The 57,671-nt window shown below is 35.9% G+C and carries 56 protein-coding genes and 1 riboswitch (1 of these 57 running past the window's edge); of the genes, 17 read left to right on the forward strand and 39 right to left on the reverse strand.

The window, feature by feature from the left end:
• Window positions 1–327 precede the first annotated feature (327 nt).
• Window positions 328–984, forward strand: a complete 657-nt coding sequence (locus DFR56_RS08975; RefSeq protein ID WP_110395175.1) for an HAD family hydrolase — start codon at window positions 328–330, stop codon at window positions 982–984.
• Window positions 985–1,335: 351 nt separating this feature from the next.
• On the opposite strand, the gene DFR56_RS08980 is transcribed toward DFR56_RS08975, so the two are convergent.
• Window positions 1,336–2,202, reverse strand: coding sequence for a PhzF family phenazine biosynthesis protein (locus tag DFR56_RS08980; RefSeq protein WP_110395097.1), 867 nt, complete (start codon window positions 2,200–2,202; stop codon window positions 1,336–1,338).
• A 399-nt stretch (window positions 2,203–2,601) separates the two neighbouring features.
• Between DFR56_RS08980 and DFR56_RS08985 the strand changes: the two genes are divergently transcribed.
• Together DFR56_RS08985 and DFR56_RS08990 are read left to right on the forward strand one after the other, a co-directional pair.
• The gene (locus DFR56_RS08985) at window positions 2,602–2,796 is read left to right on the forward strand and encodes a hypothetical protein (protein WP_110395098.1); all 195 of its coding nucleotides are present in this window, start codon (window positions 2,602–2,604) and stop codon (window positions 2,794–2,796) included.
• Between the two features lie 131 nt (window positions 2,797–2,927).
• Window positions 2,928–3,401 carry a GNAT family N-acetyltransferase gene (locus tag DFR56_RS08990; protein WP_110395099.1) on the forward strand — a complete coding sequence of 158 codons (474 nt, stop codon included), beginning with the start codon at window positions 2,928–2,930 and terminating at the stop codon, window positions 3,399–3,401.
• A gap of 260 nt (window positions 3,402–3,661) precedes the next feature.
• On the opposite strand, the gene DFR56_RS08995 is transcribed toward DFR56_RS08990, so the two are convergent.
• The 4 genes from DFR56_RS08995 to gltC form a co-directional block, all read right to left on the reverse strand.
• The gene (locus tag DFR56_RS08995; protein ID WP_110395100.1) at window positions 3,662–4,705 is read right to left on the reverse strand and encodes a ribonucleotide-diphosphate reductase subunit beta; all 1,044 of its coding nucleotides are present in this window, start codon (window positions 4,703–4,705) and stop codon (window positions 3,662–3,664) included.
• The gene (locus DFR56_RS09000; RefSeq protein ID WP_207519174.1) at window positions 4,686–5,120 is read right to left on the reverse strand and encodes a flavodoxin; all 435 of its coding nucleotides are present in this window, start codon (window positions 5,118–5,120) and stop codon (window positions 4,686–4,688) included. Before DFR56_RS09000 ends, DFR56_RS08995 begins: the two co-directional genes overlap by 20 nt.
• Window positions 5,117–7,345, reverse strand: coding sequence for a ribonucleoside-diphosphate reductase subunit alpha (locus DFR56_RS09005; RefSeq protein WP_110395102.1), 2,229 nt, complete (start codon window positions 7,343–7,345; stop codon window positions 5,117–5,119). The genes DFR56_RS09000 and DFR56_RS09005 overlap by 4 nt, the downstream gene beginning before the upstream one ends.
• A 154-nt stretch (window positions 7,346–7,499) precedes the next feature.
• Window positions 7,500–7,690, reverse strand: a riboswitch (cobalamin riboswitch).
• Between the two features lie 74 nt (window positions 7,691–7,764).
• Window positions 7,765–8,670 (reverse strand): glutamate biosynthesis transcriptional regulator GltC, encoded by a 906-nt coding sequence (gene gltC / locus DFR56_RS09010; RefSeq protein WP_110395103.1) that lies wholly within the window; start codon window positions 8,668–8,670, stop codon window positions 7,765–7,767.
• 234 nt (window positions 8,671–8,904) lie between these two features.
• Between gltC and gdhA the strand changes: the two genes are divergently transcribed.
• Both gdhA and DFR56_RS09020 read left to right on the forward strand, forming a co-directional pair.
• Window positions 8,905–10,233, forward strand: coding sequence for an NADP-specific glutamate dehydrogenase (gene gdhA / locus DFR56_RS09015; protein ID WP_372442862.1), 1,329 nt, complete (start codon window positions 8,905–8,907; stop codon window positions 10,231–10,233).
• Window positions 10,234–10,426: 193 nt separating this feature from the next.
• Window positions 10,427–11,155 carry an NAD-dependent protein deacylase gene (locus tag DFR56_RS09020; RefSeq protein WP_110395105.1) on the forward strand — a complete coding sequence of 243 codons (729 nt, stop codon included), beginning with the start codon at window positions 10,427–10,429 and terminating at the stop codon, window positions 11,153–11,155.
• 513 nt (window positions 11,156–11,668) lie between these two features.
• Here DFR56_RS09020 and DFR56_RS09025 read toward each other — a convergent pair.
• The 3 genes from DFR56_RS09025 to DFR56_RS09030 all read right to left on the reverse strand — a co-directional run bounded on the left by DFR56_RS09025 (window position 11,669) and on the right by DFR56_RS09030 (window position 14,205).
• Window positions 11,669–12,727 carry a suppressor of fused domain protein gene (locus DFR56_RS09025; protein ID WP_110395106.1) on the reverse strand — a complete coding sequence of 353 codons (1,059 nt, stop codon included), beginning with the start codon at window positions 12,725–12,727 and terminating at the stop codon, window positions 11,669–11,671.
• A gap of 450 nt (window positions 12,728–13,177) precedes the next feature.
• Entirely contained in the window at window positions 13,178–13,309 is a 132-nt protein-coding gene (locus DFR56_RS23695) for a hypothetical protein (protein ID WP_278250614.1), read from the reverse strand.
• Complete coding sequence (locus DFR56_RS09030; protein WP_110395107.1) at window positions 13,306–14,205, reverse strand: helix-turn-helix transcriptional regulator; 900 nt, start codon at window positions 14,203–14,205, stop codon at window positions 13,306–13,308. Before DFR56_RS09030 ends, DFR56_RS23695 begins: the two co-directional genes overlap by 4 nt.
• A 154-nt stretch (window positions 14,206–14,359) precedes the next feature.
• On the opposite strand from DFR56_RS09030, the gene DFR56_RS09035 reads away from it, so the two are divergent.
• Window positions 14,360–15,205 carry an ATP-binding cassette domain-containing protein gene (locus DFR56_RS09035; protein ID WP_110395108.1) on the forward strand — a complete coding sequence of 282 codons (846 nt, stop codon included), beginning with the start codon at window positions 14,360–14,362 and terminating at the stop codon, window positions 15,203–15,205.
• Between the two features lie 15 nt (window positions 15,206–15,220).
• Window positions 15,221–15,976, forward strand: coding sequence for a hypothetical protein (locus DFR56_RS09040; protein ID WP_110395109.1), 756 nt, complete (start codon window positions 15,221–15,223; stop codon window positions 15,974–15,976).
• Window positions 15,977–16,236: 260 nt separating this feature from the next.
• On the opposite strand, the gene DFR56_RS09045 is transcribed toward DFR56_RS09040, so the two are convergent.
• The 3 genes from DFR56_RS09045 to DFR56_RS23700 form a co-directional block, all read right to left on the reverse strand.
• A complete protein-coding gene (locus DFR56_RS09045; RefSeq protein ID WP_110395110.1) occupies window positions 16,237–16,929 on the reverse strand; it encodes an adenine nucleotide alpha hydrolase family protein in 693 nt (230 codons plus the stop codon).
• 786 nt (window positions 16,930–17,715) lie between these two features.
• Complete coding sequence (locus DFR56_RS23460; RefSeq protein WP_244916465.1) at window positions 17,716–18,126, reverse strand: hypothetical protein; 411 nt, start codon at window positions 18,124–18,126, stop codon at window positions 17,716–17,718.
• Window positions 18,127–18,217: 91 nt separating this feature from the next.
• Window positions 18,218–18,340 (reverse strand): hypothetical protein, encoded by a 123-nt coding sequence (locus DFR56_RS23700; RefSeq protein WP_280523449.1) that lies wholly within the window; start codon window positions 18,338–18,340, stop codon window positions 18,218–18,220.
• An 868-nt stretch (window positions 18,341–19,208) separates the two neighbouring features.
• Between DFR56_RS23700 and DFR56_RS09055 the strand changes: the two genes are divergently transcribed.
• The 7 genes from DFR56_RS09055 to DFR56_RS09085 all read left to right on the forward strand — a co-directional run bounded on the left by DFR56_RS09055 (window position 19,209) and on the right by DFR56_RS09085 (window position 25,141).
• On the forward strand, window positions 19,209–21,611 hold the full coding sequence (locus tag DFR56_RS09055; protein WP_110395111.1) for a Na+/H+ antiporter subunit A: 2,403 nt from the start codon (window positions 19,209–19,211) through the stop codon (window positions 21,609–21,611).
• Entirely contained in the window at window positions 21,598–22,020 is a 423-nt protein-coding gene (locus DFR56_RS09060; protein ID WP_110395112.1) for a Na(+)/H(+) antiporter subunit B, read from the forward strand. Before DFR56_RS09055 ends, DFR56_RS09060 begins: the two co-directional genes overlap by 14 nt.
• 2 nt (window positions 22,021–22,022) lie before the next feature.
• A complete protein-coding gene (locus DFR56_RS09065; protein WP_110395113.1) occupies window positions 22,023–22,361 on the forward strand; it encodes a Na(+)/H(+) antiporter subunit C in 339 nt (112 codons plus the stop codon).
• The gene (locus DFR56_RS09070; protein WP_110395114.1) at window positions 22,354–23,832 is read left to right on the forward strand and encodes a Na+/H+ antiporter subunit D; all 1,479 of its coding nucleotides are present in this window, start codon (window positions 22,354–22,356) and stop codon (window positions 23,830–23,832) included. Before DFR56_RS09065 ends, DFR56_RS09070 begins: the two co-directional genes overlap by 8 nt.
• A 175-nt stretch (window positions 23,833–24,007) precedes the next feature.
• Window positions 24,008–24,490 (forward strand): Na+/H+ antiporter subunit E, encoded by a 483-nt coding sequence (locus DFR56_RS09075; protein ID WP_110395115.1) that lies wholly within the window; start codon window positions 24,008–24,010, stop codon window positions 24,488–24,490.
• On the forward strand, window positions 24,490–24,774 hold the full coding sequence (locus DFR56_RS09080; RefSeq protein ID WP_110395116.1) for a Na(+)/H(+) antiporter subunit F1: 285 nt from the start codon (window positions 24,490–24,492) through the stop codon (window positions 24,772–24,774). Before DFR56_RS09075 ends, DFR56_RS09080 begins: the two co-directional genes overlap by 1 nt.
• Complete coding sequence (locus DFR56_RS09085) at window positions 24,752–25,141, forward strand: Na+/H+ antiporter subunit G (RefSeq protein WP_110395117.1); 390 nt, start codon at window positions 24,752–24,754, stop codon at window positions 25,139–25,141. Before DFR56_RS09080 ends, DFR56_RS09085 begins: the two co-directional genes overlap by 23 nt.
• 612 nt (window positions 25,142–25,753) lie before the next feature.
• Here DFR56_RS09085 and DFR56_RS09090 read toward each other — a convergent pair.
• The 14 genes from DFR56_RS09090 to motA form a co-directional block, all read right to left on the reverse strand.
• Window positions 25,754–26,233, reverse strand: a complete 480-nt coding sequence (locus tag DFR56_RS09090; protein ID WP_110395118.1) for a small multi-drug export protein — start codon at window positions 26,231–26,233, stop codon at window positions 25,754–25,756.
• 2 nt (window positions 26,234–26,235) lie between these two features.
• Window positions 26,236–26,670, reverse strand: coding sequence for a hypothetical protein (locus tag DFR56_RS09095; RefSeq protein WP_110395119.1), 435 nt, complete (start codon window positions 26,668–26,670; stop codon window positions 26,236–26,238).
• A 15-nt stretch (window positions 26,671–26,685) separates the two neighbouring features.
• Window positions 26,686–26,886, reverse strand: a complete 201-nt coding sequence (locus DFR56_RS09100; protein WP_110395120.1) for a helix-turn-helix transcriptional regulator — start codon at window positions 26,884–26,886, stop codon at window positions 26,686–26,688.
• A gap of 640 nt (window positions 26,887–27,526) precedes the next feature.
• A complete protein-coding gene (gene rlmN / locus DFR56_RS09105) occupies window positions 27,527–28,594 on the reverse strand; it encodes a dual-specificity RNA methyltransferase RlmN (RefSeq protein ID WP_110395121.1) in 1,068 nt (355 codons plus the stop codon).
• A 162-nt stretch (window positions 28,595–28,756) separates the two neighbouring features.
• Window positions 28,757–29,593: a carbohydrate ABC transporter permease gene (locus DFR56_RS09110; protein ID WP_110395122.1), complete on the reverse strand. Its 837-nt coding sequence runs from the start codon at window positions 29,591–29,593 to the stop codon at window positions 28,757–28,759.
• A gap of 14 nt (window positions 29,594–29,607) precedes the next feature.
• Entirely contained in the window at window positions 29,608–30,474 is an 867-nt protein-coding gene (locus DFR56_RS09115; RefSeq protein WP_110395177.1) for a carbohydrate ABC transporter permease, read from the reverse strand.
• A gap of 75 nt (window positions 30,475–30,549) precedes the next feature.
• Window positions 30,550–31,875 carry an ABC transporter substrate-binding protein gene (locus DFR56_RS09120; RefSeq protein WP_110395123.1) on the reverse strand — a complete coding sequence of 442 codons (1,326 nt, stop codon included), beginning with the start codon at window positions 31,873–31,875 and terminating at the stop codon, window positions 30,550–30,552.
• 133 nt (window positions 31,876–32,008) lie between these two features.
• Window positions 32,009–32,908, reverse strand: coding sequence for a nucleoside hydrolase (locus tag DFR56_RS09125; RefSeq protein WP_110395124.1), 900 nt, complete (start codon window positions 32,906–32,908; stop codon window positions 32,009–32,011).
• 16 nt (window positions 32,909–32,924) lie between these two features.
• Window positions 32,925–33,575 carry a Crp/Fnr family transcriptional regulator gene (locus DFR56_RS09130; RefSeq protein WP_244916466.1) on the reverse strand — a complete coding sequence of 217 codons (651 nt, stop codon included), beginning with the start codon at window positions 33,573–33,575 and terminating at the stop codon, window positions 32,925–32,927.
• Window positions 33,576–33,807: 232 nt separating this feature from the next.
• Window positions 33,808–34,491 (reverse strand): YesL family protein, encoded by a 684-nt coding sequence (locus DFR56_RS09135; protein ID WP_110395125.1) that lies wholly within the window; start codon window positions 34,489–34,491, stop codon window positions 33,808–33,810.
• A gap of 737 nt (window positions 34,492–35,228) precedes the next feature.
• Window positions 35,229–36,488: a group II intron reverse transcriptase/maturase gene (gene ltrA, locus DFR56_RS09145; RefSeq protein WP_110395126.1), complete on the reverse strand. Its 1,260-nt coding sequence runs from the start codon at window positions 36,486–36,488 to the stop codon at window positions 35,229–35,231.
• A 602-nt stretch (window positions 36,489–37,090) separates the two neighbouring features.
• The gene (locus DFR56_RS09155; protein WP_110395127.1) at window positions 37,091–37,552 is read right to left on the reverse strand and encodes a chemotaxis protein CheX; all 462 of its coding nucleotides are present in this window, start codon (window positions 37,550–37,552) and stop codon (window positions 37,091–37,093) included.
• 200 nt (window positions 37,553–37,752) lie between these two features.
• A complete protein-coding gene (locus DFR56_RS09160) occupies window positions 37,753–38,577 on the reverse strand; it encodes a flagellar motor protein MotB (protein ID WP_110395128.1) in 825 nt (274 codons plus the stop codon).
• The gene (gene motA / locus DFR56_RS09165) at window positions 38,555–39,370 is read right to left on the reverse strand and encodes a flagellar motor stator protein MotA (protein ID WP_110395129.1); all 816 of its coding nucleotides are present in this window, start codon (window positions 39,368–39,370) and stop codon (window positions 38,555–38,557) included. The genes DFR56_RS09160 and motA overlap by 23 nt, the downstream gene beginning before the upstream one ends.
• Window positions 39,371–39,569: 199 nt before the next feature.
• Here motA and DFR56_RS09170 point away from each other — a divergent pair, with 199 nt between their 5' ends.
• Complete coding sequence (locus DFR56_RS09170; protein WP_110395130.1) at window positions 39,570–40,808, forward strand: MFS transporter; 1,239 nt, start codon at window positions 39,570–39,572, stop codon at window positions 40,806–40,808.
• A gap of 597 nt (window positions 40,809–41,405) precedes the next feature.
• Window positions 41,406–42,467, forward strand: a complete 1,062-nt coding sequence (locus DFR56_RS09175) for an NAD(P)/FAD-dependent oxidoreductase (protein WP_110395131.1) — start codon at window positions 41,406–41,408, stop codon at window positions 42,465–42,467.
• Window positions 42,468–42,647: 180 nt separating this feature from the next.
• On the opposite strand, the gene DFR56_RS09180 is transcribed toward DFR56_RS09175, so the two are convergent.
• The 6 genes from DFR56_RS09180 to DFR56_RS09205 form a co-directional block, all read right to left on the reverse strand.
• Complete coding sequence (locus tag DFR56_RS09180) at window positions 42,648–43,364, reverse strand: sulfite exporter TauE/SafE family protein (protein ID WP_110395132.1); 717 nt, start codon at window positions 43,362–43,364, stop codon at window positions 42,648–42,650.
• Window positions 43,365–43,641: 277 nt separating this feature from the next.
• Complete coding sequence (locus DFR56_RS09185; RefSeq protein ID WP_110395133.1) at window positions 43,642–44,331, reverse strand: LrgB family protein; 690 nt, start codon at window positions 44,329–44,331, stop codon at window positions 43,642–43,644.
• Window positions 44,324–44,695, reverse strand: a complete 372-nt coding sequence (locus tag DFR56_RS09190; RefSeq protein ID WP_110395134.1) for a CidA/LrgA family protein — start codon at window positions 44,693–44,695, stop codon at window positions 44,324–44,326. The genes DFR56_RS09185 and DFR56_RS09190 overlap by 8 nt, the downstream gene beginning before the upstream one ends.
• A gap of 19 nt (window positions 44,696–44,714) precedes the next feature.
• Window positions 44,715–45,341, reverse strand: coding sequence for a class I SAM-dependent methyltransferase (locus DFR56_RS09195; RefSeq protein WP_110395135.1), 627 nt, complete (start codon window positions 45,339–45,341; stop codon window positions 44,715–44,717).
• 854 nt (window positions 45,342–46,195) lie between these two features.
• Complete coding sequence (gene htpG, locus DFR56_RS09200) at window positions 46,196–48,076, reverse strand: molecular chaperone HtpG (protein ID WP_110395136.1); 1,881 nt, start codon at window positions 48,074–48,076, stop codon at window positions 46,196–46,198.
• Between the two features lie 103 nt (window positions 48,077–48,179).
• Window positions 48,180–50,150 (reverse strand): potassium channel family protein, encoded by a 1,971-nt coding sequence (locus DFR56_RS09205; RefSeq protein WP_110395137.1) that lies wholly within the window; start codon window positions 50,148–50,150, stop codon window positions 48,180–48,182.
• Between the two features lie 121 nt (window positions 50,151–50,271).
• On the opposite strand from DFR56_RS09205, the gene DFR56_RS09210 reads away from it, so the two are divergent.
• Window positions 50,272–50,733, forward strand: coding sequence for an Hsp20/alpha crystallin family protein (locus tag DFR56_RS09210; RefSeq protein ID WP_110395138.1), 462 nt, complete (start codon window positions 50,272–50,274; stop codon window positions 50,731–50,733).
• 270 nt (window positions 50,734–51,003) lie between these two features.
• Here DFR56_RS09210 and DFR56_RS09215 read toward each other — a convergent pair whose 3' ends face one another.
• The 8 genes in view from DFR56_RS09215 to DFR56_RS09250 are tightly spaced (at most 22 nt apart) and all read right to left on the reverse strand, a layout consistent with a single transcriptional unit that may run on beyond the window.
• On the reverse strand, window positions 51,004–52,206 hold the full coding sequence (locus DFR56_RS09215; RefSeq protein ID WP_110395139.1) for a 3-oxoadipyl-CoA thiolase: 1,203 nt from the start codon (window positions 52,204–52,206) through the stop codon (window positions 51,004–51,006).
• Window positions 52,203–52,856 (reverse strand): 3-oxoacid CoA-transferase subunit B, encoded by a 654-nt coding sequence (locus DFR56_RS09220; RefSeq protein WP_110395140.1) that lies wholly within the window; start codon window positions 52,854–52,856, stop codon window positions 52,203–52,205. The genes DFR56_RS09215 and DFR56_RS09220 overlap by 4 nt, the downstream gene beginning before the upstream one ends.
• Window positions 52,819–53,541, reverse strand: coding sequence for a CoA transferase subunit A (locus tag DFR56_RS09225; protein WP_110395141.1), 723 nt, complete (start codon window positions 53,539–53,541; stop codon window positions 52,819–52,821). Before DFR56_RS09225 ends, DFR56_RS09220 begins: the two co-directional genes overlap by 38 nt.
• Window positions 53,541–54,383 carry an alpha/beta fold hydrolase gene (locus DFR56_RS09230; protein ID WP_110395142.1) on the reverse strand — a complete coding sequence of 281 codons (843 nt, stop codon included), beginning with the start codon at window positions 54,381–54,383 and terminating at the stop codon, window positions 53,541–53,543. The genes DFR56_RS09225 and DFR56_RS09230 overlap by 1 nt, the downstream gene beginning before the upstream one ends.
• 22 nt (window positions 54,384–54,405) lie before the next feature.
• Window positions 54,406–54,873, reverse strand: coding sequence for a DUF3237 domain-containing protein (locus tag DFR56_RS09235; protein ID WP_110395143.1), 468 nt, complete (start codon window positions 54,871–54,873; stop codon window positions 54,406–54,408).
• A complete protein-coding gene (locus DFR56_RS09240; protein ID WP_110395144.1) occupies window positions 54,870–56,009 on the reverse strand; it encodes a muconate/chloromuconate family cycloisomerase in 1,140 nt (379 codons plus the stop codon). Before DFR56_RS09240 ends, DFR56_RS09235 begins: the two co-directional genes overlap by 4 nt.
• A 22-nt stretch (window positions 56,010–56,031) precedes the next feature.
• Window positions 56,032–57,303 carry a TRAP transporter large permease gene (locus tag DFR56_RS09245; RefSeq protein WP_110395145.1) on the reverse strand — a complete coding sequence of 424 codons (1,272 nt, stop codon included), beginning with the start codon at window positions 57,301–57,303 and terminating at the stop codon, window positions 56,032–56,034.
• Window positions 57,284–57,671: the 3' portion of a TRAP transporter small permease gene (locus tag DFR56_RS09250; RefSeq protein WP_110395146.1), read on the reverse strand. 107 nt of this gene lie beyond the right edge of the window; the window shows 388 of its 495 coding nt (coding positions 108–495); the start codon falls outside the window, past its right edge; its stop codon occupies window positions 57,284–57,286. Before DFR56_RS09250 ends, DFR56_RS09245 begins: the two co-directional genes overlap by 20 nt.

The following is a 57,671-nucleotide window of genomic DNA, read 5'->3' on the forward strand; positions in this document are numbered from 1 at the left end:
AACGAACAATGCTTATCTGAGCGGTGGAAATATACGCAGACTCCTGCGGAAAAAAAGGCCTAGGAGAGCCCCCACAACGAGCATAGTAAGGGAGGCTCACCAGCCGCCCGCGGTAAAGGAGACACTGTGAAAACAAGCGATAGCGCAGGTTGAACAGATGTCGCTCTTATGCCCTGTGGTGAAAGCGAAGTATATTTCCGGAGCGGGTTACATGCATCTACCATTGTTCGGATTTTTCTTTGGTGAAAACACTTTTGTCCAAGGCTCCTGGGGATTATCCATACAATATGAGAAAGGCTGTGAAGTTATTTGAAAAATTATAAAGCTATGCTATTTGATCTAGATGACACCTTACTTAACAGGGATAAGGCAGTAGATAAAATGTTTTTAATTATTTTAGAAAAGTGTTATGAGGATATTAAACATTCAACGAAAAACGAAATGTTGCAAAGATTCAAAGAATATGACAAGAGATACTATGGCTATAATGATAAAACAAAAGTTTTGGGGTCATTATTTGATGAATTTCCACCAAAGTATAGATTGCATCGCAATTACATTCAAGATTTTTGGAATAATCATTTTCCTCATTGTTTTTCTATAAACCAAAACACTTTAAATGTCGTAAATACTATAAAGAAGCAAGGTAAAATTGCAATTATAACCAACGGCTCAACTCAGAGACAAAAAGCTAAAATAACGAACAGTAATTTAAATAGTTATTTTAATCTCATCATTATATCTGAAGAAGTGGGATTAAGTAAACCTGACAAACGCATATTTGACTTAGCATTAAATAAGCTTAATGTGCAACCAGAAGCTGCATTATTCGTTGGAGATGACCTAGAAAAGGATATTGGTGGTTGTCAAAACGCAAATATAAAGGGCATATGGTTCAATCCTCATATGATCAAGAATGATACCGAAATAAAACCATATGCCGAGATCCATTCTTTTGATAGATTAGTAAGTCATTTTACATAATAGACATAATCGGAAGTTGTTTTACTTCACTATATTTTTATAATGAGTAAAAACAATAATGATGATGATCGAAAAGAAGAAAAGATAGAACCAAACAATATTAAAAAGACGTTTAATAACTAGATCGTTGTTGGACTAACGAAAGAGCGTTAGTTGAAGTAAAATAAGCTAATTTGCATTCTTGTTTCTATTTTCGTCATTCAATAAACGTGCGCTTATATACATTATTAAACGTAAGCAAAGATACAATCCTTTAATAAGTAGTGAGTGCTTCTTAGTGAAGGGAATCGCAAGATATGAATTAAATGATAAAATATTAGTCTAAAAAAGCCCGGATCTGACTTCTTTATATTAATACCACTCTCCTTTTGCAATTAAAAATACTTTACCGCCTACAAAGATTTCAATGGAATTTTGGGAGTTTTTAGCTTGTATGTTTAAAATAGATGGTCTTCCCATTTGGAGCCCTTGTTCAACTCTGTACACTATATTTTTACTTTCAAAAAAGTTATGTTCGATAAGGTATCCAGCAAGATTTCCGTTTGCACTTCCAGTCGCAGGATCTTCAGGGAATCCTGTGTCATCTACAAATACTCTTACATTTAAATCATTTTCTTTTAGTTTGGTTTCAGGAGTAAAGACTAGAATATTTGCTTTTATAACGTTATCAATGAAATTTTGATAATTATTATGATTGATCTTGCAACGATTTACAGCATCCAATGAACAAAGAGGAACAATTACTGATGGTAATCCAGTTGATACAATTTGAATTGGAAAACGGGAATCAATATCTTCATTTGGTATCTGTAATATTTCAGTGAAAATATCTCGATCAGGAATAATCGTTCCTAATTCGGGTGGGTTTTGCTTCATTATTAATTGTTCACCTTCAATATTTACTGGTATTTGTCCTACTTTAAGGTTTAGAGTTATTTGTTTACTTTCATTGTTTTCTAAAACTTTCTGAATGATAAATGCTGTTCCTAATGTTGGATGGCCAGCAAAAGGAACCTCTACATCAGGAGTAAATATTCGAACATCGTATCCTCCGTTGTCTTGTTTGTCAGATAAAATGAATGCTGTTTCATTAAAGTTTATCTCTCTTGCAATCTTTTGCATTTCTTCTGTAGATAAAGTTCTCGAGGGAATAAGTACAGCTAATTGGTTACCTTGATATTTTTCTTCTGCGAATACATCAACAAGATAAAAATCCATCAATATTACAACTCCTAATTTTTAATTGTAGTATATTATATCATTTCTTATTCAACTTACGGGGGTTTTAACGCAGTAATGAATAATATTACTAATCCTAAAATCTGCAAGTTTTATGCAACCTGCAATTTTGTCATTATTTCCATTTATAAATTTAATCCCATATACATCATTTTTCACTTCCAAATATACCCACAGAGGCTCCAAAATAAAACTTTAAACGCCTATCTATGGATACATATAAACAAAGATAAAAGGTGCATCATTCAAAGGGTTTGTTTGCTAATACTGTATATAATAGCCCATTAGCCGCATAACGTATTCGTTTATCGGGTACAGTTGAGGAATAATGTATGTTAAAATTTAGTCAAAGCATAAATGAAGCGGGAGGTATCAAATATGTCTACGAATATTATTATCATAGTAGCTTCAGTATCTATAGTAATATGGAGTGCGGTATCCCGAGAGATTGTAAAATCTTCGAAAGAGAATAATAAAGAAAAAAACGGACGTAAAATAATAATTTTAATGTCGGCAGGTACCTTATCAACACTAATTCTAGTCATTTCCCTTTTTCAAAATGTACAATTTTAAAGAGGGGTTCATTCTGCACTTTTGAGATCAAAAAGTGGAAGATTGATCAAGAACAGTTCTCATCTTCAACAATAGGCCAAATAGTGGAACAATCTTGTATCGATTCGGATATAGAATGGGAGGGAATTGGAGTGGAAGTTAATTTAGAATTTGCCAACATGGATGATTTCTACGATATTAACTTGATTGTTAAAGAGGGGCAAGATGAACATTCAGAAGTGTTACCTCATATTTTTAGTAAAGTTGATCAAGTAATGCCCGAAAGCTACTTCCGAGAATTATTAGAAAACCCAAACACTGATATTTTGGTCGCTAAAATAAACAAAGAAATAGTTGGGTATGCGGTAATGGAACTAAACGAATCCCCGCCCTTTCAGTCTATGACGCCGAGATTATTTGCCAATATGAATGATTTTGGGGTTAAATCTAGTTGTCAAAGAAGGGGGATTGGAAGCAAATTATTTAAAGCATGCGTGGAATGGTCCAAAAACAAAGGAGCATTTTCACTAGATTTAAACGTTTGGGAGTTCAACGAGAAAGCTATTACTTTTTATGAAAGTTTCGCAATGGAAAATCTTAGTAGGAAGATGACTTTACGATTATAGAATTCTAAAAATTCTATTAAGTCAACGGTTCCGTTAGCTCAACAAGATAAAGGCAGCAACCACAATCATCATCTTGATCTCCACAACCGCCCAATTGTTAACTAAAATAGTAACTTATCACGTTAAAAAAGCTCAGATTTAATCTGAGCTTTTGCACTTGCTATTTATGCTGTTCATTCGTTGTCAATTTGTATATCTATTCGCTTGATTTTTATCTAGTCATTACTGTTTTTTCCCTGTCACTAAACCCGTTTGAATTTTTATAAATCATCGAATCCATTTAAATCACTTGTTTTCGTATATTGCCTTGATGTTTGTTCAAAGAAGTCTGTTTTCGTGCCGTCAAAATTGTCGACATACGCGCGAATCCATTTCATAGGGTTTTCAACATGTTCTCTATATAGCTCACTTAGCCCCATCATCCGTAACATCTTATTCGCACGATACTTGACATAACCAGCCATTTCTTCTAAATCAATTCCATCTACATTTTTTAATACATAGGTAGACCATTCAATTTCAAGATCAACTGACTGTTTAAAGCTTTCATAAACCCATTCAATAAACTGTTCATTATTATACTCTGGGTTTTCCGCTAATGTAGCGCGGAACATTTCTGAGATAAATCTGCCATGTTCTAATTCATCACGATTAATATAACTAACCATTGTTGAAGTTCCCACCATTTTATTATGCCTTGCTAAATTGTAGAAGAAGGCAAATCCAGAATAGAAAAACATTCCTTCAAGTAAAATCGTATAAACCATCGTTCTTAAAATATTTTCAATCGTCGGCTCGTCAACAAATGCGTTGTAATGGTTCATAATCGCATCATTACGCTTTAATAAAACTGGATCTTTTCTCCCTAACTCAAATGATTCGTTTTGATCTTTAAGCGAAACGACGGACGAAAGAACATAGGAATAAGACTCATTATGAACTGCTTCCTGCTGGGCGATTACTGCCATAATCGATTGTACAGATGGATCGGTTGCATATAAAGAAAATAATAAAGCTGTTCTCGTTTGCGGTGCATCGAGCGTCGAAAGCAAACCAATAATTTTTAAATATGCATCTTGTTCTTCCTTTGTCAATGTTGGAAACTGTTTCACATCACTCGCCATATTTACTTCATCTGCTTGCCAATAATTACCGACCAACCGTTTATACATTTTATACCAATGTGGATAGGCAATATCATTCCAGTTTAAAATCCCGCTTGATTTCCCACCAAAAATACCTGTTGATTTATTAGGATTCCGTGGTTCTAATGTTTTTGCACGTTCAAGCAATAACTCGGACATCTTCCAACACCCTTTCTAACCAAGAATCAATATATTTTTCTTGATGTCCCCTTGGTGATTGTTCAACTTTTAACCCTTCCCATTTACTATGATAAAAAGTTACTAACTTATCGACTGCTTTACAAAATAACGAATCTCCACCAAATTGAGTGTCTCCAGAACCAAAAACGGCAACATTTTCTGGTTTATAACCAACGTCCCATATGAAGTCCTTCATTTCCTCGGGTGTACTTCCTAAATCCCAAGTAAAGGTTCCAAGGAAAATAAAATCGTACACGGAAACATCTGGTGTTAGATCGATTCCTATTTCGTGCATGTCAACATCGAAACCTTCGTGCTTTAATCTGCTTTCAATATATTGGGCAACTTCTTCCGTATTTCCACTATAAGATAAGTAAGAAATTAATGTTCTCATGAATGACACCACTCACATTCTTCGACATCGTTTGCCGTGGAACGTACATAATAAGATGTTTTTAACCCTTCACTCCATGCTTGAAGATGTAAGTTTAATAAAACGGATGCACGAATCGTATTCGGCACATACATATTAAACGAAATGCTTTGATCAATATGTTTTTGTCTTACTGCATTTTGTTTCACAGACCATCTTTGGTCAACAATATAAGCAGATTTTCGGTAAATATCATATGTTTCATGTGTTAACTCTGGTGCAGTGACCGGAATTTTAAAGTCTTTCTTTTCTTCGTAATAAAACACTTGGAAAATTGGATCGATGCTTGCAGTTGAGCCCGCAATCATCGCCGTAGACGAGTTAGGGGCAACCGCCATTAAATACCCGTTTCGGATACCATTTTCCTTCACTTCATCCTGTAATTTCTGCCACTTTTCATCGACATAATTTCGTATGCCAAAATAGGCTCCCGTTTCCCATTTACTACCTGGATACATTGGATAATGACCTTTTTCTTTACTTAATTCCATGCTAGCTTTAATTGTTAAGTAAGCAATTTTTTCATACAGTGTATCGGTAAATTCAAGTGCTTCTTCCGATTCCCAATGGATTCCTTTAAGTGCAAGCAAATGATGCCAACCAAACGTGCCTAAACCAATAGCTCTATACTTCTGGTTCGTTAGTTGTGCTTGCTTAATCGGTAGTGTGTTAATATCAATCACATTATCTAGCATTCTAATTTGAATTGGTACGAGACGTTCAAGTACATTATTTGGCACAGCTCGTCCGAGATTAATCGAACTTAAATTACAAACAACATAATCACCAGTTTTATATTTCTTTACAATCGTGTCTTCATTTTCGATATATTCTTCCAAAAACTGTGTCGGAGTCTGGTTTTGGGTAATTTCCGTACATAGGTTAGAACAGTAAATAATTCCCGCATGATCATTATTGTTCTTTCGATTGACTTCATCACGATAAAACATAAACGGTGTCCCTGTTTCTAGTTGTGAAACCATGATTCGTTTCATCATGTCAATTGCGGCCACTTTTTTCTTCGTTAATGCATCATTTTGAATACATTGTTCGTATTTTTCACGCCACGTTCCACGACCTTTTTCTTCATCATAAAAATCTTCGAGTGAAAAACCCATTACTTGCCGTACTTCATGAGGATCAAATAAATACCAATCTCCACGGGCTTCTACTTGTTCCATAAAGTAATCAGGTAAACATACCCCCGGGAAAATATCGTGCGCTCGCATGCGCGCATCTCCATTGTTTAGTTTCAAATCGAGGAAAGGTTCAATATCAATGTGCCAAATATCTAAATAAATAGCAATTGCACCTTTTCTCGTTCCCAATTGATCTACACTAACAGCTGTATTGTTTAACTGTCTAATCCATGGGACTACCCCACTTGACATCCCTTTAAACCCTTTAATCGAACTACCACGTCCGCGAACTTTCCCCATATAAACACCGATTCCACCACCGTTTTTCGATAATTGTGCTACATCAGTGTTCACATCATAAATCGATTGTAAGCTATCATCTACCGTATCAATAAAGCAGCTTGATAACTGTCCATGTGTTTTCCCCGCGTTGTTCATCGTCGGAGTAGCAACGGTCATATACAAATTACTTAAAGCCCAGTATGCTTCAAATACTAGCTCTTTTCGCTTCGAGCGATCTTCATCTTGCATTAAATGCATCGCAATGATCATCCAACGTTCTTGTGGTAATTCATACACATTTTTTTCATGATCAGTTGCTAAATACCTTGTTGCTAAAGAATACAATGCTAAGTAGTGAAATAATTCATCTTTTTTCGGATCCATTTGTTCGTCAAAATATGTAATCTCTTCTTTTGAATACTTTTCTAGTAAAGCAGGTGTATAAATACCTTTTTCCGTTAAGATTTGAATTAGTTCATAGAAATTTCCGTATTGACTAGATTCATCATAGTTACGATTTTGTGCTGCTTCACGATATAATTGCCGTAAATAAATTCGACTTGCAAAAAATGTCCAATCAGGATTTGCCTCATCAATGTTTTCAAGTGCATTTTTAACCAATCCATCTGTTATTTCGTCAAAATCTGCATCTTCTGCAATCGTTCGATTTATTTTTTCGATAAAATCTGTTGTATCTAAATGTAAGTTTTTCTCAGCCTGTTCAATAATTTGAGAAATTTTTGGTTTTTTTATTACTGTTGTCATGTGAATCCTCCTAAATAAGTTAAGATGTTTTCTCTAAGGGAAGGAAATTGAAAAACCGTTTACCCGACGATGGATAAACGGCAAAAAAAGACAAAACGAAACATTTATCGTCTTTAAAGTCACGCCGCCCCATAATCCCTCACCCCGGAGAAATGAAACTAATTGAAAAAAGGCAGGTCTCCTGACTCATGGTCATTCTACTTGAAACCTTCCCATACTACCTGCAAATAACAAGTTAGTAAAGTGGTTGTTTTTCGTCCCATTTACAGTTGCGGGGGCAGTTCTAGCATTGCACTAGATTCCCTTTCAAGACACGTTCGTGCCACCTTTTTTCACTATATATTGTATGAATTTGTAAGCTTGATCAATATGTTGTATTTATCGTAGCACAGAAAATGATTGAAAGCAATGAAAAAATATTAATTTTGGTAATGTTCAAGACGCATGAAAAAGTCTTTAATAAATTGATGAAACAATTTTTCAGTCGGAAGAAGTTCCCGTTCCGTAGGTATAATGGACCCCACTGAACGTTTTAAATTCGGTTCAATAATAGGTATTTTTACTGTTGCTCGCGGCAAACAATCCACAATCGTTACTTCTGGAATAAGTGTAACACCAAGTCCCGCGGAAACCAATCCTTTAATTGCATCAAGATCTTTACCTTCAAAGGAAACCTTTGGCTGAAATCCTCTTTGTAAACAGCCTTCCATAATAACATCACGTAATATAAATCCTTTTGGAAATAAAACGAAGGAGTCATCTCGTAACTCGATTAACTTTATCGATGAACGTCTTGAAAGTGGATGATTCGTCGGTAAAAGAGCAATAATATCTTCTGTAAATAGGACCGTACTCTTTATTTTTTCTTGTTCAGCAGGAATGGGCCCAAGAATAGCTATATTAATTTCACCTTTAATGACTGCTTCAATTAACTCACTATAGGAACCTTGATTTAACACAAATTTCACATCTGGGTATTGCTTTCTAAAATAATAAATTGCTGTAGGAAGAATATAAGATGCAAGACTCGCGGAAAAGCCGATATGAATGGTTCCTTTTTCAGGGTCTACATATTCTTCGACCACTTGTTTTGCATCGTCAATTACATTAATCGCACGCTCCATATGTTCTAAAAAAATTTTACCTATTCTCGTTAAGCGTACAGTTCTTCCTTCACGAATAAATAAATCGACACCTAATTCTTCCTCTAAATTGAATATTTGCCTGCTAACCGCAGATTGTGCGACATGTAATGCATTGGCGGCTTCTGTCACATGTTCTCTTTTAGCAACTTCAATGAAATATTTAATTTGTCTTAATTCCACAGTAATCACCTCTTCTTCTATTATCTCACAAAGGCATTAATGATATCTATTTTTAATATTGTTTAGATCGATTGATTTATGTACAATATAATTATGGATACTTATGTAAATGAAAACAATGATTTACCATTATAGATTATCGTACAGATAGACAAATATTGGAACAGGAGGCTGATGATATTGTTAAGTACGAAAGAACATGTTACAAAAGAAGAAAAAGTCGTCATTGACTATATGAATAAAATATATGAAAAAATTAAAGAGCGTGATCCTCATGAGAAGGAATTTTTACAAGCGACTAAAATCCTCTTTGATTCTCTTATACCCGTCTTTGTGAAGAACCGCACATATATCGAAAATAATGTTTTAGAACGACTTATCGAACCTGAACGAGTCATTTCGTTTCGTGTACCGTGGGTTGATGATCATGGAAATGTCCAAGTCAATCGTGGCTACCGCGTACAATTTAATAGTGCGATCGGGCCTTATAAAGGTGGCATTCGCTTTCATCCTTCTGTTAATTTAAGTGTGATGAAATTCTTAGCTTTAACACAAATTTTTAAAAACTCCTTGACTGGTCAAGCGATTGGTGGCGGAAAAGGTGGTGCTGATTTTGATCCAAAAGGAAAATCAGATAATGAGATCATGCATTTTTGCCAAAGCTTTATGACAGAATTATATAAACATATTGGGCCTGATACTGATGTGCCAGCTGGTGATATTGGAGTAAGCAGGCGTGAGGTTGGTTACATGTTTGGTCAATATAAACGATTACAAGGCGCCTTCCATGCTGGTGTTTTAACTGGGAAAGGACTTAATTATGGTGGGAGCTTAGGTCGAACCGAAGCTACAGGGTATGGAACAATTTATTTTGTTGACGAAATGTTAAAAGATCAAAGAATGAACTTCCGTAATATGACGATTATTACTTCAGGATCTGGTAATGTGGCCATTTATGCAATGGAAAAAGCAATTAAGCTTGGAGCAAAAGTAGTTGCATGTAGTGATTCAAACGGTTATGTGTATGATAAAAATGGTCTTAGCCTTCAAACGATTAAACGGATAAAATTCTCTGAAGGTGCAAGAATTAGTGAATATATTAAATCACATCCAGAAGCTGAATATTTTGATGATTGTTCAAAAATATGGTCTGTTCCATGTGATATTGCCTTACCTTGTGCCACACAGAATGAAATTGATGAAGAGTCCGCTAACATGCTCGTTAAAAATGGCGTGAAAGTCGTTGCCGAAGGGGCAAACATGCCATGTACGATTGAAGCGATCGATATCTTTTTGGACAATGGCGTATTATTTGGGCCGGCACAAGCGGTAAATGCTGGTGGAGTTGCCTGTTCATCACTTGAAATGGCGCAAAATAGTGCCCGTCTTAGCTGGACATTTGAACAAGTAGATGAAGAACTCCAAAAAATCATGAAAAATATTTATCGGAATTGTACAAGAGCAGCAAATAAATACGAGCATCCAGGTAATCTTGTCATCGGCGCAAATATTGCAGGATTTACTAAAGTTGCCGATACGATGATTGAACAAGGTGTTATTTAAAATAATCATTTTAGAACTGTCCAAAGATTAGGAGATAATCTTGGACAGTTTTATTATTTTAAGATATTTGCCCTAAAAATGCGCAAGTAGCCATTGATATAAACTGTTTTTTTGTTATAATGATTGCGCAAACAGAAACCTTTCATCTCCTTATTTTGATAAGATAGCCAATAGGCGGAAAGGAAGAATTTTATTGGATACACTACGACGTTTATTACAAGAAGCGAACCATACTATTATTTTTACTGGGGCAGGAATGTCAACAGAAAGTGGATTACCTGATTTTAGATCAAAAGATCGTGGGTTATGGGAAAAGTTTAATCCAAGTGAGCTTGCCAATGTTCATGCACTACTCCATAATACAGAGGAATTTACAAACTTTTATCGTTATCGATTATCTGAAATAAATAAATATCAACCACATAAAGGGCATCTCATTTTAGCTGAGTGGGAAAAAACTGGGCGTATTAAAGGAATTATTACTCAAAACGTTGATGCTTTTCATCATGATGCCGGAAGTAGCAATGTGATGGAGTTACATGGTTCCTTTCGAACATTCCACTGTCACAATTGTCATAAAGAATATGAACGAAATGCATATTTAGATGGACAAACGACTTGTGACTGTGGTGGAACGATTCGCCCAGGCATTGTTCTGTTTGGCGAAAATTTACCACAAGATACCTTCAGAAAAGCGGAACAAGAAGCTTCAAAAGCAGACTTGTTTATCGTCCTTGGTTCATCTTTGTCTGTATCACCTGCAAACATGTTCCCACTCGTAGCAAAGGAAAATGGTGCAAAACTTGTGATCATCAACCGTGAATCTACTGATTACGATATGTATGCAGATGTCGTAATCCAAGACAAGGGGATAAAAAGTGTATTAGTTGAGTTGGATGACTACTTTAGGTTTACTGAATAAAAAGAAATCCCATCTACATCGATAGTTTGTACCCGTTTTTCTCGATATTAAAGTGCAAGGCTTTTGACTTTTTTACCAAAAAACCTTTGCATATGCAATGCACTACTCTAGTTGTCTGGAGCGAAAGTGACTGACTCCAGCGGGAAAAGCAACAGAGGAACGCAGACTAAGAACGCCACGTCCTTATGTCTTCGTCTGCGCTAGTACATTCTGTACGTCGGAAGACCCCACAGGAAGTGGTTTTTCTTCCAAGGCGGGTTAAGTACGCGACTTCCATGGGACTCCGCTAAATGCTCGTCCCACCGAAAAGCACTGTCGCAACACCCGCACTAGCACGTCCTGAGCGTCGGAGGCTGAAGCCGTGCCCGTGGAAAGCATGTCACATTTCGCGGAAGACAACGGTAAGATGAAACGCAATTTAGTTGTTCAGCAGACCCTCCTTTAAAAAGTAACTTTCTCCCCTTATTTAGGGTCTATAAAAGTATATGTGCAAATGACCCTTTTACTACCGATCTAACCAATCGTCTCCACAATTTTCCCCTCTGAGTCTTTCACTTCGGTTTTTACAATTTTGAACGCTATATTTTCTAACGAGGGGATTGAAAATTCTTTTTCAATTGGTTGAAGTTGTTCGATCAATTCTTCAACTGCTTTTTTATTTAATTGAATCTCTAACGAATCTTCTATTAATTGTGGCTGATCACTAAATGAAAAAACGACGGTTACTTCATTACTTACTAGTCTGAGTGGTTCTTCTTTCACTTGACGACCTTTAAGGACCTTCCCAATAATGACCGCTTGTTTCGCGCCAATTGTCATCATTGCCGGAATACGTTTGAAAAACTTTTTACCGCCAGGTGTCCATGTTATTTGATCATTAAACAGAAATCCAGTATTTGATCCTTCTGTTTCACTTCCTGTTTCAATTGCTTCAACCACCTTATCATTATGAAGACAAGATGTTCGTAATAGGTCAGTTATAAGTTGTGGCATATATTCCGTACAAATATGTAAGACACCAAGTGTATTCCAGATTTGCATCGCTTCTAACTCGTCTGCAGTTATCCCGACAACTTGGATAAATTCAACAGTGCCGTTTGGTGTGTCCATTTTAGGTAATTCGGGATCGTATGCAAATGCAAGTGCCGTTAATTCTGTATCTGATTCAAGACAGATTGGTCCATTCGCATCCATATAATCACCATTTTTAAACACATTTCCACTGTTAAATACATATCGTGCAAGGTTTTGTAAAAAATTCAATGCCCAGCTTGGTGGTTCTGTTTCATTATGCTTTTTTGCTAACCTAAACGTTAATTCAAAGCCATAACCACTCACCTCTAAGTTTTCCGACTCTTTTTCATGTAATTCTGAAAATCCATATGTGACAAAATGCCAATGCTCCATGGGCTCTTTAGCTTCGTAAACACTGATCCCATCTAAGGGGTCATTTCCTCCTAACATATAGGAAATCATCGTTCCATAGTGTTTTGGTTCTTGATCACCATATACTTTTTCCATTGCTTGATCAATTGCATCCCAACCAACTGAATTTAGTTCTTCATCACTCATTATATCCTCCCTGACATACGTAAGACTTTGTAATAGTAGTATTATACGTTATCTAAACCTCCTTTTAAAGATACCCTTTGGCTTTAGTAAATTTCCTTTCCCACCATATCTCCTGAAATATCTAAAGCCCTTGTAAGATCTCAGTCGATGCTCCAAGGGCTTTTTCCATCTACCGTTTTTTGAAAAACTCAGCATTCGTTAAAGAAAACACACCGATTGGCAAGCCGTTAGGCGACGACAGAGGTGATGTTGCGCTTATGTAAGTAAACTAGCGGATAGCTAGTTTACGACGAAAGAAAACACACCGATTGGCAAGCCGTTAGGCGACGACAGAGGTGATGTTGCACGTATGTAAATAAGTCATTAACTTATTTGCCAAACCTTTAATGGCGAGTGCTTTAGTTGCACTTACAGAAGAAGAAGAAGAAGAGATGTATACTTTCTTATCTGTCAAGAAAAAAACATTTCCTTAATAAAATGAAAGATTGAATTTCCTATCAACATCTTTATCCCCATTATTGCACCCACTATTACTAAACTGATGATAATCGGTACCGTCTGTTTTTTCGAATCTACCCTCAATCCAACTCCTCCTCAAAAGATAAATTTGTCGGTTCATCTAATACCTCCACATGAAAGTCTATATTCGTTGTCGGCGTGTTATCATCTACTTCTTCAAACTTTAGTTCATCAATCCATACTTTTCCGTTTCCGGAAAGTAAAACACCAAAAGAAATAATTGCACTGTTCTCGGGTACATCTAAAACGATGGCATAATGATTCCACTCTGAATCCCCATTTATCGGGCGATTGCTCATATTATCAAATTGCAGCACATCCTCTAATTTGTCGTCTATACGCATCCAAAATCCACAAAAGCCGTCTACTGACTTCGACTTTAAAAAACCAGAGAATTTTAAACGTTTACCAATATATTTATCCGCTTTAAATTGTTGCATCATTGTTCCGAACTCACCAAGCTCATCTTGGGATCCTGCCGTCACAGACTTTATATACCCCGACGCTTTCCCTTTATGAAATACTTCCCGATCCATTCCAATTTCATAATTAAAAGGATGACTCCCACTTAATTCCCATCCTTTTATCTTTTGTTCATGTTTCATGCTCGTTTCCTCCTTTTGTAAAGTCAATTTCCCAATTATTTTTCGGTACTTTCCAGGTGGCAAATGATAATATGTTTTAAACGAACGTGTAAAAGATTCCTGTGTCTCAAACCGATAATAAAGAGCTATATCGATTATTTTTTCATTGGAGTAAAGTAATAATTTAGCTGCATTTGCTATCCTGCGATAACGAATGTACTCACTTGCAGTTACGCCAACCTCTTTATGAAAAATTCGATGAAAATGGTATTTAGAAAAATTTGCGTATTTGGCGACTTTTTCTAATGATAAATCCGCTTCTAAATGGCTTTCGATATATTGAATAGACTTTTGAATAATGGGACTATAATACATTCGGTGTTCACCTCCTAATAAAGAATACCAAAAGTAATCCGCTACTTTTTTGATTTAAATTGCTTTATTGGAAAAAATGGTTGACTGAACGAATGACGCGTGTCCCCTGTTAATGATATGATTGAAGTTGATAACTTTACTTAGGAGCCTTGCTATGTCGTTCATTGAATTGAAGAACATCTATTTTGAAGTAAATAAACGCATCCTATTTGAGAATATATCTTTGGCGATCAACCAAAATGACTGTATTGCCTTCATTGGTAAAAATGGTTCAGGGAAAAGCACCTTATTAAAATTGCTAGCGGGACTTATAAAACCTACAAAAGGACTAGTAATCCAAAAGAGTAAAAAAATTGGATATGTGCCAGAACAACCACCAAAGTCGCTACCATTTACCCCTATTGAATACTTAACACATATGGGTAACATTGCTCGTGTTGAAAAAGGACTTGATAGAAAAATTGATACATTACTTACTCAGTTTTATATGGAAGAATACCAAAATACCAATATTCGTGATTTGTCAAAGGGAAACAAACAGAAGGTGAATATCATGCAGGCGTTGTTAAACAATCCTGAATTGCTTTTACTTGATGAACCATTATCAGGATTAGACTCCAAAGCCCAGACTGATTTGATCGGATTATTGATGAACCTAAAGAAAGATGGCGGAACAATCGTTTTTATTTCCCATGAAACAGTTTTACTTGAAAAGTTGGCAGATCGCATCGTCCATATTGATGAACAACGTATCAAAGAAGTGGCAAATATCTTATCTGCAGTACAGTCTTATGCGACAATTGAATGTATCGTCCATTCTGATTCCTTTCCATCATTCATTCAAGAATCATCAAGTATTATCGATTTTCAGTTTCATGCCCCTTCTACATATGAATTAAAAGTTGTTTCATCTAAAAGTGATCATATCATTAAAAAGATACTAGATTTTCATGGATCTATTCGATTTGTATCACATACTTCCGATCAACCATTAAAATAATAGTAAGGTGATATTGTGAAAGCACTCATACATTACTTGTTACAAAACTATCTACGTTCTTATCTGTTTATACCACCAGTTACGATCTTTATTATTTGGACAGTTGTTTCTTATACATATACACCTAATCCCATTTTAAGTAGCTATGCAATTGCTTCTGCCGTACTATATTTTATTACCGCCTGGATTTCACTTACCTTGCTCAATGTCGAGGATAATGTGCAGCAACATATAACAATTGTGCATTCAAAGGGTATAGTGAAAATATTTTGCGGGAAAGTTTTCTCTGTTTTATGTTTTTCATTTGTGCTTTCTTTATTTGCGATTATTTATCCCGTTTTGGCTGGAGCTTTTGCTCGCATGCCTAATACGTTTGAATTTTTCATTTCATTTATTTCACTTATGCTCGTATCTTTACTCTCACTTTCAATCGTTATTTTATTCCATAGTTTTTTTCAAGTTAGAACAATAAGTTCATGGTTACTATTATCGCTATTACTTGCAATATCGCTAGCAAAAAGTGGGATTGAAAATATTTTACCAAATGACCTGTCCTTTATCACATGGCCGCTTCCTCCAGTATTAGTAATACTAACATTGTTAGAAGATGACACTGTTACGCTTGATATTCACTTCGTATTAAATTCGATATATGTATTTAGTTATGCACTTATCTTGCTTTTTATTTCGTTTGTTATCATTCGTAATCAAAATGGTTGGAAGTTCCTTAAAAACAAAAGCAAAACTACTAGAAAACTCGACAGACGTTAAAGAAAACACACCGATTGACAAGCCGACAGGCGATGGCAGAGGTGATGTTGCGCTTATGTAAGTTAACTAGCGAGTAGCTAGTTGATGTCGAAAGAAAACACACCGATTGACAAGCTGACAAGCGACGGCAGAGGTGATGTTGCACTTATGTAAGTTAACTAGCGAGTAGCTAGTTGATGTCGAAAGAAAACACGCGGATTGACAAGTTGTTAGTTGAAGACAAAGGCGATTAATATCCGAACAAAAAAACCAAGGGGAGTTTATCCTCTTGGTTTTTCATTCACATTAATATTTGGCGGTTCTTTTATTTCTTCAATCACATGGTCTTCCATAACCCTTACTTGGTGACTTTTCCCGCCGCAAACAAATTTAAAGATACCATTATTAAAATCTGTTCCTATTTCTTTATAAAAAACACCTTCAAACAGGTTTTGTTTTGATTTTGAAAAAGAAAGTAAAAACCCTGCTTCATCTCTACGTAAAAATCCTCGGATACCTTTTTCGTACATTGCTTCATCACTTACTTTAAGTGCCCGATCAACCGATACAATATGAATATCAACGAAAACTAGTTCACGTAATAAAACATTGACGAAAGAACCCTTCGTAATTTCTTCCCATCTGTTTTGAGGCATCTCTCCAATAATAACTTGAGTAATATTATGCTTATAGGCTATTTCTTTGATGACTTTTACAATTGGACGAGACTCATTATCTTTTAAAATAAACTTCTCCGCGCCTAATTCTTTTGATAACTCACGCCATTGATCAATATAGCTCGTTTTTTCAGCATCGAATTCGTCCGATGAAAGTTTATCTACTGTTAATACGTAAAAGGGACTATCCGATAACTGGGACAATTCATAACCACGCCTAATTAACCGCTCACCATTTGGACCATAATATACACAAACTAATATTCGTTCATCCATATGGCTCTTAATATTACCCAACAAACGTCACCCTTTCCTCTGCACTTCCATAATTCTTAAATATACCATAATATTATACGATATGTTGCAGTATTTTTCTATGATTAAACTTTTTTTAGATTGAATCAATTTCCTCATTCCGTATTTTAGTTAAAATCTGATCAAGGAAGCTTTAGTTATTCGTTATAATACACGAATATAGAGATTTATTCCATTTGTCATATTTGCATTTCACTTAGGAAATCACATGGATGAAATGGACGCAGTTTTCTAGTTTATCACCTTCAAACTGACTTTTTTCCTTTATAATTAGAATGAATACACATTCCACTCATTTTACAGGGGATGACCCTTTCAAAATAATGAATACAGATACTTAAATATAGACAATAGTTACTATCTTTCCAACTGCCTCATCTCCTTAAAAAGAACCTGTTGGGAACAAGGCCAACAGTTCTTGTGGTTAGCCAAAGAGGAAAGGGACATAATACTGGCAGAGCAAAAGTAGACCCATCTAATTATTTCCCAGTCGGGACAGCTGGATTGGTCGGTGGTTCCGTTTCAATTAGCGGTTCATAGAACAATATTGTTACCTTAAAGTGTTGTATTTGTCCATTCTTATATGAAAAGAGCCATAAGAGCAATTTTCTTCTAAAGGTTTACCACCAACAAAGCATGTCTTGTTGGTGGTAAACTTATTCCGCTAATATTAGTCTCAGATAACCAATTATGATCATTACAATCTAATCTGATTAAAGCGCAACCATTATTATGCAATTGCACTCCGATTGCGGTATAATATAAAATTTATTTTATTTCCTCTTTCTTAAAAATGCCAACCAACAGCAAAATAACCCCCACAATAAATACCAGTGGAAATATATATAACATCAGCAATGTTCCCCAAGGAGTTCTAACAATAAAAGAATATGTTATACCTATTGAATAAGATAGGGGTAGGGAGATTGGGAACATTATAGCAATTCCCCATACCCTGTATTTATTCTTTTTTGACTTATCCATACCCAATAAATAGGCGATAGGCGTGCTAGCAAAGGTGATTAAATAACCCAAATATAATGGGGAAATCAGAATGTCTTGTTTTGCAAATGAATTATCAAGACTGACTATAAATGCTGCAAACCTTAGCCACATCACTACGAAAAAACCCAATAAAACAAAGAGGATACACAATATTACTTTCAACTCTTTATCCATCTTAATCTCCTATATTTTTGTGAAAATTCCACATTCACATTGTTGAGGTATTACTCGATTATAATATTCCCGAGCATATTTAGCATTACCTTTATCTGAAAGAAGTTCCATTACAATAATATTTACTTTTTGGAAAGTTAAAGGTTAAATCATTAACTGGTAAATCAGAATTTTGCTGTCTTGATTCACGTAAATCTGTAACCTCTTGATTCATGATCAAAGTACCCTTGGAATAATAATACTGTATTCTACCACTCTATAATACAGTATTTTCCAAAAAATAACCCCCCCCTTAAATGTATGAAAATAATAATAATTGTATATTTTATTTCTTGATATGACAGGGTTTGTATAATTTTGTTTTTTCAAGTAAACTTTCGCACCAATAAAAGGAGTTTAAACAGTTCGCTTAGTTAATCTCCGGATTCTTCTAATTATATCTTGACAACCTTGGTATACTAAACCAATAAACCCGTTTCCCAAAAGATTGGGACTGCGAATACTTCTCTTACCAAATGTTGTTTTTGCATATAAGAAATAAACTGTTCAGTACCATTTAGTGGTGAACGTCCCACCGCTACGGAAATACACTCCGCTTTCCGCGGGTGGCTGGTAAGCCTCCTCGTGCTACCGCACTGCGGGGTCTCACCGATGCCTTTCCTCCCGCAGGAGTCTCCGTGTATTTCCTTCGCTGGTAGTGTGCTAATAAACAGTACGATACGCATGCTTCTACTATTTCGGTGGTTGTTTGGAGCGAAGGATCATTGACTCCTGCGGGAAAAGCGCGTGTCTGAAGACCCCACAGCGGTGGACTTTCCGCGAGGAGGCTGAAGCCGTGCCCGAGGAAAGCAGTGATCCGTAGCGGTGGACCTAGCAGTTTCTGCGCATTTTATAGATATAGTGAAGAATGAAATTGATTCAAACTAAATTACCTTTTCTTATTCATTTTACTGCATATTCATGATGAAGAATGTATTTCTTACGTGATTATCCTATTTTTTTAGTATATAATTAATAGGAAACTTTATTTTTACCTCACTTTTTTCATCTTTTTACAATAAATAACTAAAGGAGGAAAACAATTGCTCACGATTAATTTAGCGATTCTTCTTCCCTTTTTAGCAGCATTGTTCATTTTACTTTTTTTGAGGCGTTTCAGGCGTTTTCATATTGGTTGGTTTGTCCTTATTATTCCCGCAATTCTATTTGCACTCTTACTTAGGCAAATCCCTAACATTGCTAATGGGAAAACTTTAATACATCAAATAAACTGGATTCCTTCCTTCGATATTAATTTTATTTCATATCTTGATGGGTTAAGTTTAGTCTTTGGATTACTTATTACAGGAATCGGTACCCTTGTTGTTTTATACTCCATCTATTACTTATCAACAGAACAATCTCTTGTACATTTTTATATTTATTTATTACTATTTATGGGAAGTATGCTCGGCGTCGTTTTTTCAGATCATTTAATGGTTTTGTACGTATTTTGGGAGTTAACGAGTATTTCATCCTTTCTTTTAATTGCATATTGGTATCAGCGAAAAGGCTCAAGATATGGTGCCAAAAAAGCATTGCATATAACGGTATTAGGTGGGTTTGCAATGCTCATAGGATTTCTGATGCTTTATGTGGTCACAGGTACTTTTAGCATAAGAGAAATCATTGAAACGATTCATTTGTATAAGGATCATTCGTTAATGACTCCTATGATCATTTTTATTTTATTAGGTGCGTTTACAAAATCTGCTCAATTTCCATTTCATATTTGGCTACCCGATGCAATGGAGGCACCTACACCAATTAGCGCCTATTTACATTCAGCGACAATGGTTAAGGCAGGTATTTATGTCGTTGCTAGGTTTACACCTGTTTTTGGTGGGGAAGCACTTTGGTTTTGGCTCGTCAGTAGCATTGGGTTACTTACGTTATTTTGGGGTTCATTTACGGCCATTCGTCAGACAGACCTAAAAGCTTTACTCGCATATTCCACTATAAGTCAGCTTGGCTTAATTATGACGTTATTCGGTATCGGTTCATTATCTTTACATCCAGACATTCATGTAGAATCCGTTTTATATACACAAGCCGTATTTGCAGCACTTTTTCATCTAGTAAACCATTCTACATTTAAAGGTACTTTATTTATGGTCATCGGAATTATTGACTACCAAATAGGTACTCGTGATTTGCGTCGTTTAGGTGGACTCATTTCTTTCATGCCTATTTCGTTTACCATCGCCATGATTGGAAGTTTTTCCATGGCAGGATTACCACCATTTAACGGCTTCCTAAGTAAGGAAATGTTTTTTACGGCTATATTGCATCTAAAGGATTTTGACTTTTTTTCCATCCAAACATTTGCCGGGATTTTCCCTGTCGTCGCTTGGATTGCCAGTGTGTTTACGTTTATCTATAGTATGATGATCGTGTTTCAAACGTTTTTCGGTCCTTATAAAGAGCAGCCTGGAGTTGAGGCAAAAGAGGCTTCCTTTGGCATGTTAATCCCGCCAGTTACATTGTCTGCTCTTGTTGTGCTAATCTTTTTCTTCCCGAATATATTAGGTGACTATGTAATAAAGCCTGCTGTTTTAAGTGTATATCCAGGTGTGACAAATGAAATGATTGGGAGTATTTCATTATGGCATGGATTTAATAAAGAACTGTTGATGACGATTGGCATCATTATTTTAGGAATTATTTTGTACATATACCGGACCTATTTTAAAAAGGTTTATATTGCTTTCCCACGCAACATTTCGTTCGATACGTTATACAATAATGCGCTCGAGTTTACGGATCGATTGGCTAAAGGTATTACTAACTTTTATATGACTGGCTATTTACGACATTATGTCATGTATATATTTCTATTTTTCATTATTGTATTGGGAGGATCCTTATATTATTTAGGCGCCTTTACATTTTCACTCAATAATGATCAACCTGTTCACCCTTTTGTATGGATGATTGCAAGTACGATTGTTATTGCAGGAATGACTATTTTCTTTGCAAAAACTCGCCTAACAGCTATTTTAGTAAATGGTTATATCGGATTTGCCATTGCGATGCTCTTTGTTCTATTTCGTGCACCGGATTTGGCTCTAACACAACTTGTCGTTGAAACAGTCACTACAGCTTTATTTCTATTATGTTTTTATTTCTTACCAGAATGGGAAAAGACAAAAGTTGTTCGGAAAGTGAAGATGACTAATATCGTTATTTCTATTTCAGTTGGTACTATTTTTACGCTAATCGCACTTTCTGTAAAAAGTGGCAAGCTATTTCGTTCGATATCCGCATACTTTGAAAATGCAGACGAATTAGCCGGTGGAAAGAATATCGTTAATACCATTTTAGGTGATTTTCGAGCGTTCGATACAATGCTTGAAGTAATTGTTCTGTTTATTGCTGGAATTGGGGTTTATACGCTTATTAAATATACGAACAATAAAGGGGTTGAGAAGCTTGAAGATAAATGAAGTAATTTTACAGTCCGTATCTAAAATAGTTGTCTTCATCATTTTAACTCTCGCCCTTTATTTATTTTTTGCTGGTCATAATGCCCCAGGTGGAGGTTTTATTGGGGGCCTTGTGTTAGCTTCTAGCTTCGTTTTAATGTTATTAGCATTTGATATTGAAACAGTTAAAAAGGGTATCCCTGTTGATTTTAAACTAGTCGCTGCAAGTGGGGCACTCATCGTCCTACTAAGTGGGCTTGGTGCTACTATTCTGGGAGAACCTTTTTTAAGTCAATCTTTCGCTTATTTTGACCTTCCTTTTTACGGGGAAGTGGAGCTGACAACCGTGACGATTTTTGAAACAGGGGTAGCTCTTGCCGTTGTTGGCGTTGTCGTGACCATCATTTTAAGCATTAGTGAGGACGTGTAAGAATGGAAACAGTCATTATTATTGTTGCAGGTGTTTTAGTTACAGTTGCAACTTATTTACTATTATCAAAAAATTTAATTCGAGTCATTTTAGGGACTGCGATTTTAACACATGCTGTTCACTTACTTTTAATGGCAATGGGTGGTTTTAAAGGGGAAAGTGTCCCTATTATAAGTGATAAACATACGACATATGTAGATGCGCTGCCCCAAGCACTTATTTTAACGTCCATCGTTATCAGTTTTGCCGTAACCGCGTTTTTCCTCGTACTTGCTTATCAAGTTTACAAACGTACAAATACAGACGATTTAAGTAAGTTACGGGGGTATCGCCATGAATAATTTAATCGTGTTACCTATGGTTCTTCCCCTTTTAACTGGTGTTTTTATCGTTTTCTTTAAGTCTTATATTCAAGTCCAAAGATGGGGAACATTTATTTTGTTACTCGTCAATGTTGGCATAAGTGTCATTATATTACGACAAATTCAGATTGACGGGATTATAAGCATTGACTTTGGAGGATGGGCTGCCCCTTTTGGCATATTATTTGTCGCGGATTCTTTTGCAGCTTTGCTCGTTTTAACGACAAATATCGTAAGTGCCATATGTGTCCTTTATGCAATGCCGACGATTGGGAAGCGACGAGAAACGTTTTATTTTTACCCTTTTGTTAACTTTTTAGTAGCCGGAGTAAATGGTTCTTTTTTGACTGGTGATATCTTTAATTTATTCGTAACGTTTGAAGTGATGTTACTCGCTTCCTATGCACTTATTACATTAGGCGGCACTCGACTTCAATTAAAAGAGTCCCTTAAATATATTGCCATTAATGTCGTATCGTCATCATTATTTCTAATTGCCATCGCTTATTTATACGGAACACTTGGCACGTTGAATATGGCACACTTATCTATGAGAATTGCCGAATCTGGGCAAACTCCATTATTAACGGTGATTAGTTTACTTTTTTTAATCGTATTTAGTTTAAAGAGTGGGTTATTACTTTATCAATGGTTGCCAGGTTCCTATAGTACGCCACCTACTGCTATTGCCGCGTTATTCGGTGCATTACTTACGAAAGTTGGTATTTACGCTTTATTTCGCACATTTACATTACTTTTTTATCATGAACAACAAATCACCCATACATTGATCGCAATCATGGCGGGTGTTACGTTAATCGGTGGATGTATCGGGGCGATTGCGTATAATAATATTCGTCAAATAGTGGCATATAATGTTGTCATTGCTGTTGGTTTTATTTTAGTTGGTCTGGCAATTATGAATACTACTGCAATAGAAGGAGCTATATATTATTTAGTACATGATATGATCGTAAAAGCACTCCTCTTCTTATTAGCAGGAACGATGATTTATTTAACAAAGTCAGAGAAGCTTGATGAAATGAGTGGTTTAATACGTAATTATCCTTCACTCGGTTGGATGTTTTTTATAACGGTATTATCTTTAACAGGGATTCCACCATTAAGTGGGTTCATTGGTAAAGTGTTATTAGGACAAGGAGCTATTGTTGCAGAATCATACATCTTATTACTCTTAAGTTTTATGTCTGGATTTGTCGTTCTTTATTCTTTATTACGTATCTTTATGAGCTGCTTTTGGGGAGAAACAATTATTAGTGAAGAAGAAGAAACACCGCTTAGTAAAAAAGTTATTTTCCCAAGCGCTATTCTTGTTGTCCTTACATTTGCGCTTGGCTTCGGTGCAGAAAGTATTGCACCTTATGTACAAGATGCAGCATATACACTTACAAATCCATCCGTTTATATAAATGCCATCTTGCCTGATTAATGAGTTGTTTCCTAGAATGACCTAATCCTTATTCGTTCGTATTTATCGCGATCGTATGAATTTAGTGCTTCTTGTAGGTGGAGAATACGAACAAATTGGCGCTTAATCATTTAAATGGTGCGCTTCCTATTAAGCACTTTTTTCCCGTATCATTCAGAATCGGAGGTAAAATTAGATGGCAGCACAGTTTTTATTAAATTTATTTATTGCCTTTTTATGGGTATTATTAAAAGATGAAGATTTCCTTCGTTTTCAAACACTTGTTACTGGTTTTATTATTGGAAGTTTTATCGTTTTTATGATGCGACGATTTTTTGGTGGACGTTTTTATTTACATCGATTATTATCCCTTATTAAACTGATCCTTATATTTATTTCTGAAATTTTTCAGTCTAGTGTTGTCGTCATTAAACATATAATAGGTCCTAAAATTAACATCGAACCAGGTATTTTCACATATAAAACAATTCTTCGTGGTGATTGGGAAGTGACAACTCTTGCTTTGTTACTAACGCTTACCCCTGGTTCTGTTGTCATGGAAGTAAACGAAGAAGGAGATTTATTTTATATTCATGCAATGGATATAAAACGATATAAAGGTGATTTGGAGCGATCATTAAAAACATTCGAGAAGGCAATTATGGAGGTGACGAGATAATGATAGAATCTATCTTAACGATTTCTCTCATATTGTTTGGAGTCGCAATACTTATTACATTTATTCGAATTGTGATTGGCCCAACATTTCCTGATCGCGTCATTGCTATGGATGTAATTGGAGTCAATTTAATCTCTGCAATGGCCATCGTTTCTGTGCTCTTTTCGACAAGAGCTTTTTATGACGTTATTCTCGTCTTAGGTATTTTAGCTTTTATTAGTACTATTTCCTTTTCTAAATTTTTAGAAAGGGGGGCCATCATTGAACGAAAACGTGACATTTGAACTGATTGGTGCAATATTAATTTTATTAGGAAGCATTATTAGCGTCATTAGCGCGATTGGAATTATCCGTTTTTATGATATCTATACTCGTGCCCATGCGGCAACGAAGACGACTACCCTTGCTGTATTAATTACGCTTGTAGGTGTATTTATCTACGTATGGTTAGGGGAAGGATATATGAGTGTTCGCTTAATGCTCGGTATTGTCTTCGTATTTATTACTGCTCCTGTTTCAGGGCATCTCGTACTTCGGGCCGCTTATCGTGCGAATGTTAAAATGGCGGATGAAACAGCTGAGGATGAATTAAGGCCTGTTTTGTTTAAGGAGTCATCTGAAAAAAAGGAACAAGAAAGAGAAGATCAATAACCTAAGAAGTTTATTTTTAGATGCCAAACAACATGAATACCGTTTATTGGCAAATCTATAAATATTATATTCTTTACTGTTACTAAAAATGGAAATGTAGTTCGGATTAGGCAAGCCTTTTACTAAATATGTAGACCTGTTACATTTAGTGCCATAGTAGATATGACTTTACGGTTAGAGCAACGTGTGAAGAAACTTAACGGTATTGAGGATAGGCAGTTGCAGACAAAGAAAATACATTATGACATTGCATATGATTCAGAACGTCATACTAGAAAACGTTGAAAAGGATACAATGCTCTATAAAAAAGTTTGGAAAGTAATCAAGCTCTTTCGATTTACTTTCTTCTTCAACTTACACACCTGTCTGTTAAAGTTGTACCTTTAGAATATACCTTTAAAAAATTCGCTAGTAACCTTGGTATATATAGTATTAAATCTACAACCCAACCTAATATCGTGCTAATAACGTTATTTGTGGCAATATCTTTATTATTATCACTCATTCCTCTCGCCTCTTCCTGAATCATCCAAATGATATCGCTTTGGAGTATTTTTTTATTAAAATGATACTCCAAAACTGAACTATCTCTGAAAGTAGATCTCTTACTGCTATCGATTCAATAACCTTGTAATAAATCCTAAGTTCTCCTCATCTGCAATAAGGAAGTCAAATCCATAATGTGCTGCAAGTCCAAGAGCAACGGTCCAACAAAATAAACTTGCTGTCATTAAATAAAATGTTTTCCTTTTGTTTCCTCCGAATATGATTGCAAACATTGCGGATAAATGACTACCAACAAAAAATGGGCCAATAAACGCTATCCCAGGAAGGCCGTATTTATCCCATAATGATTTTGCTCGTTTATGTCGTTTAGACCCTTGTTCTTCCCCTTTTCTCTTACGTCTCCATTCTCTAATTTTATCTAAAAATAAAATGAGCAAGGCGATCGTTAACATATTGCCCAAAAAAGCGACGATCATTACCGGAACCGCTGGAACACCACCAATGATTGCAATAGGTACGATTGTGACAATTTCAAAAAATGGGATTGCAGCAAGTAAAAAAATAATAATATACGTCCATAACATTATTATACATCCTCCTCTTTTAATATTTTCTTCATTTCAAACCAATAGATCAAATATTGAATGACCCCAAATGCAACGAGAAGCCAAATCGGAAAGTACGGAATGAATGGCTGAAAGAATGTGACAAATACAATCCCAAATGGAATAGCATAATAGTAAAAAATATACACTTTCCTTGTTGCTTTATAGGTGATCCATTGCAGTCCTTCATCTTCCTCTCTCAATTCATAAGGGATGAATGAAATAAATTTAATCTTTCTATTCGGGTATTTTTTATTATGAATGAATAATAATCCGAAATAACCAACAAATATAATAATAAACGGATAAATAAGAAAATTAAATGGCCAACCCTCTTGTATTCCAACATAAAATATACCTAAATATATTAACATCACTATCATCACAATGGGGGAACGTAAAATTCGTTCTAACATGTTGATTCCACCTTTCTACTTATCCTCAAGCCAAAAAATATCTTCTAAAGGAAGATCAAAAACAATCGCCAGCTTTAACGCCAATCTGACAGATGGTTCATAGTCTTCCTTTTCAATTAAGCCAATCGTCTGTCTTGTTACCCCTATTAATTTGCCAAGTTCTGTTTGTGAATAATGATGTCGTGCTCTTAATTCTCTCACCCGATTACGAAGCATGAAGCGATTCTCCCTTCAATCGATTCCAACGTTAATTGTACATTATAATTAACAAAATGTAAACAATCATTAACATTTTGTTATAAAAGCATTACATCAATTGGATTAAGTTCGGCTATTTAAAGACAAAAGAACAAAAGCGGAAGTTCCCTTTACAAAGCGCAACACTATGGGGCTGCAATTACTCGTTGGACCAAATAACTTTGTCGTAAAATTTGCTCCGTTGTTTACTCGTTCATCAAAAACATTTCACTTGTGCATCCTTTGGAACAACTGACTTCCTATTAAGTAAGGTAGGTCGACTGTACGCAAAAGTGGCGAATGAAGTTAGTCTTCTTTAACTAACACGAGTTAAAAAACATGCGCCTTCATATTGGGTGGGTATGCCAACTCATGCGCCAAGGCTTACTTTTAGTCAGTCTTTCTTAGATTCTTTACCAATGTAGCCTTGATGGTTCTTGAAGAAATGGCAAAGAAAGGGACGTGGCCACTTCCAGCGTGACGGTTCTCGAAGAAATGTCGAAGAAGAGACGCAGCTATTTTCGCATAACATTTTTCTCCATAAGTAGCGTCAAATATTATTTCCTAGGAAATTAAAAACCTAACCGACCACAGATTGTAGTAGTTAGGTTTTTAAACCTTATCCAATGTTCCTTTTTTTCATTTGTTTACTTCTTAATTGACCACAAGCAGCATCAATATCTGTCCCTTGTTCTAGACGAACTCCACAATTAATCCCTCTTGATTTGAGTGCTTCTTCAAAAACGCCAATTGCGTCTGATGTACTACGTTCATACTGAATATGTTCACTCACAGGGTTGTATGGAATGAGGTTCACATACGATAAATGTCTTTTATTACGGAGAAGTTGAGCTAACTCCAGCGCATGTTCTTCTTTGTCATTTATTCCTTTTAACAAAATATATTCAAATGTAATTCGACGATTTGTTTTTTCCAAATAATAATCAATTGCATCCATTAATTTTGCAATAGGAAAAGCACGGTTTATTTTCATAATGCTCGTTCTTAGTTCATCGTTCGGGGCATGTAGTGAGATCGCCAAATTTACTTGAATACCTAAATCAGCATACTCATAAATTTTATGGGCAAGACCACTCGTTGATACAGTAATATGCCTTGCACCTATAGACAACCCATTTTGGTCATTGACGACAGAAAGAAAATTGATAAGATTTTCAAAATTATCAAATGGCTCTCCAATCCCCATAACGACAATATGGCTCACTCGATCTCCCTCACCTTTTACATCAAGTGACTTTTGTACTTTCATAATTTGTTCGACAATTTCCCCTGCAGATAAATCACGATTTTTTGCCAAAATACCACTTGCACAAAATGTACAACCAATATTACAACCAACTTGTGTCGTCACACAAACGGAAAGACCATAATGATGTCTCATTAATACTGTTTCAATTAAGTTTCCATCTTTTAATGTAAACAGGAACTTTATTGTACCATCCGTGGACTCCTGTTTTAATTCAGTATCCATCGATTGAATCACAAAATTGTCCTTTAATAATTGAATGCAATTTTTATTAATATTTGTCATCTCATCGAAATGATCAACACGCTTTTTATAAAGCCAATCCCAAACTTGCTGCGCTCTAAACTTTTTTTCACCATGTTCGATTAGCCATTCCGTTAATTGAGGAAAGGTGAGGCTATATATAGAATTTTTCATTATTTAAACCCTCTTTTTATGGATTTCAACTACTGTTTCTCACCTAAATATCATAACATAATCAAAAGTATAAGGAAAACACCCGATTGGAAAGGATGTTTACAATATGATTTGCTGACTATCACTATCCCTTATTACCCAATCTCTCAAGGGCGCATAAAAAAGCTATTCCTTTCCGCCAGTACTACTAATTCCTTGAACAAAGAACTTTTGTAACGGGAGTAAGATGACTACTGGAATAATGACTGAGATGATGGCTGCTGCGAACATTTCGTTCCAGTATGTAGCGTATTCAGTTGTAAAATCACTGAGCACAACTTGAATGACACGATACTCTTTTGAACGTGTAACAATTAATGGCCACATGAATGATTCCCATTGCTGGATAAAGATTAATAATGCGGCACTAACGGTTACTGGTTTGGATAATGGCATGATGATAGACCAGTAGATTCTAAACCAAGAGGCTCCATCCATTCTTGCTGATTCGATTAATGCGTTCGGTAAATCCAAGAAAAACTGTCTATATAGGAAAATGACGAGTCCGTTTGCGATGCTCGGGACGATTAATCCGTAATACGTGTCTACCCATCCCAAGCTGTCAACCAGACTATATAATGGAATGGCGACTACTTCTGGCGGAATCATAAATGTTACGAGTACAAGTAAAAATAAGATATTTTTTCCTGCAAAACGAAAGGTTGCAAAAGCAAATGCAGCCATAGATCCGATTAACAATCCAAAAATTACATTCGAAAAAGCGACGTAAAACGTGTTAAATATAATGCGACCAAATCCGCGTTCTGTAAATAAACTCATATATGCTTCAAGTGTCAATTCTACCGGAATAAATGTTTTCCACGTAACTGGCGACATAAACTTAAAAATTTCATCCAATGGTCTAAATGATGAGATAAGCGCAAATGCTAAAGGTAACAGAACAATTAATGCGATGATAATATGAATGAGATATAGTTCCCAACGAAATCGTCTTTTTTTCATTAATCCGCTCCTCTCTAATGCTTAGCCCTTAATATTCTAAATTCAATGGCAACGATAATCGCTGTAATAACAAGCATTATTACTACGATTGCTGTGGCTCGTCCCATATCTGAATACAAAAATGCACTATTGTAACTTTCTAGCAAGAGAACGTTCGTACTTTGGTTTGGTCCTCCTTTTGTTAAAATATACATCGGTGCAAAAAGCAACATATTCGCAACAGTAACAGAAACAACAACAAATGTAAGTGGACGTTTCATCATTGGATATGTTACGGATTTAAATTGTTGCCATTTACTTGCACCGTCCATTGAGGAAGCTTCGTATAATGACGGAGAAACTTCTTGTAGTCCTGCGAGTAAAAAGAGCGCCCAGTATCCGACACCTTTCCAAGATGCGATCGCAACAATCGATGCGAGAGCCTGTGAACTACTTTCTAAAAATGGTTGTGGACTCATGCCAAGTGCAACTAAGATCGAGTTCACTACCCCTTGTTCTGGACTTAACATAATTTTCCACAAAATAGCGGCTGTCGGAACAGAAACAGCAACTGGAATAAAGTTAATTCCTCGAAAAAATGTAATTTGTTTGATTCCTGTATTCAGTAAAAGCGCTAAACCAAATGCCAATGTTATTTGAAATGGGTTTATCCATAAGTTAAACCACAAAGTTACTTTAAGAGAGTTCCAGAATACAGGGTCATTAAAAAGAGATACGTAATTCTCGAAACCAACAAATCGGACTAATTGGGTTAAAAATTCTAATGTGTGCATACTTTGAAGGAGTGCACTAATTATCGGGTACAGCTTAAACAACAATAAACCTGCAAACGCAGGAAGTAAAAACAAATAAGGTACCCATTTATTTTTCACGGTCATCATTTGCATCCACATCCATTTCATGAGTATTGAAGGGGGTAAATAAACCCCTTCAATACCTCATCTTTAATAGACTGTTCACTCTACGGCTTCTTCATATTTCTTAAGTAAATTATCGATTTCGCTTGCTGCCTGATTAAGTGCCTCTTGTGGGTCTGTACCATTTTTGATATTTTTAAACGCTCCATTCATATTTGTTTCCCACTCTAAATAACCTGGAGTCTTAGGTCTTGGAACAGCAGTTTCACGTGATTCTGTTGCTGAAATTCTAATAATATTGTTCGGGAATTCATCATACATTGGATCTGTTTCGATAAAATCAAGTAGTTCATTCGCTACGGGAAGAGTTCCACCAATTTCAAATACCGTTTTCGCCCCTTCACCAGTAGTTAAATATGCAAGGAATTTAGCAGCAGCTTCTTTGTTTTTAGAGTATTTAGAGATTCCTACATTCCATGCACCAGTTGGTGTAGCTACTTCTCCCTTTGCAAAATATGGATGTAAACTTACACCATAATTAAGATCTGATTCTTCTAATTTCGGTAAATTATGGTTTGCACCAAGATACATTGCAATTTTTCCAGAAATAAAGTAGTCAATCGACTCTGCACGATCAATTCGTGGACTTACTCCATATTTATTAAATAAGTCGGAATAAAACTGAAATGCTTCTACTGCTTCTGGAGAGTTTGTATAACCAGTTGCTTCTAATCCATTTTCACTAACCATTTCTGCATCAAGACTATCGGATAGTGCTAAAAGCTGATATGCACGGTCAATTTGATCAAAAGAGAAACCAAACACATCATTTTGCCCATCTCCATTAGAGTCATATGTTAATTGTTCTGCAATTTCGATTATCTCTTCCCAGGTTAAACGCTCATTTTCTTTGGGAAGTGGAACACCTTTTTCTTCAAAAATATCTTTGTTCAAATAAAGGACTTGGCTGGAACTGTTCATAGGAGCTGCAATCATTTGATCCTGAAATGTAACACCGTCAACCGCTGAATCAACCCAAGCATCAGCTATATCAGGACTCATCAGACTATCTAAAGGTTCTAAGTACCCTTTAAGTGCGTAGTTTACAGCTAAAGGTGAATCAACAAACAATAAGTCGACATCTTCTGATTTTGAACCCATCTTAATTTCAATTGTTTCCATTAATTGTTCGAATGGAGCAAGTTCTAATTTTACTGTAATATTAGGGTTTTCCGCTTCAAAATCCTCAATTACCGCTTCTAAAGGTGCTTCATAGTTTGAATAAGCAATAAAGGATAGTTCTGTTCCACCAGTTTCATCACCATCTGTATCGGCATTTTCATCTGAAATGTCACTATTTCCACCGCCACATGCTGCTAATAAAAGAATTAAGATCATACTTATTAGGGATAGAATTTTTTTCATTCTTTTCTTTCTCCTTATATAAAGTGATTTTTTTATTTACACTTATACATAATCAGCGGGTAATTCCAATTATTTGTATATTTTTTGGAAAATTCCGTCAATTATTGCTGTATATTATTTTATAACTTTGATTTCAACTACTAAAAACACGTTCATTTAGTATTTTTAAAAACTTCTGTCGGTCAATTTCTAAGCTTACTGCAACATTTCCCGTTTTAGATGGTGTACCAATCGTATAAGCAAATTTACTTCGTCCCTCGTTTTCGATTGTAATCTCCATTTGCTTTGTTTTTACTATCGACCGATCCAAGAGCAGACTCACTGTAATCGGATCCGAAAGATAAGCATAATCTCGCTTTAAATAGTTCATATGTGTTTCCATCATCATGGATAATAGATTGGCAAGTGGTGTATTACAAGTAACCATTTTTTCTATTTCTAACCGAGAAATGAATACTTGTCTTGTTACATCAAGCCCAACCATCGTTATTGGTGCTCCACTTCTGAACACAATGGAAGCGGCTTCTGGATCACACTTAATGTTATGTTCAATTGGTTCTAAATTTAAACGATTTACTCCTAGTCTAGTAACACCAGCCATCATAATTATTTCCTTTACATTTTCCGCAATTTTCGGTTCGATAATAAGTGCAGTAGCAATATTTGTTAGCGGTCCGATCGTGACAAGGGTAATTTCTCCGGGATTATTCATGATCATGTCAATGATAAATTGCACAGCATGTTTATCCTTTTTATGTATATAATCTCCTAGTTGTAAACCTTCCCCCTCAAACCCTGCCCAAAAAACTTCCCGCTCACGAAGTAAAGGTTGTTCAATCCCCTGATAAATGGGGATATTTTCCTTCCCTGCCAAACGTAGTACTTGATTTGTAATTGCTGCTCGTATTTTAACGTTGCCGTAGACGGTTGTTATCCCCTTTATTGAAATCTCAGGAGACCTCGCTGCTAATGCAATTGCAATCGCATCATCAGCATTCGTGCCTATATCTGTATCTATAATAATAGTAGGCAATTGTTTATCACCCCATCTACATATGCTCTAAAAATTGTTCATCTCGAATAACAAGTTTCTTTCTTTCATACAAAATTTTACCTTCTGCTTTCCATTTTCCTAACAATTCTGTAACCGTCTGTCTACTGCAACCAATAATATTGGAAATCTCCTCATGAGTAAGCATCAAATCGACAAATAAATGACCATTTTCATCGGGAACACTAATTTGCTCTAGAAACCAGGCAAGTCTTCCTGCTACAGATTTAGAAGATAATAATTCGACAGTACTTTGTTGGTGGAGCAAACGATCTGTCATTAAGTAAAGAACAGCATTATTTATCTCTAAATCTTCTTTCATCTTTTTTTGAATAATTTCAGCATCCAACACCCAAATTTCACATTTTTGCAAACATTGTGCATAACATGGATGGTTACGTTGTAAAATAAGTTCAGCAAAGCCAAAAGCATCACCATTTTTACGAACGAAAAATGTAACATTTTGCCCTTTTTCCGTTAACTGACAAACCTTTAACAGTCCTTTCTCAATTAAATAACTAGCAACAGGAGTATCACCTTTCATATACACGAATGAACCAGTTGAAAACCTCTGCAAGTTTCCGTATTTATAAAATAATTCTTTTATTGACTCACTACTTTCTTTCTGAACAGTTGAATTCGTAACCACCAAATATCCTCCTAAATTGAGCTCATTTGCGAAACGAGAACTTTATCTTGATACAAAAATTATTCAAATTAAGTATATTCTTTTTGCGAGCCATGCCTCTGTCGTCTAGCCGACAAATATCAGCTGACTTCGTAAAAAATCCGTTAAGAAATTGTAAATGGATTGTAAACTAATTTGACCCATATTAGATTAGCAATCATTCAAAGTCGAATCACTACGCCTTCATTTTTCTCTAATCCGACGGACTTATTACTTTTGTATAGAAAAGATAAAACATATAAAAAGATAGCAACGTTATTAACGACCCAGTACATAATAACAATAAAAAGTGAAACCAATAAATACTTAAATACAGGATGATCATGCTACCAACGGTTATTATTAACATAAGGAGAGGACTTGAAATTGTAATAAGGGAGGCATTTTTCAATGTTGTAAAGAATGTATTTTCAACATGAACAACTACCGAAAAGAAATTCACTGTAAAGGCAAATAAAAGGACACTAACAATCATAAATAAAACGATAAGTATATTACTTTCGCCTAAAAATAATAAAATATCAATAATTAAAACGACCCAAAAAATACTTAACACAAACCCACCAAGTAAACTTTTTCGATAGTTACTTTTATAATGGATCCAAAATCGGCTGAAAATGCTTTTTGCAAGTCGCTTCTTTAATACGTAATCTCTCACTGAAGCAAACATCGCGGTGGTTGATGGAAAAAATATAAAAGGAAGACAGATAAAAACAGGAAAAACAAACGTAAATATATCTTCTATTTTTTCGATAAATAAGATATTAACCAAAACAAATATGAGTGGAAGATTAAATAAAATCCAAATTACATTTATAACAATTAATTTCATAATCCAGTCAGTTACGATATATATTTTATTCGTAGTAGTTGGCATTTTTTGTCTCCTCGAAATTGATATGAATCGATTAATGAATCCTTACCAAACGTAATATCATGACAAGTTTCAAAGCGTTTAAAGTTGCTTTCTCTTACCTAGAAAACTTGGCTTATCTTTAAGCTATCATGGCAATAAGTCTTTGTTGCACTCTTTCAGGGAAAGAAAGTTTCAGCTATATACTTATAAATTTATGATCATGCTCCTCCTTTGTGCTAATTTAGGGTCTTTTTCATCTTGTATCATACCAAGGGAACTTTTTTAAGGCAAACTCTTATTTTCCTTAAGATAGATCTCCGTAACACACCAATTTTTCTATTTTTGCAAATACGAAGAAAAGCATGCCAAATTTTTGCCTGGGTAATGGCATCTAGCATCGTACTCATTTCATTAGCAATGATGTATTTAGTTGCTCACTTCATTCATAAGATTTCGCAAGATCACCAATAAAATTTAACTACTCAGAATCAATCGTCAATAGTGAACTATGAGTCAGAAAAATTTGTGCATGAGTACCCCAACCTAATTTGGGATCAAACATTACCTACAGCTAGCGACCAAAAACAACACAAACATTAGTACCAATACAATATTTTTTCTCAGCTCTGATTATCGTTATACAACCTTTAGTGCATAAAGCGAAAATATGTGACGGACAGCAATCGAGTAGAAGGGAGTAATTAACTCCCGTCCTCTCACACCACCAGCACGTACCGTTCGGTATGCGGCGGTTTCATTTAAGTCCAACGCATTGTTTGATATCGATTTAGAAGACTTTTCAAGCCTAAACTCTGCCAGTATTTATTGCCAAGGGTTCTATGGAGAATAGGGCTGTTAGAGATTCTCCAGTAAGCCTTTCGGCTATTTGCCCATTCCCATGCTTTCCACTTATTTATACCTAGCTTCGTCAGGTTTGTGTGTTTTGTTTTCGTTTTCTTCCATTCTTTCCACCGTATCATTCGTAATCTCCGTCTTATCCATCTATCCATATCTCCAAATATCGTTGGCGTATCGGCTAGTTGATAATATCCTAACCATCCCACTAAGTATCGGTTCAGTCGTTCAATTCGACGTTCCATATCTATGGATTTCTTTCTTGACGTAAGTTCTCGAATTTTCTGTTTAAAACGTTTCACACTTTCTTTATGAATACGTATCTTCGATGACGCTTTTTCCGATGTAAACGAAAATCCAAGGAACTTTCGCTTCCACGGACGGTCTACTGCACTCTTCTGTTCATTCACTTTAAGTTTTAGTTTTCCCTCAATAAATTTCGTGATATTTTCCATCGTTCTTAAGCCCGCTCGTTTGGAGCGTACATATATGTTACAGTCATCCGCATAGCGAACGAAACTAAGCCCCCTTGTTTCTAACTCTTTATCGAGTTCATCCAACACAATATTGGATAAGAGCGGACTAAGTGGCTCACCTTGTGGTGTTCCTTCTGTATTTGGCTGGACGAGTCCTTGTTCCATCACACCTGCTTGTAAGTATCTGCGAATGAGTTGTAAGACCCTTCGGTCTTCGATTCTTTCACTCAACTTTTGCATAAGCCTGTCATGGTTCACTTTATCGAAGAACTTTTCTAAATCAATATCTACAACCCAGCGTTTTCCTTCTTTGATGTAATCTCTTGCTTGTCTAACGGCATCATGTCCACGTTTGTTCGGACGAAAACCGTAACTTTGATGTGAAAATGTCGGGTCATACATTTGTGTTAGAACTTGTGCAATAGCTTGCTGAAGAAAACGGTCTATCACGGTGGGTATACCTAGTTTCCTAACTCCACCGTTTGGCTTCGGGATTTCGACGCGACGTACTGGGCTTGGGATATAAGTACCCGCAAGGATTTCTCCTTTTAAAGTATGCCAATGGTCAACGAAATGCGCTCGTAGGGATTCTACTGGCATTTGGTCGACTCCATGGCTTCCTTTATTCTTTTCTACTCGCTCTATGGCAAGCAATAAGTTTTCCCGTGATAGAATGCTTTCTAACATGATATCTGACTCCTACGTGAATTATCTTTCTTCTTGTGTCGCAAGGACCTTCCGCCCTTCTATCCGACCCCGTCGGAATTCACCGATTCCTTCGGATAGGAAGGATTACTGTTTCTGCTTCATCAAGTTTTGCGTACGTAAAGCGATAATTCTCCTTAATATGATTCAGCCCTTCCCAATTGTTCTAGATACAGCTGGTACTATGGCTTCTGCTGACTTCTGATAATTCAGCGAACATTCACATGTTCGGTTATGCAGTGTGCTGCACAAACTTATCAGACCTCCGAGGGTAAGCACATACTCTTCCACTCCATGTCCCTACTTCATTTACTCTGTGCATCCTTTGGCAGTAAGAACTTTGGTTTGTTTAGCAACCTTATTCAAATGCACCTAGCCTTATATGAAGTTCGTGTTCCTTAGGGCGGAGATTTGCCGCTGACTTCCTTCAGATTCCACCTCACGATGGACACCCTTGTCTTAAGCTAACCGTTACTACTGCCTTCACGGTTCAGGACTTTAACCTTATAGAATATGTGCATGCCTCGCACACAAAAAAAACGATTCTGTATTGTTTTTACAGAATCGTTTTTGGATGGTACCTTTTAGTCTAACAATAAGTAAATATCTAAATTTCCTACACGATCAAAAGTAGTAGTTAGTTGAATGGCTATTTCATGACCAGAAATTTTTGCTTCTCCTTCAATAATGGTAGGCGAAGTAATATCAATACTTACACCACTATTTACAATATTAGTCGATAAATTTCCAGCAATCATATTACCCAATTCACCGCTAAAAGATACAAGCATATCATCATTAATTTGAGCACCAAACATGATCTCTCCAATGGAACCGAATATACTTTGCTCACCTACTAAGACAAGTTTTCCTTTAATATCCCCAGTAATTCCTATAAAAACACCAAAATGTACAAGTAAAAGTTCATTTAATAGTTTTGGCTTCGATAATTGATGTTGAATCGGGACGACTTGTTTTAATGCACTATTTGTTCCATTTAATAAAACCGTTATAGATTTATTTCTATCCGCTACTTGAATTGTCATGTTGGTCACCTTTCTAAGCAGTTAGTTAAAAATAACCACTCACAAGGAGCAGTATTTTTACTTTCAGTAGAGTAATTCACTCATTTTAACTATTTAAGTATTATTAATATAGACCTTAATACCCTAATGAATTGTTTATATAGTTATTTTATCCTATAAAATGAAAGATGACAACTGTAATTTTACTTTTCTTTCCCTTTTTATTGTCCCTCATTTTGATCAATCTCATCTTCAATATCATAATTTGGCTGAATCAATACTTCAACCCGACGATTTAATGCTCTATTAGCTTTACTTGTATTTGGAACGACAGGACGAAATTCACCATATCCTCTTGCACTAAACCATTTTGGATTAAGTTCAGAGTCCTCTAAGAGTAAATACATAAACTCAATCGCCCGCATCGAACTTAATTCCCAGTTAGATGCAAATTCAGCGGTGTGTATTGGTCGGTCATCTGCGTGTCCACTAACAACAATTTCATGGGGAGGATCTGTATTTAAAAAGGATGCGATTTCTTTAGCAACTTCTACTCCACGTTTTTTTACCTTCGAACTGCCGGAATCAAATGTTATATCAGTTCTGACTGTAATGAGTAACCCTTCTGATGTTAATTTTGTACCTAATGTATCTGTTAAACTATTTAACGCAATATATTCTTCCATATTTTCTTGCATGGACCGTAATTGTTCAAACTCCATTGCCCGAAGCAAGGCCATATCCTCTTCCTCTGCTTCCGCTTCATCATCAGCAGAGGTATCACTATTTTCTTCTCCTTCCGCTTCAATTAAATCAACCGGTTCTTCCTCTGGTACAATACTTACAGCGTCGTCTACTATGCCTGCACCACTTGAAAATTCTGTTTTAAAAATATAGGCTAATTTCTCAAATTTTTTCACATCAATTTCACTCATCGCAAACAAAACGATGAACAAGGCGAGTAGTAATGTAAGCATATCTGCATAAGGAAGTAACCAAGATTCATCCATGTTCTCTTCTTTTTTATTTTGTTTCCTCCGCGACATTTCCTCCCTCCTGTTCCTCACTCTTTCTTTCCATCTTTTCAATATCTTTAGAGGATAAATAAGAGCTTAACTTATCTTTAATTACTGCTGGGGATTCACCGGCAGTAATCGACAAAATTCCTTCCACCATTATTTCTTTCATTTTCACTTCTTGCTTTGACTTTTCTTTTAATTTATTAGCAAATGGATGCCATAATACATATCCAGTAAAAATACCAAGTAATGTTGCAATAAAAGCAGCAGAAATTGCGGCCCCTAACACTTCCATATTATCCATACTCCCTAAAGCTGCTATTAAACCAACGACAGCCCCGAGTACTCCAAGCGTAGGTGCATAGGTACCAGCTTGAGAAAATACTTTAGCACCTTCCTCATGCCTTGATTCCATCGCTGCAACTTTTTCCATTAATACATCTCGAATGAAATCTGGATTTTGTCCATCAACTGCCATTTGAAGACCTGAATTTAAAAATGGGTCATCCACTTCTGCCATCTGACCTTCTAAAGAAAGTAATCCTTCTCTTCTAGTTTGCTCTGCCCATTCAGTAAATTGATCAATCAGTTCCTTTACGTCAACTTGATCTTTCTCTGTGAAAATTATTTTAAATAAATAAGGTACATTTTTAATAACGCGGGATGGAAAAGCAATTAAAACAGATGCTATTGTTCCAAAAATTATAATTAAAAAGGCTGCTGGATTCAGTAGTGACTCTACTGTAATACCTTTTAAAAACATGCCTAATCCAATTGCTGCAAATCCGATGATGATACCAATTATCGATGTTTTATCCATTTTAAACTCCTCCTAAATAACCCTTGAACAAATCAATGTATCATTTTTATTTAATTTTTCATGTTATACTTACTACTATATACATCGGTTCGTAGTCACAAAGTATCAAGTCATATTCATGAATTTAAATGATAAGATACAAAAATTTAAAGTAATCATACGGAATGTAATCTGACTTTATCTTGAAAGAAGGGTAATCATGAGCACAACAGCTAAGTCGAAACAAACATCATTCATTGGGAAAGCAGAAAATCAAACTATTTATCCCATTTTATTTATCATCGGAATATGTCATTTACTAAATGATTCTCTTCAAGCGGTCATTCCAGCAATGTTTCCCATTTTGGAAAGTTCACTTGGTTTAACATTTACACAACTTGGTTTGATCGCTTTTACTTTAAATATGGTATCTTCCGTCATGCAGCCTGTTATTGGAATGTATACGGATAAGCGTCCGATGCCATTTGCATTACCAATTGGATTAACGAGTAGTATGCTCGGCATGTTGGGTCTTGCATTCGCCCCAAATTTTGAAATGATTTTAGTAAGTGTATTTTTTATTGGGATCGGTTCTGCGACATTCCATCCCGAAGGTTCACGTGTTGCCTATTTGGCTGCGGGTCCAAGACGTGGGTTAGCGCAAAGTATTTTTCAAGTTGGTGGAAATACTGGTTCCGCATTAGCACCTTTAATCACCGCACTTGTACTCGTTCCTCTTGGCCAATTTGGAGCAGTTTGGTTCACGTTTGTCGCAGGATTAGCGGTATTATTTTTGATTTATATTGCCAAATGGTATACAAAACAAATGATTTCATTTACAAAAAATCGAGCAAAGACAAGTACGGTTCGCAAGCAATTAGTGCCTAAACAAGCTATACGCAATGCACTTATTGTTCTTATTTTCCTCGTATTTGCACGTTCCTGGTATCAAAGCGCCATCTCAAATTTTTATGCTTTTTATGCAATCGATGTTTATGGCATAACGATTGCAAAGGCACAAATTTTTATTTTTACGTTTTTATTGCTGGGAGCGGTTGGGACGTTTTTTGGTGGACCTTTAGCAGATCGTTTTGGTAAAAGAAATGTTATATTATTATCCCTTTTAGGTTCAGCACCACTTGCTGTTTTACTTCCATTTGTGAATAATGTTTTGGCGATTATTCTGTTATGTTTAATCGGTCTATTTCTTATGTCTAGTTTCTCTGTCACAGTTGTATATGCCCAAGAATTAGTTCCAGGTAAAATTGGCACAATGTCGGGGTTAATTGTCGGGTTAGCATTTGGAATGGGTGCAATTGGTTCTGTTGCACTCGGTTCTCTTATTGACTGGATCGGACTATCCCAAACGATGATCTTCGTTTCTTTCCTTCCGCTCCTTGGATTGTTAACCTTTTTACTACCGACTGATGAAAAAGTTGCCAAATGGTATGCTTCATAATTTTTAGTGGGGATGTTTTTGAGGAAAACCTTTTCCATACTCTTAAACTTCAGCGCATAAACTGAATTTGAGTCTCTAACACTTTTAACACCTATTATTCATTGAGGATACTTAATGAGGGACTGCTGAATAAAGTATAAATTCAAGTCATGGCAATGGTTTGGACATGACTATATTGAGTAGATGTGCAAGGTTTTTGAAAATGATGGAAAAACCTTTGCATAGAAAAACTACCATCTTTTAAAAAACATAGGAAACAAAGTAGCTGAAGACTTAAAACGACATAAGTTTGTTCAGGTGATTTGACGTTTATTCAGCTATTTCGGGCTCTTGATCAGCTGAAACCGTCATTTATTCAGGTACTTTGATGCTTTCCTCGGTTACACTGGAGTTCAGTACAGGTAACTCTAATGATTAGCAGATTGATGAACATGTTTGCGGAATAATTTAATTTACCTTCTAATGATAGAGTTTGTTTTGCCTTAAAAAGCAGGGACATTATTTTTAGTCGTTTTCTAGTCTTTTTTCCACAATTTTGGTAATCTAATGATAGAACATGAATTTACATTTCGACACAAGCATTGTGGAGGTCATTATATGAAAAAGTTAGTCATTTTAGGCGGAGGATACGGGGGAATCAAAGTATTAACTGGTCTTTTAGGGCTTGCCTTACCAGAGGACTTACAAATCACCGTTGTTGATAAAAACCCGTACCATTCTTATAAAACAGAGTTTCATACAATCGTTGCCGGAACAGCGGCAGAAGTAGATGTAAGAACTGCCTTTCCTTTACACGATCAAGTACATTATGAGTTTGGAGAAATTCGAAATATTAATCTTGAAAGTCAAGAAGTCTATTTCCGAGATAAAAGTACTGTCGTTCCTTACGATTATTTGGTCATTGCGTTAGGATGTGAGGATACGTATCACGGCATTGAAGGGGCGGAACAATATACGGAAAGTGTACAAAGCTTTTCTAAAGCGAGGCACACAGGACTTGCAGTTGGAAACTTAAAGGCTTATGGGAAAGTGTCAGTTGTTGGCGCAGGACTAAGTGGAATTGAGGTCGCTTCAGAAATTAGGGAAAGTCGTCCTGATTTAAATATTCGCTTACTTGATCGGGGTGCTTCGGTTTTAAAAGCATTTGACCCAAAAGTTCAAGCCCACGTTGCCGACTGGTTTGTAAAGAATGATGTGGAAGTGCTCCATCATTCTAGTGTGGAATATGTCGAAAAAGATGGAGTTTGTAATAATGGAGTCTGTTATGTAAATGATGTAACAATTTGGACAGCAGGAGTCCAACCTCATCGAATCGTTAGGGAATTACCGTTTCAAAAAGACAAATATAATAAAGTTGCTGTAAATAAGTTTTTCCAAGTACCAAATTATGAAAACATTTATGTTATCGGTGATAATGCATCATCTGTCCACTCACCAAGTGGTCAGTTAGCAGGACAACAAGGTGAACAAGTCGCCATCATTTTAGATGATATTTTAGAGGGGAAAGAACCAAAAGAGCCTAGGGAAATAAGGCTCCGGGGAACGCTAGGATCTCTCGGAAAGTCAGATGGCTTTGGTAGCATGTTCCAAAAGTCACTCACAGGTTTATTACCTAGACTTACAAAATCAGGTGTACTCTGGTTACAAAAACGACACTAAAAGATAAAAATACCGAGACTTTATGGTTAAGTAGTTCGGTTTTGAAGAATAAAATGTGAAAATACAAGTAAAAATGAGTATCAAATTTGATGCTCATTTTTTATTGATTTTTAGTATGATCTATTTAACAACCTTTATTCGACAATCGAATAGATTATAAAGTACAAGTCTGTGAGCAATTTAGAAAGAAGTTACAAGTAAATATACCCCAGTAAACATCAAAATTATATACGTGATCACGCGAAATGCTTTTTGACTAATCCATTTAAAAAATAACTGTCCTAACATAATTCCTGCAAACAAAGGGGGTATAGCTATAAGAGAAAAAATCCACGTCTCTTTGCTCGTACCTCCAAACGATATTTGCATAACTAAACTAGCAAAGTAAACAAAGAGATAATAGGCCAACGTTGTACTTCGAAGTGTGGTTTTATCTATTCCGGCTCCAGAAAAATATAATAATAGGGGTGGACCTGGCACACCAATACTTGTCGTTAGTAATCCTGATATTCCCCCAGTTAGAAAGTCCTTGTTTTGCGTTCGATTTATCGTTAACTTCAAAATAAGTAGTATTGTTAAAATAAGAATAAGTGCACCAACAGTCATTTTTAATAACTGAATATCTAAAAATAGATAAATAAAAATACCAAAAATCAGACCCATAATACTGCCTTTAACTAATCTAATTAACAAAGACTTGTCTACTTCTTTTCTAATTTTAAAAATCATAAAAGCCGAAAGACAAATAGAGAGTATAATATTAACTTGAATTGCCATGTGAGCAGGATAAATCAATAATAAAAAGGGAGTACCGATAATAGAAAAGCCATAACCAGTACTTGTTTGTAACAATGATGCTACCAATACAATTATAATAAGCACAATTACATCTTCCATCGTACGATTTCACCTACTTCAAACATCAAGGTTAGCTTTTTTCCGCATCTTATATGTTGCAACATAAATTCAAGGTCTTTTAGGAAATCTAGAGGATCATCACTAATCATACAAACCGCCTTTTAAGTTAGCCCCCAAATTATCATACAATCCCCGCATTTTGAACAATATAGGAAAAGGTTAAAGAAGTTCATTGCAGAGTGTAAGATATCGTATTGCATGCTGAAACTGAACTACTTTACTTAATGATGTCTGTTTTTTTATGTTTCTAATGCGTTCACATAAAAAGTGCCACGACAAATGGTGTAATAATGGAAACAAAAATGGCACTTACGATCATTGCTATCGTACTAATGGAGCCTTCAAGCTGGCCATTTTCCAAAGCTTTTGCCGTTCCAATCGCATGTGAGGCTGCCCCTAAGCCAACACCGCGACCAACTGGGTGTTTGATTCGGAACAGGCTAAACAAATATTTACTTATCATCGCCCCTGATATTCCAGCAATCATGACAAACACAGCAGCCAAAGGAGCAACACCACCTAGCGAATTACTAATATCCATTGCAACTGGAGTAGTTACTGACTTAGGTGTCAAGGAAAAAACAAGGGTATCTTCAAAACCAATCACCTTTCCTAAATACACCCCTGATACTACACCGATGATCGCTCCAACAAATGTCCCCGTTAAGATTGGAAGAGCAAGCTTTTTCAATATTTCCCTATTTTGATAGAGTGGGTAAGCAAGCGCCACGACCGCAGGACCAAGGAAAGCATTGATCCATTCGCCACCAATCATGTACGTTTCATAAGGAATATGAAACAGGATTAGAAATATAATGATAAGCAATGTAGCAACAGCAACAGGTAATAGTAGTGGTGAATAGACTCGTTTATATAACCACTTTGCTATTATATAAGCTAATATTGTTCCAATGACCACAAAAATAACGATAAATAGATCATTCATTGTTTAAATCCTTTCTTTTGGCGAATGATTCACTAATAAGCCCTGAGGCAACCATCACAACAAATGTACTAACCATCGTAATGATAACTAAAAAGATACCTTTGCCCGCAAATAAATGGTAATAATTCAATAAGCCAACCGTCGCAGGAATAAAAAATAATACTAAATGATTCATCATAAATCTAGCGCCTGATTCAATCCATTGCGCTCGAAGTATCCCTGTTGATAGTAATATAAACATGAATACAAGACCAATAACGCTTCCAGGGATAAATAGACTAAAAGCTTGTTGGATCCATGTTCCGATGAAATACATACAAAACAAAAGGCCAATTTGGATGATGACTTTACCAATTTTCAACATTATTCCCACCGTACTTTCCTTATGATGGTGATGTTTCTTGCTCTTCGATCGATGCACGGTAAATCACAAATTTCCCATACTTCCCATGATCACCTGGAACTCTTATTTTATTGATCATTTCAAAAGGAGTTTGCATCTGAAGAAATTCTTTAAATTCTGGAAGTGGATAGTAAAGAATCAGCTCAACCGTACGTTTATTTTCCTTGATTGACTTTAATATATTCATAATGACCCGTTTAAAAATTTTAATGGAAAATGGATTAAAAAAGTAAAAACAATTATCTTCTTCCTTTACTTCATATTGTTCCGCAAGTGCATACTCGAGTAAGATCGGTGCTTTTATATGCTGTCTTTTTTTACGATATGTTTGCTTGTTTTCTAGTGCTTCTGCAAATGTTTTGTCATGAGCCTCTACACCTGTAACCGGTATTTTAAAGTGATGGTGAATATAAAATGTAACCCTTCCCTTTCCACAACCAAAATCTACTACACGGTCATTTTTATGAAACTTATACTGCTGAAACAATTTTTTCAGTGCACCATATGGTGTCGCTTCATATCGATTATAGGCACTTACTTTATTGCCCCAATCCCTTAATCCAACCGTTTTAATTTGTAATTGACGATCAAATTTTCTTTCTGCCAATGTTGCCTGCTCCATTTCTGTTTTATGTTCTAATATTATTGATAAAGTACTGAACCAACACATACCTTATTAGCCTTTAACGGCGGGATGCTAAAGTTACACGCCAGTCAAGAAAGTTCGATACTCTCTTATCTGTCAAAAAAGGCCCCGCCGCTATTGCGAAAGAGCCTCTTCATACATTATTAATCTATCATATTATGAAAAAGATTTCATGGAATAGGTAGTTTATTGATGTTGATGAAAGGTAACGGGTGGGCGACAATAACAATTATTATATTAGAATAATCGGGCAAAAAGTAGCCTGGTCTTTTCTATCCACCAAATGTCTACTACCACTGTGATTAACTCTAATGACATGATAGGTGATCCAGCGCGAATGAGATTTATTCGGCGCGATGGCGAGATGATTCAGCGCGGATGAGATTTATTCGGCGCGATGACGAGGTGATCCAGCGCGAATGAATTTTATTCGGCGCGATGGCGAAGTGATTCAGCGCGAATAGGATTGATTCGGCGTGACGAAGAGGTGATTCAGCGCGGATGAGATTTATTCGGCGCAACGAAGAGTTAATTGAAAATAGTATGCTTAAACTGTTCCGTCTTAAGGCATTACAACACTTTCGTACCAATCCTGCACCAACCAAGTATTTCTTTTTCATCTTGTATAGCAATAATAATTCAATGTAATACTACAATGAGTAACTCACTGTCTTATCTTTTTAGAAAACTTAGTTTATACCATAGCTCCTCAATGACGTAAACCCTAGTGCGCTTATGCGAGTCAAGGAAAGGTTTTATACTTTCTTTCTTACTGACAAAAAAGACCCTGGTAAATATCTCTACCAGGGATCTTCTTAAACCATTACTTTACAAATATCGTTCGTAAACTCGACCGGATCACCGATCGGTAAACCTTCAATTAAAATTGCTTGGTTGTACAACAAATTCGTATACAGTGCTAGTTTTTCCTCGTCTTTGTCAAACGCATCTTTTAATGCATTGAAGACGTCATGATTTACGTTTATTTCAAGCACTTTATCTGCTTTAACACCTTGTCCGTCTGGCATTTGCTGCATGACCTTTTCCATCTCGATGGAGACTTCTCCTTCTGTAGAAAAGCAAACAGGATGGGAGCGCAGGCGTTTTGACGCTTTTACTTCTTTCACTTTATCTGATAATATTTCTTTCATTTTATCAAAAAGCTCTTTGTTATCGGACGCCTCTTTCTCCGCTTCTTTTTTCTCTTCTTCCGATTCAAGACCTAAATCGCCACTTGAAACGTTTTTAAATTCTTTTTCTTTGTAGTTCATTAACATACGAATAGCAAATTCATCGACATCTTCCGTGAAGTATAGGATTTCATATCCTTTATCTGCCACGATTTCTGTTTGTGGTAATTTTGCAATCCGCTCATTCGACTCGCCCGTTGCATAATAAATATACTTTTGTTCCTCAGGCATACGAGACACATATTCATCTAAACTGACTAACTTTTCTTCCGTTGATGAGTAGAACATGAGTAAATCTTGCAAGACGTTTTTATGTTGACCAAAATCACTATAGACACCATATTTCAATTGACGTCCAAACACGTCGTAAAATTGTACATATTTATCACGGTCATTTTTCAGTAAGTTTTGTAGCTCTGTTTTAATTTTTCGTGTAATATTTTTCTCAATCATCTTCAGCTGTCGATCATGTTGCAACATTTCCCGAGAAATATTTAACGATAAGTCTTCCGAATCGACCATTCCTTTTACAAAGCTAAAGTAGTCAGGTAAAAGATCCGCACATTTATTCATAATGAGTACACCATTTGAGTACAGCTCTAACCCTTTTTCGTACTCTTTGGAATAATAATCAAATGGCATCGTCGCAGGGATGTATAAAATAGCATGGTAACGGATTGTCCCGTCAACACTCGTATGAATATGTTTTAATGGCTTATCAAACCCGTAATGTTTTTCTTGATAAAAATTCTCATAGTCTTCATCTGTTAGTTCACTTTTGTTTTTTCTCCAAATTGGTACCATACTATTGATCGTTTCTTCTTCCACATAATCAACATACTCTTCTTCATTGTCTTCTTTTGGCTTACTTTTCGTCACATCCATTTTGATCGGGTAACGAATAAAGTCAGAATACTTCTTAATAATTTCTTGTAAGCGGAACTCTTCTAAAAAATCGCTATATGTTTCTTCTTCTGTATCTTCTTTGATTTTTAACGTGATTTCTGTCCCGATATCTGCCTTTTCTGTCGGTTGAATCGTATAGCCTTCTGCTCCTTCAGATTCCCATTTATACGCTTCTTCACTTCCGAATGCTTTACTAAGAACCGTCACTGTATCGGCAACCATAAAAGCGGCATAAAAACCAACACCGAATTGGCCAATAATATCAAAATCCTCTTCCATTTCTGTTTCTGATTTAAACGCAAGGGAGCCACTTCTTGCAATCGTACCAAGGTTCTCTTCTAATTCTTCCTTTGTCATTCCGATTCCAGAATCTGAAATAGATAATGTTCGATTTTCTTTATCAGCAGACACCTTTATATAGTAATCGTCTCGGTTAAAAGATAAAGCATCGTCTGTTAATGTTTTATAGTAAATCTTGTCGATGGCATCACTCGAATTGGAAATCAATTCACGTAAAAAAACTTCCTTCTGCGAATAAATGGAATTAATCATTAAATCGAGTAGCCGTTTTGATTCTGCTTGAAACTGTTTCTTTTCCATCTTATAGTTCCTCCCATTGGTAAGTCTCTATCCATCTTTATTTTAAAATGAATAAAAGAAATTTCAACTGAAATGATCGTTTTGCACTAAAATAAAACAGTTTTCAATTGTACATTTTTACTTCCCTTCTCATATTTCCTGTATCTTCTCTTTTCACAATGTCGTATCCGAGTACATTCCAAACATCGAATAATTCATACACAACATCGCGATGATATTGCTTCACATATGCTAATTCCGGTTCATTTAGCCTTTCATAGGGAACTAAAGCGCTGTGCAATTTTCGGCTTTCATCTTTTATGCTAGTTGAATCTGAGCATTCTAACATATCCCAACCCATTAAAAGGTAAAAAGTGTACCATCTGTTATGTTCGGTTTTTGCAAGTTGTTCGATTTCCGGTTGAACGATTGCATTGTACTCTTGCTTAGATAATACAGTTTTATCATGCTCTTTTTTTGGTACTACATCTAATGATAAGAGCATTAACTTAGTTCGTGCATGATCTAATTTATTGTAGTTAGATTGACGATGAATTTGCGAAAGATTTTCCCAAGTTGGCACATGTTCATTTCCTGCCTTTAGCAGATTATTCTTATACAAATTATGCTCCAATTTAGCCGTAATCGTTAGTTTTTCATGAATAAAATAGGCTTCATTTAATACTTCAGCAAATGTTCCAGTACTATATAATAAATGCGAATCGCTGGCTTCCCCTTGAATCCATTTTTCAATAATACCATGTTTATTAAAGTTCATAAAAACAGGGATGTGGGGATAACGTTTAGAGAGTTCGATCCCTTCCATGACATCAAGATAGTCATCATGTAAACATAAATAAATATGGGTAAAAGGTTCATAACGGTCTTCTACAAACTGTACTAAGGATTGGGAGTTAATGTCAAATTCCAGAAATTCTAACTCCGCTACTTGGTCACTTTTAGGATAATTACGATACCAGGAGCGTTTCACACGCTCGATACATTTGTCCAAAATCGTTATTCTTATTTTCTTATTGGTAAAAAAATGTGCTCTTTTTATCGCTTGTAAAGCAATGCTGTGACCCATATGACCAAAACCAACAATTAACAAGTGAAGCGCTTTTCCCTCTTTATCTCTTACTTGGCTTTCATAATGTAAGTACATAGGGTAATGATCAAATAATTTTGCCACCAACAAATAATACACATTAACGCTTTGTATAGAAAAAGGAAAATGTTCACCTTTCCAGCTCATTTCTGCTTCGATTCTGTCTATTAGCCTATTTGATTCAAAATTAATTAAGTGAACTAATACGGTTAAATTAGAGTTACTGATAAAATGGGTTCGACAGTATTCTTTTAGAGCAATTAATTCATCTAGATTTTCCGTATCTTTTGTTTGGAATAATATAACATAGACTGCTTTTTCAATTGCGCATTTTTGATAAACCCTGTTATCCCCTTTACTTCCTTTCACAAGAACAATTTTCATATTTTCTAAGTATTCTTCGTCCTCAATTGAAATATTATCAACGATTAATATAACACGTTTCTTTTTTTCCTTGAGATCTTTCATTAACATTTTACTATTTTCATTGAATCCGATGATGACATAATGTTTGCCAACTAGTTGATAAAACAGTAAAATAATCGACATTTCTAACATTCGATACATCGCGATAAATACAGTCGAAATAGTGTATAATGCAGCCGACCAACGGGCTATCTCAACTATTAACGGAAACCTAATAACTCCAGACCCAACTGGATTAAAAACATCTTCTGTCGTTAATAAAAATAATTGGAGGGTAAAATATAGGGCATTTAAAAGCGAATGATCTTGTATCGAGTAATGATAAAAACTATACACTCCTGTAATTAGTGCCAAAGTAAATAAAAATATATGTACGGCATATCTTCTTGTAAAAAGGAGAACAACAGGAAAGAAAACTTGAAAGACAACTAATATAATAAGTATTGTTGTATCAACTGCTTCATTGTTATATATCCACCAACCGACAAATAGTGCGACTATGAAAGAAGCAACATAGTATTGCACGATAATCTTTTTATTTTTTAAAAATCGATGGACCATTGCTTCAACCTCTTTTTCCAATTATTACAACTATTTTAGCATACATCATTCATATACGTATGTTTAATAAGCAAAAATAGCGGCAAAATACTGATGAATACTATAAAAAGGAGAATGTATCATGCACTCAATGAAACCATGGAACCCTAATGAGCATCCAATCCACCGTTTTAGAAATGAAATGGATGGGATGTTTTCGCGACTTTTAAATGATTCATTTTTACCAAGTACGTCTTTTTGGAACGAAGCATCATCCTTTACTCCTAAATGCAATATTGAGGAGAAGAAAGGGCATTATTTAGTGGAAGTAGAGATTCCAGGAGTTGATCCGAAAGATATTGCTATAGAGTTAGACGGTAATATGTTAACGATTAAAGGGGAGCGTAAGCGAGAAACAAAAACCGAAAAGGAAGAGAATAAAATGCATGTTGTTGAACAAAGCTATGGTTCATTTTATCGTTCTTTCACGTTACCGAATAATACCAATCCCGCTAATATAAAAGCGGAAAATAAACATGGTGTCTTGTTCATTGAAATTCCAAAACAGAAAGAACAAGAACCACGTCGAATTGATATACATTAATGAAACTGAGTGTGGCAATAACGAAACGTTCCAGAATGATTATAGGGTAGAAAGCTTAGAATATTACTTTTACAGCAGTTAAATTTTATCCATCGTTGAAATAAACTGTGTAGTATCGAAGTAGCGTCGGAGTTTATAGACAATTGGCAACACGTTTTTAATAACAGATAAATAAAAAATCCGAACTGATCTAAATATTTATTGAAGAAATTTGAATCATCGTTCGGATTTTTTTTTTAAGACTGAAACCTTATGTCACAGCCTTTTGTTTTATTCTATGTTTTCAATTGCTACTGAAATTCCTTGACCAACACCAATACACATTGTTGCTAATCCACATCTAACCCCTCGTTTTTTCATTTCGTGAACAAGAGTGGTTAAAATTCTTGCGCCACTTGCACCTAATGGATGCCCTAAAGCAATTGCACCACCATTGACATTTACTTTGTCGATATTTAATCCTAATTGATCAATACATGCGATTGATTGTGAAGCAAAAGCCTCATTTAACTCGATAAGATCAAAATCTTCTATTGAGAGTCCAGTTCTCAACAGAAGTTTTTGAGTGGAATAAATTGGACCAAGACCCATCACAGCAGGTTCTACACCGGCCGCAGCAGAAGAAATGAATTTCGCTAAAGGCTTTACACCGAGTTCTTTCGCACGTTTAGCACTCATTAGTAAAACAGCAGATGCACCGTCATTTACTCCAGAAGCATTCCCAGCCGTTACTGTACCTCCCGAAAATAATGGCCTTAAATTACTTAATTTATCCAATGTTGTTCCTGGGCGCGGATGTTCATCTTGATCCATAACGATTTCATTTCCTTTTCGGTCTTGTATATGAACTGGAACAATTTCTTCTTGAAAACGATTCGTTTCCATCGCCATTCGCGCTTTTTCTTGACTAAGGACTGCAAACTCATCTTGACTTTGGCGAGAAATATTCAAACGGTCAGCCACATTTTCTGCTGTTTCCGGCATGGAATCTGTACCATACATCTCATGTAACTTCGGATTGATAAAACGCCACCCAATTGTCGTATCAAACATTTCCATGTTCCCACGTGGAAATGCAGCATCAGGTTTTTTCATTACGAAGGGGGCTCGAGTCATGCTTTCTGTTCCACCTGCAATAATAATTTCTTCTTCCCCTGCTAGTATGGAACGTGCCCCCATACTGATTGCATCAAGGCCTGACCCGCAGAGACGGTTAATTGTTGTGCCGCTAACAGACTCAGGTAAGCCGGCAAGCAATAGCGACATGCGTGCCACATTGCGATTCTCTTCACCTGCACCGTTCGCATTCCCGAAAATAACATCATCAATTTGATCAGCTGGAACTGTAGCATTTCGCTCCATTAACGCTTTAATAACGATTGCACCCAAATCATCTGGACGAACATCTTTTAAGGCTCCACGATAACGTCCAATTGGAGTTCGAACAGCATCGACTATCACAACCTCATTCATCGATTTTTCTCCTTTCGTAATAAAACTTCGCTAACTCTATATGTGGCTGTTGTATTCTTCTCTACTTCTTCTAAAGTTGCTTCCCCCATCAGTTCGACCAGTTCATAACCATGATCCTTCCATTTAAAAACGGCCAAATCTGTAACAATGATATCGGCTTTTCGCGTGGAAGTGATCGGAAACGTACATGTATCGACAAACTTTGGTGAACCATCCTTAGACACATGTCCCATCGTTATTATAATTTGATTAGCACCTGTAAGTAAGTCCATTGCACCGCCGACACCGATGATGCCCTTTCCAGGAACAGCCCAATTTGCAACAGTTCCTTTTTCATCGACTTGAAGAGCACCTAATATCGCTACATCAACATGGCCCCCACGTATCATTGCAAATGAATCAGCACTATGAAAATAAGATGCTCCAACCGCTTCACCGACTGGAAGTTTTCCTGCATTTACAAGTAGTGGGTCAACATCTGCCTCCTCAACTGAGGTGACACCTAAAAGACCATTTTCAGTATGCAAATAGTAATTTTCTTCATCTAAATAATTAGCAACAAGCGTTGGAATCCCTATCCCTAAATTAATAATGGACTGAGAAGTAAGCTCTTCAGCTGTGCGCTTTGCAATCATTTCTTTTATTTTCACGCTCCACTACCCCTTCCTTTGTAAGAATGAGTCCACTTTTCACAATTGCATCTACATATAAATGGGGAGTAACAATTTCCTCTGCTGACAGTTCTCCTACCTCGACAATTTCATCTACTTCTGCAATCACATATTTTGCGGCAGTTGCCATGTTTGGATTAAAATTTCGGGCTGTTTTATAGTAAACAAGATTACCTTTTGTATCAGCTTTTTGCGCACGAACGAGTGCAACATCCGCTTTTAATGCCTTTTCAAGTAAATATGTTTCCCCATCAATTGCTTTTGTTTCTTTCCCTTTGGCAAGTTCTGTCCCGACAGCAGTTTTCGTATAAAATCCGCCTAGTCCTGCCCCACCAGCACGAATTGCTTCAGATAAAGTACCTTGGGGTAATAATTCAATCTCTAATTTTCCTTCATTATAGTATTGAACCGCTTCTCGATTACTCGTAAAATATGAACCAATTGCTTTTTTAATTTTCCCTTGTCTTAATAATAGTCCGAGACCTTCCCCAGCTTCTCCAACATTATTGCTAATAATCGTTAATTCTGAGGCATCATGTTTTGTTAAAGCATCAATTAATGTGAGTGGACTTCCTATTAGACCAAAACCACCAACCATCAAAACATCACCAGTTTGAATACGTTCCATTACTTTTCGACTATCAATTTCTTTTGTAATGCCCATTATTTCACCCCTTGTTTTACTAAGAACTCTTCTATTTGCTGCACAATCGCAGGCTGTTTATTAAAAACAAGTTCATAATGGTTTACATCTGTATACTTTGTTTCGATTTTTTGGATCGATTCTCTCGTTTTTGTGTAACCTGCTCCTTGAAATAACGGGGCTTTATCACCAATTTTACCAGTGGCAATAAATAACAAAGTAGTAGCCTTAATTTTAGAACATGTTTCTTCTTGTTTAAATGTATAAAATGTTTCAAAGTCCTGCCTAATAAAAGATGATTCCGATTTATGTCTCCATCCACTATCAATCTTCTTCATATCGTATTTTACAATTTCTTCTATTGTTTCATTCCAATTTACTCGTAAATTTGTATACAAACCTTTCACTTCATGCACATACTCTTGTACAGATGGAAAGACTTTTTTCAGGCGATTTAATGATGGTAAAACGAGCTGCCTAGTCATATCATCCGCTTCACCCGCACCATCAAGTAAAATTAACGCTTCTACATCTGATAAACGACTTGCCACGATCGCACTTATATAAGCTCCCATGGAATAACCCATTAAAATCGGCCGTTTTATTCCAAGCTCTTCAATAAGTTCAATCAAATCGTCTGCATGTGTATAAATAGAAGTATCTTTAGAAGTTTGATCGCTATTCCCTCGACCACGTACATCATAACTAATAAAGCGATATTTCCCGGTAAATGCTTTTTGATAATGATAAAACTGTTTATGATTACCCGTTAATCCATGTACAGCAATGATCGTCCCTAATTCCCCAGGTGTATCATAAACAAGAAAAGTGCGACCTTTTTTTACTGTAATATATTGTTCCACTTGTTTTTCTTACCTCCCTATATTATTCGACCGTATATATGGAATAATTAACTCCTTGAGGAAGTCGAATTCCTTTTGAAACAAATATTCTTTTGTTTAACCAATCGTATTTTTCTGATGAAGTTTCAAAGATCGGTGCCGTTCTAAAATAATATTCTGCTGGATCCACTTCTTCCCCTTGGTCTAAACGTGTTAACACCTCTCTAGTTCCTGTACGTATCCCTCGATAAGTCATTAAAATAAGTGCATCATCATCTGTTTTTAAAAGAATACGTACGTCTTGAATAATAGTTCCATCTTCACGAACAGTGATCCAATCATCACCACCTGGAATAACATCTGCATTTAATTTCTCACCACGGAGCTTACCACCTGTCACTCGAATGATTCTTCTATTACCAATTGGAGTTTTCCCTGGTAAATGAGCGCCTTCGACTGTTAATTCCATATCACATAAAAATGATAGTTCCGGAGCAGCTAAATGTCTCATACAATCACTTCTCCTTGTTCTTTCCGACGGTATTTAGCAACTTTCTCTTCATCTAATTCCACACCAAGACCTGGTTTATTAGGCACATGGATAAATCCATCTTTAAAATATAGCGGTTCTTTTACCGGATCATCAGCTAGCCATGTTGGCCCGAATAATTCACTGCCGTAATCTAAATTTGGAACAGAAGCAAGGGCATGCAAACAAGCTGCTGTTCCAATTGAACTTTCAAGTGACGTGCCTCCAAAACATGAAATGCCTGCCGCTTCTGCAATACCAGCAATTTTTATTGTATTTTTCATCCCACCGGATTTATGGATTTTTAACGAAAAAATATTTGCCGCTTTTTCTTTCGCGAGTAAAAAGGCATCTTGAACGGTCGCTAGACTTTCATCAGCCATCACAGGGACTTTTTTCATATCAACGAGCATTGCCGCTCCTTCGATATCACGAGGAGATAGCGGTTGTTCTAAAAAGTCGATTCCAGCTTCAAAGAATTGATCCATCCATTTTATTGTTGTAATCCGATCCCAAGAACCATTTGGATCAATTCCAATTGTTGATACTCCTTTCATTCCTTCTGCAATTTGAAGATTTCGTTTCGCATCCTCTTCTGGGATTTCTTTTCCTGATTTCGTTTTAAAATTCACATATTCATTTGACGAAACGTACTTTTTTGCTTCTTGAACATCACCATCGACCGTACCAGAAGCTAATGCCCAACGGACGGGAATCTTATCTTGATATAAACTTCCAAGTAGTTGGTGAACAGGTACATTGTACAATTTTCCTAGGGCATCAAATAATGCCATTTCAACTGTCGCTTTTGCAAAAGGGTTTACACGTATTTGACGATCCACTGTTTTAAGCAACTTTTCTATATAGCTTGGGTCTTCATTTAGAAGGAGCGGAATAACATACTTATCTATGACAAGCTTCATTGTTTCGACACTTTCCCCATTCCACCAAATCCCTGGAGTCGTACCTTCTCCAATACCGACAATGCCATTACTTAACTCAATACGAATAAAGACAAAACTTTTAGACGAAACTTTTTCTGTTGAAAACTGATGCGGACGTTTAATTGGTATGTCTAGTAGCTCTGTATGAATCTTTTTAATTGTTACATTACTCATTTCTATTCCTCCTCATAAATGTTTATTTCATATATTCTGTTAACCATAGGGATATGGATGGGAATACAATAATAACCACCAAAGCCAGAACTAGTAATAGAATAAATGGAATAACACCACGAACTACCTCACCTAGCTTTTCCTTCGTAATACCAGACACGACGAATAGGTTAAGACCCACTGGCGGAGTAATCATCCCGATTTCTAAATTAATTGTCATCACAATGGCAAAATGAAATGGATCAATGCCAAAGTAATAAACCATTGGTAATAAAATTGGTAAAGTAATCAAAATGATGGAAACCGATTCTAGAAATACACCTAACACCAAAAATAGAACACCTGTTAAAGCGAAGAATGCCCACTTATTAAGATTGATACTTTCTAGCCAATTTCCAACCATTAAAGGTACTTGTTCATTGGTTAAAAATAAACCTAACAAACTAGCTCCACCAATGATCAGGAATATCATAGAAGTAACATTTATGGACTCCACAATAATGGTTCGCGCATCTTTAAAATGAAGCTCCTTATAGACAAAGGCAGAAACGATGATTCCATAAACAACAGCAATAATAGAAGATTCTGTCGGTGTAGCAATTCCTGTATAAATACTTCCCATAATAATGATGGGAAGTAAAATGCCCCATATAGCTTTAGCTGTATGCTTTTTTCGTTCTTCCCAACTAGCCTTCGTATCAGATTTATAATTATTTTTACGCGCATAAAAAATCGCGGAAGTTAATAAAACTCCTGTAAGAAAAATACCTGGAATTACTCCAGCGATAAATAATTTTCCAATCGATATCTCAGCAATAATCCCAAACATGATTAGGACGATACTAGGCGGGATTAACATACCTAATGTACCCGATGCAGCTACTATTCCCATTGCATAACGTTTATCATAGCCATTTTCGATCATAGCTGGAATCATTATGGCCCCAACTGCAGCCGCTGTAGCTGGACTAGATCCCGAAATAGCAGCAAAGATCATACATGTTAGCACAGTTACAATCGCTAAACCCCCGGGAAGATGTCCAATCCAAGCTTTTAAAGCATTGATTAAATATTTGGTAAGTCCTCCTCTTGCTAATATTACTCCTGCAAGTACAAATCCTGGAATAGCCATAAGTGGAAAACTTTCCATTGCAGTAAACATTTTTTGAGGTAACATCGATAAATTAAATCCACTCATGACCAACACGATACTGCTCGATACAGCTAAACTAATTCCAATTGGTATACGTAAAAACAGCAAGATGAAAAAAAGACTAAATAGAAGAATGATCATAGTTATCCACCTTCCTCACCGTTTGAATAAATCGCTCAATAAACCGAATGAGAAAAAGTGTTCCTGATATAGGAAGTATTACATAGATAATCCACATCGGTATACCAACTGTCAAAGAAACCATGCCAGTCTTATGAGTTGAACTAACTAAATTGAAACTATAATAAATAAAAAATATACAAAATAAAATACCTACTAAATTCGCAAATATATTCATTAATCGCTTTAACTTTGGTGATAACACATCATATAGTAAATCAATTGCAATATGATGATCGTTTCGTAAAGCTACTGAAAGCCCAAATAGAATTCCCCAAATAACGGAATACATGGAGATCTCTTCAACCCATGGTTTAGGATTATTAAAT

Origin of the sequence: Pseudogracilibacillus auburnensis (assembly GCF_003201975.1) — a bacterium.
Taxonomy (GTDB): Bacteria; Bacillota; Bacilli; order Bacillales; family Amphibacillaceae; genus Pseudogracilibacillus; species Pseudogracilibacillus auburnensis.

What these genes read in the sequence shown, in the direction of transcription:
- DFR56_RS09160 (WP_110395128.1), bottom strand. Translation starts at nt 38,577, where the DNA reads ATGTCGCGGAGGAAACAAAATAAAAAAGAAGAGAACATGGATGAATCT.
- DFR56_RS09100 (WP_110395120.1), bottom strand. Translation starts at nt 26,886, where the DNA reads ATGCTTCGTAATCGGGTGAGAGAATTAAGAGCACGACATCATTATTCA.
- DFR56_RS23700 (WP_280523449.1), bottom strand. Translation starts at nt 18,340, where the DNA reads ATGAATCAAGAGGTTACAGATTTACGTGAATCAAGACAGCAAAATTCT.
- DFR56_RS09035 (WP_110395108.1), top strand. Translation starts at nt 14,360, where the DNA reads ATGTCGTTCATTGAATTGAAGAACATCTATTTTGAAGTAAATAAACGC.
- DFR56_RS09155 (WP_110395127.1), bottom strand. Translation starts at nt 37,552, where the DNA reads ATGACAATTCAAGTAGCGGATAGAAATAAATCTATAACGGTTTTATTA.
- DFR56_RS09120 (WP_110395123.1), bottom strand. Translation starts at nt 31,875, where the DNA reads ATGAAAAAAATTCTATCCCTAATAAGTATGATCTTAATTCTTTTATTA.
- DFR56_RS09180 (WP_110395132.1), bottom strand. Translation starts at nt 43,364, where the DNA reads ATGGAAGATGTAATTGTGCTTATTATAATTGTATTGGTAGCATCATTG.
- DFR56_RS09005 (WP_110395102.1), bottom strand. Translation starts at nt 7,345, where the DNA reads ATGACAACAGTAATAAAAAAACCAAAAATTTCTCAAATTATTGAACAG.
- DFR56_RS09170 (WP_110395130.1), top strand. Translation starts at nt 39,570, where the DNA reads ATGAGCACAACAGCTAAGTCGAAACAAACATCATTCATTGGGAAAGCA.
- DFR56_RS09135 (WP_110395125.1), bottom strand. Translation starts at nt 34,491, where the DNA reads ATGCCAACTACTACGAATAAAATATATATCGTAACTGACTGGATTATG.
- DFR56_RS08985 (WP_110395098.1), top strand. Translation starts at nt 2,602, where the DNA reads ATGTCTACGAATATTATTATCATAGTAGCTTCAGTATCTATAGTAATA.
- DFR56_RS09245 (WP_110395145.1), bottom strand. Translation starts at nt 57,303, where the DNA reads ATGATCATTCTTCTATTTAGTCTTTTTTTCATCTTGCTGTTTTTACGT.
- DFR56_RS09205 (WP_110395137.1), bottom strand. Translation starts at nt 50,150, where the DNA reads ATGGTCCATCGATTTTTAAAAAATAAAAAGATTATCGTGCAATACTAT.
- DFR56_RS08995 (WP_110395100.1), bottom strand. Translation starts at nt 4,705, where the DNA reads ATGTCCGAGTTATTGCTTGAACGTGCAAAAACATTAGAACCACGGAAT.
- DFR56_RS23460 (WP_244916465.1), bottom strand. Translation starts at nt 18,126, where the DNA reads ATGGATAAAGAGTTGAAAGTAATATTGTGTATCCTCTTTGTTTTATTG.
- DFR56_RS09075 (WP_110395115.1), top strand. Translation starts at nt 24,008, where the DNA reads ATGGCAGCACAGTTTTTATTAAATTTATTTATTGCCTTTTTATGGGTA.
- htpG (WP_110395136.1), bottom strand. Translation starts at nt 48,076, where the DNA reads ATGGAAAAGAAACAGTTTCAAGCAGAATCAAAACGGCTACTCGATTTA.
- DFR56_RS09000 (WP_207519174.1), bottom strand. Translation starts at nt 5,120, where the DNA reads ATGAGAACATTAATTTCTTACTTATCTTATAGTGGAAATACGGAAGAA.
- DFR56_RS09190 (WP_110395134.1), bottom strand. Translation starts at nt 44,695, where the DNA reads ATGTTGAAAATTGGTAAAGTCATCATCCAAATTGGCCTTTTGTTTTGT.
- motA (WP_110395129.1), bottom strand. Translation starts at nt 39,370, where the DNA reads ATGGATAAAACATCGATAATTGGTATCATCATCGGATTTGCAGCAATT.
- DFR56_RS09175 (WP_110395131.1), top strand. Translation starts at nt 41,406, where the DNA reads ATGAAAAAGTTAGTCATTTTAGGCGGAGGATACGGGGGAATCAAAGTA.
- DFR56_RS08975 (WP_110395175.1), top strand. Translation starts at nt 328, where the DNA reads ATGCTATTTGATCTAGATGACACCTTACTTAACAGGGATAAGGCAGTA.
- DFR56_RS09090 (WP_110395118.1), bottom strand. Translation starts at nt 26,233, where the DNA reads ATGTTATGGACGTATATTATTATTTTTTTACTTGCTGCAATCCCATTT.
- DFR56_RS09070 (WP_110395114.1), top strand. Translation starts at nt 22,354, where the DNA reads ATGAATAATTTAATCGTGTTACCTATGGTTCTTCCCCTTTTAACTGGT.
- DFR56_RS09115 (WP_110395177.1), bottom strand. Translation starts at nt 30,474, where the DNA reads ATGATGACCGTGAAAAATAAATGGGTACCTTATTTGTTTTTACTTCCT.
- DFR56_RS09080 (WP_110395116.1), top strand. Translation starts at nt 24,490, where the DNA reads ATGATAGAATCTATCTTAACGATTTCTCTCATATTGTTTGGAGTCGCA.
- gdhA (WP_372442862.1), top strand. Translation starts at nt 8,905, where the DNA reads ATGAATAAAATATATGAAAAAATTAAAGAGCGTGATCCTCATGAGAAG.
- DFR56_RS09095 (WP_110395119.1), bottom strand. Translation starts at nt 26,670, where the DNA reads ATGTTAGAACGAATTTTACGTTCCCCCATTGTGATGATAGTGATGTTA.
- DFR56_RS09025 (WP_110395106.1), bottom strand. Translation starts at nt 12,727, where the DNA reads ATGAGTGATGAAGAACTAAATTCAGTTGGTTGGGATGCAATTGATCAA.
- DFR56_RS09215 (WP_110395139.1), bottom strand. Translation starts at nt 52,206, where the DNA reads ATGAATGAGGTTGTGATAGTCGATGCTGTTCGAACTCCAATTGGACGT.
- ltrA (WP_110395126.1), bottom strand. Translation starts at nt 36,488, where the DNA reads ATGTTAGAAAGCATTCTATCACGGGAAAACTTATTGCTTGCCATAGAG.
- DFR56_RS09185 (WP_110395133.1), bottom strand. Translation starts at nt 44,331, where the DNA reads ATGAATGATCTATTTATCGTTATTTTTGTGGTCATTGGAACAATATTA.
- DFR56_RS09065 (WP_110395113.1), top strand. Translation starts at nt 22,023, where the DNA reads ATGGAAACAGTCATTATTATTGTTGCAGGTGTTTTAGTTACAGTTGCA.
- DFR56_RS09235 (WP_110395143.1), bottom strand. Translation starts at nt 54,873, where the DNA reads ATGAGACATTTAGCTGCTCCGGAACTATCATTTTTATGTGATATGGAA.
- DFR56_RS08980 (WP_110395097.1), bottom strand. Translation starts at nt 2,202, where the DNA reads ATGGATTTTTATCTTGTTGATGTATTCGCAGAAGAAAAATATCAAGGT.
- DFR56_RS09110 (WP_110395122.1), bottom strand. Translation starts at nt 29,593, where the DNA reads ATGAAAAAAAGACGATTTCGTTGGGAACTATATCTCATTCATATTATC.
- DFR56_RS09030 (WP_110395107.1), bottom strand. Translation starts at nt 14,205, where the DNA reads ATGTATTATAGTCCCATTATTCAAAAGTCTATTCAATATATCGAAAGC.
- DFR56_RS09240 (WP_110395144.1), bottom strand. Translation starts at nt 56,009, where the DNA reads ATGAGTAATGTAACAATTAAAAAGATTCATACAGAGCTACTAGACATA.
- DFR56_RS09210 (WP_110395138.1), top strand. Translation starts at nt 50,272, where the DNA reads ATGCACTCAATGAAACCATGGAACCCTAATGAGCATCCAATCCACCGT.
- DFR56_RS09225 (WP_110395141.1), bottom strand. Translation starts at nt 53,541, where the DNA reads ATGGGCATTACAAAAGAAATTGATAGTCGAAAAGTAATGGAACGTATT.